This is a genomic window from Shewanella sp. DNRA4 (genome assembly GCF_012843185.1).
Classification (GTDB): Bacteria; Pseudomonadota; Gammaproteobacteria; order Enterobacterales; family Shewanellaceae; genus Shewanella; species Shewanella xiamenensis.
Genome location: NZ_JABAIP010000004.1, coordinates 57,672 through 115,342, shown reverse-complemented (window position 1 = coordinate 115,342; position 57,671 = coordinate 57,672). Strand labels below are relative to the sequence as shown.

At 44.3% G+C, this 57,671-nt stretch carries 52 protein-coding genes (2 of these 52 cut by a window edge); 30 read left to right on the top strand and 22 right to left on the bottom strand.

Annotation, left to right across the window (positions count from 1 at the left end; all coding sequences use genetic code 11):
• From plsB to HG547_RS05670, 3 genes are all read left to right on the top strand, one after another.
• Positions 1-1,222, top strand: partial view of a glycerol-3-phosphate 1-O-acyltransferase PlsB gene (gene plsB / locus HG547_RS05680; RefSeq protein WP_037423683.1) — the 3' portion only. 1,202 nt of this gene lie to the left of the window's left edge; only the last 1,222 of its 2,424 coding nucleotides appear in the window; the start codon falls outside the window, past its left edge; its stop codon occupies positions 1,220-1,222.
• Positions 1,222-2,478 (top strand): tryptophan permease, encoded by a 1,257-nt coding sequence (mtr, locus tag HG547_RS05675; RefSeq protein WP_037423680.1) that lies wholly within the window; start codon positions 1,222-1,224, stop codon positions 2,476-2,478. The genes plsB and mtr overlap by 1 nt, the downstream gene beginning before the upstream one ends.
• Before the next feature lie 132 nt (positions 2,479-2,610).
• Positions 2,611-3,393, top strand: a complete 783-nt coding sequence (locus HG547_RS05670; RefSeq protein WP_169547255.1) for a VOC family protein — start codon at positions 2,611-2,613, stop codon at positions 3,391-3,393.
• Positions 3,394-3,624: 231 nt separating this feature from the next.
• On the opposite strand, the gene HG547_RS05665 is transcribed toward HG547_RS05670, so the two are convergent.
• Entirely contained in the window at positions 3,625-4,794 is a 1,170-nt protein-coding gene (locus tag HG547_RS05665) for a ribonuclease T2 (protein WP_169547254.1), read from the bottom strand.
• 189 nt (positions 4,795-4,983) lie between these two features.
• On the opposite strand from HG547_RS05665, the gene HG547_RS05660 reads away from it, so the two are divergent.
• On the top strand, positions 4,984-6,558 hold the full coding sequence (locus HG547_RS05660) for a hypothetical protein (RefSeq protein WP_169547253.1): 1,575 nt from the start codon (positions 4,984-4,986) through the stop codon (positions 6,556-6,558).
• A 72-nt stretch (positions 6,559-6,630) separates the two neighbouring features.
• Here HG547_RS05660 and HG547_RS05655 read toward each other — a convergent pair whose 3' ends face one another.
• The 6 genes from HG547_RS05655 to HG547_RS05630 form a co-directional block, all read right to left on the bottom strand.
• Complete coding sequence (locus HG547_RS05655) at positions 6,631-9,774, bottom strand: CusA/CzcA family heavy metal efflux RND transporter (RefSeq protein ID WP_037423668.1); 3,144 nt, start codon at positions 9,772-9,774, stop codon at positions 6,631-6,633.
• A gap of 9 nt (positions 9,775-9,783) precedes the next feature.
• Positions 9,784-11,274, bottom strand: a complete 1,491-nt coding sequence (locus HG547_RS05650) for an efflux RND transporter periplasmic adaptor subunit (protein ID WP_169547252.1) — start codon at positions 11,272-11,274, stop codon at positions 9,784-9,786.
• A gap of 21 nt (positions 11,275-11,295) precedes the next feature.
• Positions 11,296-11,556: a heavy metal-binding domain-containing protein gene (locus HG547_RS05645; protein ID WP_047537912.1), complete on the bottom strand. Its 261-nt coding sequence runs from the start codon at positions 11,554-11,556 to the stop codon at positions 11,296-11,298.
• A 219-nt stretch (positions 11,557-11,775) separates the two neighbouring features.
• Entirely contained in the window at positions 11,776-12,216 is a 441-nt protein-coding gene (locus HG547_RS05640; protein WP_047537915.1) for a hypothetical protein, read from the bottom strand.
• Between the two features lie 107 nt (positions 12,217-12,323).
• The gene (locus tag HG547_RS05635; RefSeq protein ID WP_047537918.1) at positions 12,324-12,779 is read right to left on the bottom strand and encodes a DUF2057 family protein; all 456 of its coding nucleotides are present in this window, start codon (positions 12,777-12,779) and stop codon (positions 12,324-12,326) included.
• Between the two features lie 90 nt (positions 12,780-12,869).
• A complete protein-coding gene (locus tag HG547_RS05630; RefSeq protein WP_047537921.1) occupies positions 12,870-13,232 on the bottom strand; it encodes a hypothetical protein in 363 nt (120 codons plus the stop codon).
• 410 nt (positions 13,233-13,642) lie between these two features.
• On the opposite strand from HG547_RS05630, the gene cymA reads away from it, so the two are divergent.
• Positions 13,643-14,206, top strand: a complete 564-nt coding sequence (gene cymA / locus HG547_RS05625; RefSeq protein ID WP_037423641.1) for a NapC/NirT family cytochrome c CymA — start codon at positions 13,643-13,645, stop codon at positions 14,204-14,206.
• 69 nt (positions 14,207-14,275) lie between these two features.
• Here the strand turns inward: cymA and HG547_RS05620 are convergent, their stop codons facing one another.
• Complete coding sequence (locus HG547_RS05620) at positions 14,276-14,812, bottom strand: cysteine hydrolase family protein (RefSeq protein WP_169547251.1); 537 nt, start codon at positions 14,810-14,812, stop codon at positions 14,276-14,278.
• Positions 14,813-14,908: 96 nt separating this feature from the next.
• Between HG547_RS05620 and HG547_RS05615 the strand changes: the two genes are divergently transcribed.
• Entirely contained in the window at positions 14,909-15,910 is a 1,002-nt protein-coding gene (locus HG547_RS05615; protein ID WP_342194498.1) for a helix-turn-helix domain-containing protein, read from the top strand.
• Here the strand turns inward: HG547_RS05615 and HG547_RS05610 are convergent.
• Together HG547_RS05610 and rsmD are read right to left on the bottom strand one after the other, a co-directional pair.
• Positions 15,867-16,139 (bottom strand): DUF1145 domain-containing protein, encoded by a 273-nt coding sequence (locus tag HG547_RS05610; RefSeq protein WP_011718692.1) that lies wholly within the window; start codon positions 16,137-16,139, stop codon positions 15,867-15,869. The genes HG547_RS05615 and HG547_RS05610 overlap by 44 nt on opposite strands.
• Position 16,140: 1 nt before the next feature.
• A complete protein-coding gene (rsmD, locus tag HG547_RS05605; protein ID WP_169547249.1) occupies positions 16,141-16,788 on the bottom strand; it encodes a 16S rRNA (guanine(966)-N(2))-methyltransferase RsmD in 648 nt (215 codons plus the stop codon).
• Between the two features lie 213 nt (positions 16,789-17,001).
• Here rsmD and ftsY point away from each other — a divergent pair, with 213 nt between their 5' ends.
• From ftsY to HG547_RS05540, 13 genes are all read left to right on the top strand, one after another.
• A complete protein-coding gene (ftsY, locus tag HG547_RS05600; RefSeq protein WP_169547248.1) occupies positions 17,002-18,615 on the top strand; it encodes a signal recognition particle-docking protein FtsY in 1,614 nt (537 codons plus the stop codon).
• A 3-nt stretch (positions 18,616-18,618) separates the two neighbouring features.
• Positions 18,619-19,320 carry a cell division ATP-binding protein FtsE gene (gene ftsE / locus HG547_RS05595; RefSeq protein WP_037423627.1) on the top strand — a complete coding sequence of 234 codons (702 nt, stop codon included), beginning with the start codon at positions 18,619-18,621 and terminating at the stop codon, positions 19,318-19,320.
• Positions 19,317-20,282 (top strand): permease-like cell division protein FtsX, encoded by a 966-nt coding sequence (gene ftsX, locus HG547_RS05590; RefSeq protein ID WP_037423624.1) that lies wholly within the window; start codon positions 19,317-19,319, stop codon positions 20,280-20,282. Before ftsE ends, ftsX begins: the two co-directional genes overlap by 4 nt.
• Positions 20,283-20,512: 230 nt before the next feature.
• Positions 20,513-21,370, top strand: a complete 858-nt coding sequence (gene rpoH, locus HG547_RS05585) for an RNA polymerase sigma factor RpoH (RefSeq protein WP_047537943.1) — start codon at positions 20,513-20,515, stop codon at positions 21,368-21,370.
• Positions 21,371-21,784: 414 nt separating this feature from the next.
• A complete protein-coding gene (locus tag HG547_RS05580; protein ID WP_169547247.1) occupies positions 21,785-22,144 on the top strand; it encodes a hypothetical protein in 360 nt (119 codons plus the stop codon).
• Positions 22,145-22,581: 437 nt separating this feature from the next.
• Complete coding sequence (locus tag HG547_RS05575; protein ID WP_211164563.1) at positions 22,582-23,142, top strand: fimbrial protein; 561 nt, start codon at positions 22,582-22,584, stop codon at positions 23,140-23,142.
• Between the two features lie 542 nt (positions 23,143-23,684).
• Positions 23,685-24,008 carry a type 1 fimbrial protein gene (locus HG547_RS05570; RefSeq protein WP_169547246.1) on the top strand — a complete coding sequence of 108 codons (324 nt, stop codon included), beginning with the start codon at positions 23,685-23,687 and terminating at the stop codon, positions 24,006-24,008.
• Positions 24,009-24,112: 104 nt separating this feature from the next.
• Positions 24,113-25,456 (top strand): fimbrial protein, encoded by a 1,344-nt coding sequence (locus tag HG547_RS05565; RefSeq protein ID WP_169547245.1) that lies wholly within the window; start codon positions 24,113-24,115, stop codon positions 25,454-25,456.
• 446 nt (positions 25,457-25,902) lie between these two features.
• On the top strand, positions 25,903-26,439 hold the full coding sequence (locus tag HG547_RS05560; protein WP_169547244.1) for a fimbrial protein: 537 nt from the start codon (positions 25,903-25,905) through the stop codon (positions 26,437-26,439).
• Between the two features lie 79 nt (positions 26,440-26,518).
• On the top strand, positions 26,519-27,247 hold the full coding sequence (locus HG547_RS05555; protein WP_169547243.1) for a molecular chaperone: 729 nt from the start codon (positions 26,519-26,521) through the stop codon (positions 27,245-27,247).
• 31 nt (positions 27,248-27,278) lie between these two features.
• Positions 27,279-29,816 (top strand): fimbria/pilus outer membrane usher protein, encoded by a 2,538-nt coding sequence (locus HG547_RS05550; protein WP_248278700.1) that lies wholly within the window; start codon positions 27,279-27,281, stop codon positions 29,814-29,816.
• 9 nt (positions 29,817-29,825) lie between these two features.
• Positions 29,826-31,214, top strand: a complete 1,389-nt coding sequence (locus HG547_RS05545; protein ID WP_169547241.1) for a fimbrial protein — start codon at positions 29,826-29,828, stop codon at positions 31,212-31,214.
• 160 nt (positions 31,215-31,374) lie between these two features.
• Positions 31,375-32,085 carry a molecular chaperone gene (locus HG547_RS05540; protein WP_169547240.1) on the top strand — a complete coding sequence of 237 codons (711 nt, stop codon included), beginning with the start codon at positions 31,375-31,377 and terminating at the stop codon, positions 32,083-32,085.
• 58 nt (positions 32,086-32,143) lie between these two features.
• Here HG547_RS05540 and HG547_RS05535 read toward each other — a convergent pair whose 3' ends face one another.
• Complete coding sequence (locus HG547_RS05535) at positions 32,144-35,749, bottom strand: transporter substrate-binding domain-containing protein (protein ID WP_169547239.1); 3,606 nt, start codon at positions 35,747-35,749, stop codon at positions 32,144-32,146.
• Complete coding sequence (locus HG547_RS05530; protein ID WP_169547238.1) at positions 35,746-36,372, bottom strand: response regulator transcription factor; 627 nt, start codon at positions 36,370-36,372, stop codon at positions 35,746-35,748. The genes HG547_RS05535 and HG547_RS05530 overlap by 4 nt, the downstream gene beginning before the upstream one ends.
• 309 nt (positions 36,373-36,681) lie before the next feature.
• Between HG547_RS05530 and HG547_RS05525 the strand changes: the two genes are divergently transcribed.
• Entirely contained in the window at positions 36,682-37,926 is a 1,245-nt protein-coding gene (locus tag HG547_RS05525) for an EAL domain-containing response regulator (protein WP_169547237.1), read from the top strand.
• A 2-nt stretch (positions 37,927-37,928) separates the two neighbouring features.
• Positions 37,929-38,627 (top strand): hypothetical protein, encoded by a 699-nt coding sequence (locus HG547_RS05520; protein WP_169547236.1) that lies wholly within the window; start codon positions 37,929-37,931, stop codon positions 38,625-38,627.
• Between the two features lie 23 nt (positions 38,628-38,650).
• On the opposite strand, the gene menE is transcribed toward HG547_RS05520, so the two are convergent.
• From menE to HG547_RS05495, 5 genes are all read right to left on the bottom strand, one after another.
• The gene (gene menE, locus HG547_RS05515) at positions 38,651-40,132 is read right to left on the bottom strand and encodes an o-succinylbenzoate--CoA ligase (protein ID WP_169547235.1); all 1,482 of its coding nucleotides are present in this window, start codon (positions 40,130-40,132) and stop codon (positions 38,651-38,653) included.
• Between the two features lie 6 nt (positions 40,133-40,138).
• Positions 40,139-41,188 carry an o-succinylbenzoate synthase gene (gene menC, locus HG547_RS05510; protein WP_169547234.1) on the bottom strand — a complete coding sequence of 350 codons (1,050 nt, stop codon included), beginning with the start codon at positions 41,186-41,188 and terminating at the stop codon, positions 40,139-40,141.
• Between the two features lie 22 nt (positions 41,189-41,210).
• Positions 41,211-42,014 (bottom strand): 2-succinyl-6-hydroxy-2,4-cyclohexadiene-1-carboxylate synthase, encoded by an 804-nt coding sequence (gene menH / locus HG547_RS05505; RefSeq protein WP_169547233.1) that lies wholly within the window; start codon positions 42,012-42,014, stop codon positions 41,211-41,213.
• Complete coding sequence (gene menD / locus HG547_RS05500) at positions 42,014-43,735, bottom strand: 2-succinyl-5-enolpyruvyl-6-hydroxy-3-cyclohexene-1-carboxylic-acid synthase (protein WP_169547232.1); 1,722 nt, start codon at positions 43,733-43,735, stop codon at positions 42,014-42,016. Before menD ends, menH begins: the two co-directional genes overlap by 1 nt.
• A gap of 176 nt (positions 43,736-43,911) precedes the next feature.
• A complete protein-coding gene (locus HG547_RS05495; RefSeq protein WP_037423608.1) occupies positions 43,912-44,880 on the bottom strand; it encodes a LysR family transcriptional regulator in 969 nt (322 codons plus the stop codon).
• Positions 44,881-45,292: 412 nt separating this feature from the next.
• Between HG547_RS05495 and HG547_RS05490 the strand changes: the two genes are divergently transcribed.
• The 4 genes from HG547_RS05490 to nrfD all read left to right on the top strand — a co-directional run bounded on the left by HG547_RS05490 (position 45,293) and on the right by nrfD (position 47,940).
• The gene (locus HG547_RS05490; protein WP_037423607.1) at positions 45,293-45,769 is read left to right on the top strand and encodes a DUF2726 domain-containing protein; all 477 of its coding nucleotides are present in this window, start codon (positions 45,293-45,295) and stop codon (positions 45,767-45,769) included.
• A 77-nt stretch (positions 45,770-45,846) separates the two neighbouring features.
• On the top strand, positions 45,847-46,311 hold the full coding sequence (locus HG547_RS05485; RefSeq protein WP_037423605.1) for a nitrite reductase: 465 nt from the start codon (positions 45,847-45,849) through the stop codon (positions 46,309-46,311).
• A 4-nt stretch (positions 46,312-46,315) separates the two neighbouring features.
• A complete protein-coding gene (locus HG547_RS05480; RefSeq protein WP_169547231.1) occupies positions 46,316-47,002 on the top strand; it encodes a 4Fe-4S dicluster domain-containing protein in 687 nt (228 codons plus the stop codon).
• Positions 46,999-47,940, top strand: a complete 942-nt coding sequence (nrfD, locus tag HG547_RS05475; RefSeq protein WP_037423597.1) for a cytochrome c nitrite reductase subunit NrfD — start codon at positions 46,999-47,001, stop codon at positions 47,938-47,940. The genes HG547_RS05480 and nrfD overlap by 4 nt, the downstream gene beginning before the upstream one ends.
• Before the next feature lie 268 nt (positions 47,941-48,208).
• On the opposite strand, the gene HG547_RS05470 is transcribed toward nrfD, so the two are convergent.
• The gene (locus HG547_RS05470; RefSeq protein ID WP_169547230.1) at positions 48,209-48,640 is read right to left on the bottom strand and encodes an Lrp/AsnC family transcriptional regulator; all 432 of its coding nucleotides are present in this window, start codon (positions 48,638-48,640) and stop codon (positions 48,209-48,211) included.
• Positions 48,641-48,851: 211 nt separating this feature from the next.
• On the opposite strand from HG547_RS05470, the gene yjeH reads away from it, so the two are divergent.
• Complete coding sequence (gene yjeH / locus HG547_RS05465) at positions 48,852-50,120, top strand: L-methionine/branched-chain amino acid transporter (protein WP_099457253.1); 1,269 nt, start codon at positions 48,852-48,854, stop codon at positions 50,118-50,120.
• Positions 50,121-50,185: 65 nt separating this feature from the next.
• Here the strand turns inward: yjeH and HG547_RS05460 are convergent, their stop codons facing one another.
• Entirely contained in the window at positions 50,186-50,797 is a 612-nt protein-coding gene (locus HG547_RS05460) for an energy transducer TonB (RefSeq protein ID WP_047537969.1), read from the bottom strand.
• 317 nt (positions 50,798-51,114) lie between these two features.
• On the opposite strand from HG547_RS05460, the gene HG547_RS05455 reads away from it, so the two are divergent.
• Positions 51,115-51,939 carry an HDOD domain-containing protein gene (locus HG547_RS05455; protein ID WP_169547229.1) on the top strand — a complete coding sequence of 275 codons (825 nt, stop codon included), beginning with the start codon at positions 51,115-51,117 and terminating at the stop codon, positions 51,937-51,939.
• Positions 51,940-52,028: 89 nt separating this feature from the next.
• On the opposite strand, the gene HG547_RS05450 is transcribed toward HG547_RS05455, so the two are convergent.
• Together HG547_RS05450 and HG547_RS05445 are read right to left on the bottom strand one after the other, a co-directional pair.
• Positions 52,029-52,487 (bottom strand): TerB family tellurite resistance protein, encoded by a 459-nt coding sequence (locus tag HG547_RS05450; RefSeq protein ID WP_169547228.1) that lies wholly within the window; start codon positions 52,485-52,487, stop codon positions 52,029-52,031.
• Between the two features lie 94 nt (positions 52,488-52,581).
• Complete coding sequence (locus HG547_RS05445; RefSeq protein WP_144345288.1) at positions 52,582-53,109, bottom strand: DUF2780 domain-containing protein; 528 nt, start codon at positions 53,107-53,109, stop codon at positions 52,582-52,584.
• 190 nt (positions 53,110-53,299) lie between these two features.
• On the opposite strand from HG547_RS05445, the gene HG547_RS05440 reads away from it, so the two are divergent.
• Complete coding sequence (locus tag HG547_RS05440) at positions 53,300-54,007, top strand: hypothetical protein (protein ID WP_037423577.1); 708 nt, start codon at positions 53,300-53,302, stop codon at positions 54,005-54,007.
• Positions 54,008-54,043: 36 nt separating this feature from the next.
• A complete protein-coding gene (locus tag HG547_RS05435; protein WP_169547227.1) occupies positions 54,044-55,498 on the top strand; it encodes a DUF4145 domain-containing protein in 1,455 nt (484 codons plus the stop codon).
• A 2-nt stretch (positions 55,499-55,500) separates the two neighbouring features.
• On the opposite strand, the gene HG547_RS05430 is transcribed toward HG547_RS05435, so the two are convergent.
• Positions 55,501-55,851, bottom strand: coding sequence for a hypothetical protein (locus HG547_RS05430; protein WP_169547226.1), 351 nt, complete (start codon positions 55,849-55,851; stop codon positions 55,501-55,503).
• Between the two features lie 443 nt (positions 55,852-56,294).
• On the opposite strand from HG547_RS05430, the gene HG547_RS05425 reads away from it, so the two are divergent.
• Positions 56,295-57,671: the 5' portion of a methyl-accepting chemotaxis protein gene (locus tag HG547_RS05425; protein WP_144345285.1), read on the top strand. It continues 495 nt past the right edge of the window; the window shows 1,377 of its 1,872 coding nt (coding positions 1-1,377); it begins with the start codon at positions 56,295-56,297; its stop codon lies beyond the right edge, outside the window.

The following is a 57,671-nucleotide window of genomic DNA, read 5'->3' as shown; positions in this document are numbered from 1 at the left end:
AACGGGCATGATCGCTATGACGATCAACAGTGTGCTGCGTGGTATCGAACGCCCAGTCACCTTAGTGCCTGTGTATTTAGGCTACGATCACGTGATGGAAGTGGCGACCTATCACAAAGAGCTAAGCGGTAAGAAAAAACAGAAAGAATCTGTATGGCAAGTCTTTGGTGCTATTCGTAAATTAGGTAATTTTGGCCAAGGTTATGTCAACTTTGGTGAGCCGATTACATTGCAGAACTTCTTGAATGAAACGGCACCAAACTGGCGCAGTGAAGTGGCTGATGATCCTGAGCAAAAACCGACTTGGTTAACCCCAGCGGTGAACGTGTTAGCAAATCGGGTGATGACGCGGATTAACGACGCCGCTGCCGCCAGCTCTATTACCTTGACCAGTTTAGTGTTGTTGGCGTCGGAGCAAAATGCCTTAGAGCGTTGTTTGCTCGAGCGTCAGTTAGATTTATACCTGACCCTGCTTAAGCGTGTGCCTTACACGTCGTTTACGTCGGTTGCCGAAGGTGATGGTAAGCACTTAGTACAACAAGGATTAGAGCTGAACAAGTTCTCCATCAACGCCGATCCTTTGGGTGAGATAGTGTCAATTGATGAAAAACAAGCGACGTCAATGACATACTATCGTAATAATATCATTCACTTATTTATTATTCCGTCATTAATTGCCAGCTGTTTAATCAATAATAAACAGATTTCAAGAGCGCAAATCCTTGGGATAGTGAACGACTTTTATCCGTTATTGAAGGCGGAGTTGTTTATGGGGATCAAAGATCTCCCAAGCTACGTGAATCAAGTGCTCGAGCTGTTTATTGAGCAAGGTCTAGTGCAGGAAAGCGATATGTTGTCGGTTGTGACCGAGCACACCAGCCAAATGTTATTGTTGGCTGGCAGCGTTAGTGAGACCTTGCAACGCTATGCCATTATCTTCAATCTGCTGGCCCACAGACCTAAGATGGAGCGTTCGGATCTCGAGTCTGAAAGCCATCTGCTTGCCCAACGTTTAGGGGCGCTGCATGGAATTACCGCACCAGAATTTTACGATAAGAAACTCTATAACACCTTGAGTGTTAAGCTAAAAGAGTTGGGTTATTTCTCTGGTAAGGAAGATAAATCTGATGTTGAGCGCATTCGCGATCAAGCTAATAGCTTACTCAGAGCCTCTGTAAGGCAGACGATTGTCGCCAGCGTGACCGCGGAGCATATCGCTTAATGGCTAACCATATGAATGCGGCGAAGAATAAGCCGGTGGGCAAGTCTTTGCTTGGTGGTGCCATGATTATTGCCGGTACCACAGTAGGGGCGGGGATGTTTTCTTTGCCTGTCGTGGGCGCTGGCATGTGGTTTGGTTACTCGGTACTGATGTTACTCGGTATTTGGTTTTGCATGTTGATGTCGGGACTGTTACTGCTCGAAACCAACCTGCATTTCGAGCCGGGAGCGAGTTTCGATACCCTGACCAAGGAAACCCTGGGCCAGTTTTGGCGCATCGTGAATGGGGTGTCCATTGCCTTCGTGCTCTACATCTTAACCTACGCCTACATCAGTGGCGGTGGCTCGATTGTTAACCATAGCCTCCAAGGTATGGGGATTGAGCTGCCTCAAAGTGTCGCCGGATTAGTATTTGCTGTCGTGCTCGCCTGTATCGTGTTGATCAGTACCAAGGCGGTGGATCGTATTACGACCATTATGCTCGGCGGGATGATTATTACTTTCTTCCTCGCGATTGGTAATTTGCTGATCGAAATCGATGTGACTAAGTTGCTCGAACCGGATGGAAAGCAAAGCTTTATGCCTTATCTGTGGGCGGCTTTGCCATTTGGTCTAGCCAGTTTTGGTTACCATGGAAATGTGCCGAGTCTGGTGAAGTATTATGGCAAAGATTCATCGACCATTTTCAAAGCCATTTTTGTCGGGACTTTTATCGCGCTGATCATTTATGCCTGCTGGTTAGTCGCCACTATGGGCAATATTCCCCGCAGCCAGTTTAGTGAGATTATTGCCCAGGGTGGCAATATGGGTGTGTTAGTCGGCGCCTTGTCGAAAGTAATGGAAAGCAGCTGGTTAAACAGCATGTTAACCCTATTTGCTAATTTAGCTGTGGCGTCTTCTTTCCTCGGTGTGACCTTAGGTTTATTCGATTATTTGGCCGATTTATTCGGATTCGACGATACGCGCTCTGGCCGGATGAAAACGGCGATTGTCACCTTTGTGCCGCCCACCATATTTGGTTTGCTGTTTCCCGATGGCTTTTTAATTGCCATTGGATTTGCAGCCTTAGCGGCAACCGTGTGGGCTGTTATTGTGCCAGCGCTGATGGCCTACAAGTCGAGACAACTCTTCCCTAACCATCAAGGTTTTAGGGTCTTTGGTGGCACGCCGTTAATTATCCTTGTGGTGTTGTTTGGTGTCGTGACGGGTGCTTGTCATCTACTCGCGATGGCGAATTTATTACCGCAGTTCTCCTAAGTATTTCGCTCGCGAATCAAGCCCTCAAATTGAGGGCTTTTTCTTTGTATTCATCTTTTTACCGCCAAAACTGGACAGTTGCATAAACTCCAGCTTAACTCGAACACATTATCTGTTTGATTGGAGTCTGCAATGAGGATTACTCAGTACGCACAGGGACAGGCCTGTTGGGTCGAATTGGCGAGCCATGACTGGCAGGGTGCACAGGGGTTTTACCATGCGCTGTTTGGTTGGAATTCGGTGGAAATGGCAATTCCTAATGGTCATTTCTCGCTGTTCAATCTGGAGGGGGACGATTTAGGGGCCATGTATCAAATCCCTGAGTCGGAACCACAGATCCCTAGCCATTGGCGGATCTATTTTGCGGTTAAGGATATAGAAGCGACGGTTGCCGCCATCCTGGCTGCGGGTGGGCAATTGCACATGGGACCGCATGTGGTGGGTGATGCGGGCGTGATGGCGCAGGTGAGCGATCCCGAAGGGGCACGCTTTGCCCTATGGCAAGCGAAAAACCACTCGGGCTCACGTCGCCAAGGCGAAGAAAATACCCTGTGTTGGGTGGAGCTGGCTTGCCGTGAACCTAGCGCCGAAGCCAGTTTTTACACTCAAGTGTTTCCTTGGACCGCGCTCCCCAGTCATGTGCCCGGCATCGATTACACCGAGTGGCAAATTGATGGTCAGTCTATGGGGGGCATGATGAAAATGATGCCGGAATGGGGCGAGATCCCCGCCCATTGGATGCCTTATTTTGTGGTGGCGGATTGTGATGCTTTTGCCGCTAAGGCGCAGGGGCTGGGCGCACAGCTATGCGTGCCGCCAAGCGATATCCCTGATGTGGGACGTTTTGCGGTGATTGCTGACGCCCAAGGTGCTACTTTCGCGGTAATACACCTATCCCAAAATGAAAACCAATAAGTTAACCTGAGCAGGGATAAGTAGCGCCGCTGAATAGGCCTCTTTTCGGGCCTCTCTGCGTTGCTCTGTCTAACCATAGCTCGCTATGGCATACGACAGAGCGCCTTGATATGCACAAAAATCTGCGCATTCAGTCAGAAAAAATGTTTTTTAAAAACAATCGTTTATGGTATTTTTTGGTTTGTTAAATTTAGATTTTTTCGACACTCGTTACCCCAAGTTCAGGTTAAGTTAGTTTGGTTTGTCGATAGAGAGTGGGTCCGGACAGTTAGTCTTTTTCGCCTTGGGTGCTTTAGCAAGTAGGCTCGGAATTGAGTCTGATAGCTTGATCTCTTGTGGAAGATTAATCCGGATTTCGCTTAAGAGTCCCTTGGCGCAATCAAGCGTGATCTTAGTGTGTGCACCTTTACCGAAGCTAGTATCAAAGCTTTGATTCAACTCTTGTTGTGTGACTTTTTTACCAATTCTTTCATGGATAAATTGTTGTACCCATGTCGAGGCATTGACTTCCTGCGTCAGCTGAGTCGCCAGTAAAAAATAGTCATTGGGGTCTTGATTGCGACAGGTACCGTGCTTCCACCATTCATGGCGTTCTAAACAGGTGCCGTAGCGAGCACTTGGCATCACTTCTTCCAGATTCTTTTGCACAGAGGCATTGAGTGGTACTTCAGGATAATCGCAAAAGTCACTCGGTTGTTGTTTTACGCTGCTGCAAAAGCCGTAACGAGTGCCACATTGCTGGCGATTAGGCCAGAGGCCATGCAGGCTAAAGTGTTGCCATTGAGGCGCATCACTGGTTTGGCTTAAGGCGCGGCATTCGGCTTTACGACCGCCATAGAGTTCACAAAAGGTGCTTTGCCAACTTAAGGCAAGCATATGGGAGTCATAATTATCTTCGATTTGACACACATGGCCTTGGCGTTTCTCTGGCGTACCTCGTTCTTTTAGGCTTTCACGATTGATTGCTTTGATATCAGAGGCTGTGGTGGTTTGCGCTGGCTCTTTGGTTGAGTTTGGCTGATAAGTCTCTGCCGCCGCTACATTGGTATTGTATTGTCCACAATCACCTTTAATCCAGCGTAACGGTGAACTGATGGCATTGGTGCGGACGCGAATCCAGTCAGGATTGACGCTGTTTCCTAAAATCTCCGTAACGGGATAACGCTCCCCGATATTGCTCTGCCAATCATCGGGATTGGTTTGTTTATTTTTAGACTGAAACAACTCACAGCGTTTATTGGCCACAAATTCCCCTGTGGCGGGGGCGGCATATGCGGGTGCTGCTGACATGATTAGTGCAGAGCATAAACTGAACGAAGCGAGTAAAACATGTAATCGTTTTTTAAGGAAAAGTCTTTGTGGCCATATTTGGCTGATAATTAAACAAGATGGCTTAGTCATGTGATGGCATCCTTTCTACAGCAGTGAGTCGAGTCAATTCTGTGGTGCGCTGCGTTAATGGTACATATAAGCGTTGTAAACTGAGAGGCTTATTTTATGGATCGCAAACATCAGTGTCATTAGGGTGTCATGCATTCGACTTATATTTGGGTTTTATTGCTAAAACTTTTGAATATAAAGAGGTTATTCATGCATAAGGTCATAAATCTCAATGTTGTTTTATTATCGTCTCTAGTAGTGCTATCTGGTTGTAATTCTGACTCTGATAAGACTGATCCTACACCCATTGAGCCCAGTGGGCGTTGGCTAAAAGGTGACTTACACGTTCACACTGCGGTTTCGCAGGATGCTCGTGAAACCCAGTCTGATATTCTGAAATGGGCCTTTGGTGACTTCGGTTTAGACTATGTTTCATTATCAAATCATATGCGTAACAACAGTCAAGATAATGATGATAACGACGTCGGTGGATTACTATTTTACGATGCGTTAACTCAGTATGAAATTCCCGGTTTAAAGAAGAACATGCCTAACTATGAGGGCAAGATTGCTTATTCAAGTTTTGAGTGGGATATGCCAACCCATGAGCACTTTAACATTGGTATTTTAGGTGATGAAGCCAAAGTTCTGTCTGCGGTTAAGACCTTTGAGTACAGATTTAGTAGTAAAAATGATATTACGAACTTTGATCCCAAAGATGTTGCTGCATGGACGGCTGCGGGGGATACCCGTCAAAATAAGACTCACGAGGATGCTATTGCTGCTTTGAAGTGGTTAGAGACTCATTATCCAGACAGCAGCTACGGGATGCTAAATCATCCTCGTCGTTATTTATCCAGTTATACGATTCAAGATGTTAGAGAGCTGAACGATGTTGCTCCGAATGTTTTCTTTATGGTTGAAGGTCTTGTCGGTGGCCAGTTCAGTGGTAACCGTGGTGACTATGGTGAGCGTAGTAGTGGAGTGTACGGCGGCGTCGATCCGGTTGTTGCTGAGGTCGGTGGCTGGTGGGATGCATTATTGGGTGAAGGTCGTCGAATTTGGAACATGGGTAACTCGGATATCCACTTCAAAACACGTACTCCCTACGCTAGTAGTTATTATCCCGGTGAATATGCGAAAAGTTACACTTGGGTCGATGGCAAAGATACTACAGCGCTTTTGAAGGGATTACGCTCGGGTAATAGCTTTTCTGTGTTTGGTGATTTGATCGATGCCTTGGATTTTAAGCTTGAAAATGGCAATAAGAATAGCGTTACCATGGGACAAACTTTAGTGGCTAAACCTGGCGATAAGTTAACACTCACTATCCGCTTTAAAAGTCCGGCGTTGAATAATAAAGAGTCCGATATAGGTAATGAAATTTATGCTGGAATTAACCCTGGTGTAAACCACATAGACTTGATTGCGGGTAACGTGGGTCAGCGTGCTGAGCCTGGGACCGCGGCTTACAGAAAAGAAACAAACGATTCAACCTTAGTCGTTAAAACCTTTACTCGTGCCGACTGGCATAAAGATGCCGATGGCTACTACAGTATGAGTTACAGTTTTATCGCGGATCGGCATCAATATTTCCGTCTGCGTGGGACTAATTTAGATTATAACCAAGCTAATTTGACGGAAAGAGGCAATCCTTTGAAGTCAGCTGTGATTAATCAAGCTGAAGATGAATCGGTACAGTCTTGGTATAACAAGATTAATGATCGTAACTATAACGACCTGTGGTTCTATTCTAACCCTGTGTTTGTTAACACGGTTCAATAACCCCTTTTAAATGCGGTTGAATAAAAATCCCCCAGACTATTATGGTTTGGGGGATTTTTTATGCCTGTACTATCAGTGAACTGCGTCTTGCTTTAATTTACGCGAGTAAATGAGAAGATACAGTGCCGGCAGTACAAACAACGACAGTATTGGTGCTGTTACCATTCCGCCGACCATTGGGGCGGCGATTTTTTGCATCACATCGTTACCCGAACCTGCGCCCCACATAATGGGGAGTAGGCCGAAGAAGATGGTGGCAACTGTCATCGCTTTAGGACGTATCCGCATGACCGCACCTTCTATCAAGGCTTCTTTTAAGTCTTCAACGCTGTGGTAAAGGTTTTTCTCCTGTCGATGTTTGATGGCGTTATTTAAATAGACCAACATAATCACCCCAAATTCTGCTGCTACCCCAGCAAGGGCAATCATACCAACAGCGACGGCAACAGAGATGTTGTAATCCAGTAGATACAATAGCCAAGTGCTGCCGACTAAGGCAAAGGGTAGACTCAGCATGATCATGCTCGCTTGCATGGTAGAGCCAAAGGTCATCATCAGTAGGATAAAGATGACTCCTAATGCCATTGGGATGACTTGCTTTAGTTTGGCATCGACCCGTTGCATATACTCGTACTGGCCCGCAAAGCTGTAGCTATAACGGGGCGGCATTTTGAGTTCGGCATTTAAAGCTTGCTTCGCGGTGTTAATGTATTCCCCAATAGAAGTGCCCTCAATATCGATAAATACCCAAGAGATTAAGCGCCCGTTTTCGCTGGTGAGCATTGGTGCACCATCGGTGATTTCGATATCGGCTAAATTGCGAAGTGGTAAGTAATTTCCCGATTTAGTGATCACAGGTAATTCACGCAGTTTCTCGATATTGTCACGCAGCTCTCTTGGATAGCGCAGGTTAATAGGGTAACGCTCAGCACCTTGTACGGACTCGCCAATATCCATACCACCGATGGCGTAACGCACTACATCCTGAATATCTTGTAATGACATACCATAACGAGCGGCAACATCCAGTTTTGGCGTGATATCGATGTAGCGTCCACCACCACTCCGTTCTGCATAGGCCGATTTAGTGTGTGGGACCTTGCTTAAGATAGCCTCAATTTTGGTGCCTAGGGCTTGCAGCTCATTGACATCTGCACCGGTAATTTTAATGCCCACGGGGGTTTTAATGCCCGTTGATAGCATATCGATACGTGTCTTAATCGGTTGTACCCAAGCGTTTGTGAGGCCAGGCACTTTTACCGTCTGCTGTAACTGATTAATGATGCCATCTAAGGTCATGCCTTCACGCCATTCGTTGTGGGGTTTTAGCATGATTGTGGTTTCGAGCATGGTGAGTGGCGCAGGATCTGTCGCCGTTTCGGCCCGCCCCACCTTACCAAATACGCGAGCGACTTCAGGGACGGTTTTAATCAAACGATCCGTCTGTTGTAGCACTTCGGCGGCTTTGCTGGCGCTAATGCCTGGCAATGCCGTTGGCATATAGAGTAAATCGCCTTCTTCGAGCGCAGGCATAAACTCGCTGCCCATACGTGTCATGGGGTACCAAGCACTGGCCAGTGCCATTAAAGCAATTAGTAGGGTTACTTTTGGAAACTTCAGCACCAGTTTCAACGACGGTTGATACAGAGCAATTAGCACTCGGCTGATGGGATTACTGCGCTCGCTAGGAATTTTTCCACGAATAAAGTAACCCATCAGAATTGGCACTAGCGTAATGGATAATAATGCCGCTGCCGCCATGGCAAAGGTTTTAGTGTAAGCCAGTGGCGCAAATAAGCGTCCTTCCTGCGCTTCTAGCGCAAATACGGGTACAAAACTTAAGGTGATAATAATCAGTGAGAAAAACAGTGCAGGGCCCACTTCGATAGAAGCTGCGCTAACAATTTCCCAGTGTTCTTTAACCGACGGTTCGCGTTGATGTTCGGTTTTAAAGTGCTCTAAATGTTTGTGTAGGTTTTCGATCATGACGATCGCACCATCCACTACAGCACCGATGGCAATAGCGATGCCACCAAGACTCATAATATTGGCATTCACCCCCATTTTATTCATTACGATAAAGGCAATAAGAATCGACAGCGGTAAAGTAATCACCGCGACCAACGTTGAGCGTGCATGCAGTAAAAATAATAGGCAAACCAAGCCCACAACCAACATTTCTTCAATGACTTTGCTGAATAGGTTGTCGACAGACTTTTGAATTAATTGAGAGCGGTCATAGGTTGGAATGATTTCCACCCCTTCAGGCAGACCTGTTTTTAACTCTTCCAGTTTAGCTTTAACCGCATCGATAGTGGAAAGCGCGTTTTCACCGTACCGCATCACCACAATGCCGCCCACGACTTCGCCTTCGCCATCAAGCTCGGCAATGCCGCGGCGAGCAGCGGGACCTTTGCGCACGGTAGCGACATCTTTGAGTAGTAAAGCTGTTCCGGAAGGGCTAGTAATCCCTAATGGGATTTCACGAAAATCAGCTAATGTTTGACGATAACCTTTGGCGCGCACCATATATTCGGCTTCGGCCATTTCGACCACTGAACCACCAGCTTCGCTATTGGCTCTTTCTATCGCCTCTTTGACGGTGGCGATATCGAGTTTATAGATCGCCATATTGTCTGGCTCGAGCACGATCTGATAGGTCTGCTCCATACCGCCGACGGTTGCTACTTCGGAGACACCGGCAACACTTTGCAACTCGAGTTTGAGATACCAATCCTGTAGGCTTTTAAGTTGCGAGAGGTCTAAGTTGCCGGAGCGATCGACCAGCGCGTACTCAAACACCCAGCCCACACCTGAGGCATCAGGGCCGAGTGAGGGTTGTACCCCTTGAGGTAAGCGACTGCTGATCTGGCTTAAATACTCCAACACCCGTGAACGCGCCCAATAGATGTCGGTGCCATCTTCGAAGATCACATACACATAAGAGTCACCAAACATCGAGAAACCCCGCACGGTTTTTGCACCGGGGACGGCTAGCATGGCGGTCGATAATGGGTAGGTCACTTGTTCTTCAACCAGTTTTGGTGCTTGCCCTGGATAAGGGGTCTTAATGATCACCTGTACGTCGGATAAATCCGGCAAGGCATCGAGTGGCGTTTTACGCAACTCCTGCACGCCCCAGACAGTAACCATGATGGCGATAATTAACACCATAAGTCTTTGTCTGATCGAGGACTCGATAATATATTTCAACATAATGCGCTCCTAGTGCTGATGACCGCTGCTTAAACGCATTAGGCTGCCCTTGAGGCTGGCCTCGGAGTCGAGCAGGAATTGCCCTGAGGTGACGACACGTTCACCTTCGCTTAGGCCCGAGACTATCTCGGCCTTGCCTTGGCTCATCATGCCTACAGTGACAGTTTTTGCGATAAAGCTGTCATCGGCTTGTTTGACTATTACGCGGTTTTCTTTACCCGTTTGGATGAGCGCTTCCTGTGGGATCACGAGTACATCCTTATTTGGGCCGCCAAAGAGCGAAACCTTAGCGAGTGTCTTGGGTCTTAAAGAGACATCGGTATTATTCAGTACCACGCGCACCCTCAAACTACGGGTAACAGGGTCTAGCTCGGGATAGATATAGTCAACTGTGCCTTCTATACCGTTGATATTCATCGCGGGCACAGAGACTTCGGCTTTTTGCCCAACCTTAATCCAGCTTTGTTCATTTTCAAACACATCGGCGATGACCCATACCTTAGAAAGATCGACCAATGACATGACTTCAGTAGAAGGCTCAATATACATACCGTCACGGATGGAGAGTGTTTCGACAACACCTTCCTGTTGTGCGTAAAACGGTACTCGATATTGGGTTTGGCGTGAGCTGGCTAATTGTTTGATTTGTTGTTCATTAAACCCTAAGAACGACAGCCTTAAGCCTGCCCTGCGAACCAGATCTTGGTATCTTTGGCTACCGGAGGTTTTCGCTGTATCTAAGGCGAGCAGATAATCATCCTGAGCATTGACTAAATCGGGTGAGTAGATCTCATAAAGTAGCTGCCCCCTTTTGACGGTATCCCCCATGGATTTAACCATTAGCTTTTCAACCCAGCCAGTAACGCGGGCATGAATATGGCTGATCTGACTCTCGTCATAGTCTATTTGACCCACGGTTTCGACAAACTTCCATAGGGTATCGCGCTCAACGTTGGCGACTTTAAGGGCAAGTGCTTGTTGCATACCGCCAGAGACATTAATGTTAATTTCCTGCGTATTACCGCCTGTTTCGACCTTCTCTAAATTCATCCCACAAATAGGGCAAGTACCTGGGAAATCACTAATGATGTGGGCATGCATTGGGCACACATACTTAATCGTTGCGCCAGAATTTTGATTTTTGACTAAGTTATTGGCTTTAGGCGTTGGGGTATCAAACACTTGAGCCGCGTTGGCGTTTTGTGTATGTGCTTGATGTTCGTCATGTTGTGCAGTATTGCTTGTTTCTTCCTTCTCAACGAGAAACATATTGCACTTAGGGCAGCGGCCGGGTTCATGGCTTTCTACTTCAGGGTGCATAGGGCAAGTATATGTTTTGACTTGATTGGCGCTATTGCTGTTATGCTGATGCCCCGCCTCTGATTGAGCCGCAGGATCAACAAGCTGAGCCTGGGTTAACCAAGGAGTGCCCAGCAGAAGGCTACTGAGTATCAACACAGCCTTAGTGCACGGTTTTTTTACTTTGTAAAATTGGTTCATATGCCTCATCTCCAGCCTAGCTTAGTGGTGCGCGTGATCTTTGTGCATTGCACCGTCAGCCATTTTTTCTGTCGTCGCTTTAGGCTCTAAATTCATGCCACATTTAGGGCAAGTATCGCCTTTGTTACCTGTAACTTCGGGATGCATTGGGCAAACATAGGCTACAGCTTGTTCCTGTGGCGCGGCATTGTTGTGGTGATGCTCATGGGGTGTTGCTGTAGCAAACACACTGGTGCTGGTCATTAAAAATGCAACTAAGGCAAGATTAGTTAAGGTTTTCATATTATTCACTCCATCGGGTTTTAGGGCCGAATATGAGTGCATAAAACGTGATTGAGCTTATTTCTTGAGTGCATACTCAAAACTAATGCCATGGGTAGCATCGTGCACAGTCAACGTTTTAGCTTTACTCTGGGTGCTTGATAAGAGGGCACCACAATAAACGGCAAAATAAATAGTTAGCTTGGTTCGCCCTGAAAAAAGGGCACAAAGAGGCTAGGACTAGGCTATCGGTGGCTTGAAGGCCGACGATAAAGAGATAGAGTGGAAATGAGGCATAGGAGTGGCCATAGGGGTATCACTCAGACTCACACTTGGCCAAAGATGTGGACTGAAAAGCGTACCAGCAACTGAGATCGTCAAGCAATGTCCACAATCGTTAAGACAGGACGTGGTGCCATTACAACAATGCTGTTTTGCGCCGGGAAGCATTTGATCGTTACAGCAATTTGTATTGGCCATTGCACTGGCGTCAGCGTGGTGCTCTGTGTTCATTTGCATCATTGCCGCGTGATCCATTCCTTGGTTGGAAAGGCTATGAACCATAGCGCCCATTTCCATTGAGCGCATCACCATAGCGTGTCCATTAGACACAACACCTTGCCCGACCAATGCGAGTAAAGTGAATATGACTAATAAATAACGACTAAGTGTTTGATGCATAATAATTCCAGATAATGAACGCTTGGATTCTAGCACAGAGGCATTATGCTGCAATGCGTTAACTCACATTTTAGTTAATGCCTCAGCTCATCGCTCCTAAGGTTGGATTATCTAGCGACTTGATTTCGCAAGATCTCTGCCATTAACTGACTGTGATTTTGCAAGACGAGTGGCAGTGGTGTGGCACCATCTACACTGAGCTGTATACGAGGGTTATTGATAAAACGTTTGGCATCAGCCTCGCTAGTTAATGTTGGAGTGCTGATCTGGTAATTCGACTGCGGTGCAACATCCAGGGTAAAGAATAGAGGCTCAGACTTCACCCAAGTGCCACTGTCATCGGCGCGATAACTGAATAGATCTTGATATTTTACTTCAATTAGCACTTTACCTTCAGGTAGTTGTACTGGTTTAAAGGATTTAGTTGCTTGGCCATTAATGCTGACCACATTGAGTGTATCAGTGCCTTTCAAGGTCGCAGCACTCGCCGTCATGCTGATAGCAATAGTACTGATGACGAATGTAACGCCAACGAAAATTTTACTAAATAAGGTCGTTTTCATAATAAACTCCAAAATTTGCGTGTTCGCGTGAGCGCCAAATCGTGGTGGCAGCTTCGCGAGCGATTGAATCGATTTAATGATTAAGATCGGTTACAGCAAATCGGAGTTGGGTGGTGGTGTGGTCAACCCAAGGTCGGCGGTTTGAATCGCCCAGCTTTTGTTCGTAATACGATTACTAGCATGACTCATCAACGCGAGTTGTGGTTGTGATGTTGAGAGGTAAAGCTGTGCAACGCAATGAGTTTTGCAATGGTTGGTAAGAGAGTCTTGGCAATGCAACATGCATTCGTCTGGGGGACAATCGGGCATAGTGCAATTTATTTTGCCATCAACCATTTGCATGCTGGATATATCGTGAAAGTCATTCATCGCTGAAGTTGGCATAGCATTCACCATCGCCGACTGAGCGATAAGTGAAAATAACAGTGCTATGGTGATCCAAAACTTAGCCATAAAAAAACCGTTGCCAATGTACCTATCCTTAAAGACCAACAAATTGCATAAAAAGTTTCATTTTGAGTTTAGTTTTAGGCGTCAGGCTTTTATAGCAAAGGTTAAATGTCGCCTTGATCACATTTTTGTATTCTAAAAATGATTTCATTGCCTTAGCTTCTTAAGGTAGTACTTAATCATTTGTCGCTTAGCATAATGATGAATGTATTAGTGAGAGTTGAAGTACCCTAATACTCTGCTAAGCTGGTTTTAGCGAGTCGTATTATTCAGAGTTAGAGCTAAGTCTCATTTTGCGCTTTTAAGTTTACATTAATCGGCATTTTAGGCTTGAAATCAAATTTCTAATAAATGAAAAAATATAAAATAGTCTTATAAAAACTAATTTTGACCATATTTTCGGAGATAGAGTGATGAACTGGCGTGCACTATTTAAACCCAGCGCGAAATATTCCATCCTAGCGCTACTGGTTGTTGGTATCGTTATTGGTGTTGTGGGCTACTTTGCAACCCAACAAACCTTACATGCGACGAGTGAAGACGCATTCTGTATGAGCTGCCATAGCAACCACTCATTGAAAAATGAAGTGTTAGCTTCTGCCCATGGCGGTGGCCGTGCTGGTGTGACTGTACAATGTCAAGACTGCCACTTACCACATGCTCCAGTGGATTACTTGATCAAGAAAATCATCGTATCTAAGGACTTATACGGTTTCTTAACTATCGATGGCTTTAACACTCAAGCTTGGTTAGACGAAAACCGCAAAGAGCAAGCTGACAAAGCTTTAGCTTACTTCCGTGGTAATGACTCTGCTAACTGTCAACATTGCCATACTCGTATTTATGAAAATCAACCTGAAACAATGAAGCCAATGGCTGTGAGAATGCACACCAACAACTTCAAGAAAGATCCTGAAGCAAGAAAGACCTGCGTGGACTGCCACAAAGGTGTTGCTCACCCCTATCCAAAAGGATAAGGTTTAGCGCTTCAATAGCTTGATATTAAAATAAAAAGCCCTCTTTCGAGGGCTTTTTGCTTTCTCGTCTTATAAGTCTTGGCTATTGATTAATGCCATTCTGCGGGACAAGGCGCTTAGCGAAATTTGATGCACCATTTGCGTGGGAGCTGTGCAGGCATCGGCAATCACTTGCACTGAATAAGCTTGTGCTGCGGGTGATAGCGCTGTATGGGTCACGCAGTTTTGAGTCATGATACCGCATAAGAGTAAATGCTTGATTTGCATATCTTGGAGTAAGTTGGCTAGCTCTGTGCCGTCGAAACTGTCGGCAAATTGTTTTACCACAATTGGGGCATTGGGTAGCTCAGCTAAAAGCGCTGGATGGATTTCAACCCCTTGGGTGTTTGGGTTAAAAAAGGGCGCCTCACCTTGAGTCGTATCGGCAATATGCTGCACGAGAATAATCGGTATCGCCTGTTGCTGAGCACGCTGCACTGAGTGCAAGGTGCGCGCTAATGCCTCATCGACTTGCCATTGTGGGTAAGCCCCATGGGGAAAGTAGTCATTTTGCACATCAATAATCACTAAGGCGCTGTTCACTGGGATCTGGTTTAAGCTCGACATATTTTTCTCCTGTTCGTTTCTCTTGCAAAAGATGTCTTCGAAGGAGAGTTTGCAGTAGATTCATTACCATTAAGAGTGGCAGAAATGACATCTATGGTGCTTAAATTGACAAATTTTGCCGAGTCATCCCCATTAAAAGTGGCGATATTAGCCATACCCGGTTGCTTAACTTCAGCCGTATTTGGCTTAGAAGAGATGTTGCTGGTGGCTAACAAGCTGATGTTAGCTGACGAAAATAAATCCCTAAGCTCAAGCAGTTTTGCAGTGACTCGGTTATCCCTAGAGGAGATGAATCTCGAAGAGTGCTATCAATTAGTGATTATCCCGCCGAGCATCGAGACTGAGCTTTACTTCAATGCAGCGCCTTCATTGCGATTATGGTTACAGCAGCAACATGCCCGAGGAGCTATTCTCTGTTCTGCCTGTGCGGGAGCATTTGTGCTGGCCGCAGCGGGTTTACTCAATGGCCGCAAGGCGACAACCCATTGGGGATTAGTGGAAACGTTTGAAACCCAATATCCACAGGTGAAACTCGAGATCGAAAAAATAATGGTTAACGAGGGCGATATCATCACGGCTGCTGGCATGATGTCCTGGCTCGACTTGGGGCTAGAGTTAGTCGCGCAGTTTTGCCATGTGAAAGTCATGCGCCAACTGGGTAAGTACCTTGTTATCGATACCGGTGGGCGTGAACAGCGTTATTACCAACAGTTTTTACCTAAACGAGATCATGGGGATGCTGTGATCTTGGGTCTGCAAAATCGCCTACAAACCGACTATGGTGAGCCGATGAATGTTGCGGTTTTGGCGCAGCAGTGCTGTATGGGCGAGCGAACTTTTTTGCGACGTTTTGTGAAAGCGACAGGGCATAAGCCTAATGAATACCTACAAAAACTCAGGATCCAAAAGGCCTGCGACTTACTCGAAAATAGTCCACTGAGTTTCGAGACCATAGCGCATCAAGTTGGCTATGAGGATGTGAGCGCCTGTCGCAAAGCGTTTACTCGTATTACCGGTTTAACACCGAGTGCCTTTCGACAAAGGTTTAGTGCGCTTACGCCTGCGCTAACACCTGTCGACGATAGCTCAATAAACTAAATACGCCGAAGATAAACACTTGCAGATAATCTTGTTTGCGCAGCGTCAGCAGATTTTTAAACAGCATATGGAAGATGGCAACCTGGAAGCAATGCATCAAGCAAGTAATGCCGAGCAAGATATTGAGAATAATGCCGATATTGCCAGCAAAAGGCATAACAAGGTTATAAGCCATCATCAGCCACGCTATTAGGGTGATGGCTTTGCCCATATTGATCAGAAACGACATGCTATTCCTCGGTGTTAGCCGGAGTATCTTCGGCTTGGTATTGATATAAGCGATAGCTAACTTGCCCTGCGGTTTTGTCTTTGAGCGGTTGCCAAGTCGCAGGGACTGCCATGTGAGTTAATTCCGACTCAATCTCCACATAAATGAGCGCACCATCATTAAGCCAACCTTGGCTGTCCAGCAGTTGAATGGTTTTTTCTGCTAAGCCTTTGCGGAAAGGCGGATCGATAAACACCACATCAAACCCTTGCTCGCAGCCATTTTGCAGCACGACTAAGGTATCGGCGTTGAGTACCTCGGCATTGTCGCACTTGAGGGTATTGAGATTCGCTTTAAGTTGCATGGCGGCAGGACGTTGCAACTCGATAATCTTGGCGTAACTGGCATAGCGTGAGAGGGACTCAAGCGCCAAGGCGCCGCTGCCTCCGAAGCAGTCGAGCACCCTTGCGTGGGCAATATCATTGGCGAGCCAGTTAAATAGGGTTTCGCGGACTCTATCTGTGGTCGGCCGCAGGCCGTCTAAATCGTGGATAGGCAGTTTGCGCGAACGCCATTGCCCGGAAATGATCCGCACTTGGCCACTACCGGCTTTCTTGTTGGCCGTTTGACTCTTGGTCACTTGCTTGTTGTTTGCACGATTATTAGCCAAAGTGCCCCCGTGATTTTGCCTGAAGAAAGAAAGTGGTAGACTATGCCACCTTTATAAAGGCCACTATTTTATATCAAACTCCTAGTAAAAGGTGAGAAGGCTGATAGAGCAGAACTAATTGCCGACTTTTTGGGCGTAATTGCCGCGGTAATCTGGTATAACGGCAGGGTCTTATTTTAAATTCAACACTGAAGTAGAGCGCTGGAATTACACATGGCAAAGAAAGGTTTTTTCTCCTGGTTTCGTAAAGATAAATCACAAGATGAGGTTGTCGAGCAAACCCCAGTCTCTACTCCATCGCAAACCGAGCAAGCCGAAGCATTAGCAAAGCAGCAAGCTGAAGAGGCCCGTCTTGCGGCCGAAAAAGCGGCAGCCGAGCAGGCGCTAGCCGACAAATTAGCGGCTGAAAAAGCCGAAGCGGAAAGAATTGCTGCGGAACAAGCCGCAAAAGCTCAAGCGGAAGCGCAGCGTATTGCCGAAGAACAAGCTGCACGTTTAGCCGAACAACAGGCAGCCGAAGCCGCGCGTTTAGCGGCGGAGCAAGCTCAGGCGGAGCAGTTAGCCGCTGAAAAAGCACAAGCAGAAAAAGCCGAAGCAGAAAGAGTTGCTGCAGAACAAGCCGCAAAAGCTCAAGCGGAAGCGCAGCGTATTGCTGAAGAGCAAGCTGCACTTTTAGCAGAACAACAGGCCGCCGAAGCCGCGCGTTTAACGGCGGAGCAAGCACAGACAGAACAGTTAGCCACTGAAAAAGCACTAGCGGAAAAAGCCGAAGCGGAAAGAGTTGCCGAAGAACAGGCCGCTGAAGCCCAAGCAGAAGCAGAGCGACTTGCCGCTGCACAGGTCCAAGCTGAACAACCCCTTGAGCAACAACCCGAACCTCAGGCAAAACCCGCCAAAGAAAGCTTCTTCGCGCGTCTAAAACGCGGCTTAATACGTACTAGCGAAAATATTGGTAGCGGTTTCATCGGGTTATTCCGTGGTAAAAAAATCGACGATGAACTGTTTGAAGAGTTGGAAGAACAGCTTTTAATCGCCGACGTGGGTGTCGAAACTACTTCACGCCTTATTCAGAGCCTGACCGAACACGCGTCGCGCAAGCAATTAAAGGATGCCGAAGCACTCTACGATCTGCTGCGCGATGAAATGCAAAAGACACTCGATCCTGTGGCAATCCCATTAGTGCCTGAAAATACCAATGGTCCTTTTGTGATTCTTATGGTCGGTGTTAACGGTGTGGGTAAAACCACCACGATTGGCAAACTGGCAAAGCAATACCAGCGCCAAGGTAAGTCTGTGATGTTAGCGGCGGGCGATACCTTCCGCGCAGCAGCGGTGGAGCAATTACAAGTTTGGGGCCAACGCAATAATATCCCTGTGATAGCCCAACATACCGGCGCCGACAGTGCCTCGGTACTTTTTGATGCGCTGCAAGCGGCTAAAGCCCGAAAAATTGATGTATTAATTGCTGATACAGCGGGTCGCTTACAAAACAAGTCGCATCTGATGGAAGAGTTAAAGAAAGTAGTGCGAGTGATGAAGAAACTCGACCCAGAAGCGCCGCACGAAGTGATGCTGACCTTAGATGCGAGCACGGGCCAAAATGCGATTAGCCAGGCGCAGTTATTCCAAGAGGCTGTGGGCGTTACCGGCATGACCATCAGCAAGCTCGACGGTACCGCCAAGGGCGGCGTGGTGTTTGCGATTGCTGACAAGTTTAAAATCCCGCTACGTTATATTGGCGTGGGTGAGCAAATTGATGATTTGCGTACCTTTAATTCTAAAGAATTTATTGATGCCTTGTTTACTCAAGAGAAAGCGGATAGCTAATTTATGATTGATTTTCAGCAGGTCAGTAAGATTTATCCTGGTGGCCAAATGGCACTGGAAGAGGTGAATTTTCATCTACAAAAAGGTGAAATGGCATTCTTAACCGGCCATTCGGGCGCGGGTAAGAGTACCCTGTTGAAATTAATCACAGTGATCGAGCGTGCAACTACCGGCCGGGTGGCGATTAATGGCCACGATATTGCCAAAATCAGCCCTAAACACGTGCCCTATTTGCGCCGCAATATTGGAATGATTTTCCAAAACCATCATCTATTGATGGACAGAAGCGTATTCGACAACGTTGCCTTACCATTAGTGATTGAAGGCTTCTCCCACGGCGAGATCCGCAAACGAGTTGCTGGCGCGTTGGATATGGTGGGTTTATATGGCAAAGAGCGCCATAACCCGATCATGTTATCCGGTGGTGAGCAGCAACGTGTCGGTATCGCCCGCGCGATCGTTAATAAACCGCCACTATTGCTGGCCGACGAACCGACGGGCAACTTGGACCCTAAATTGTCGATGGATATTTTGCGCCTATTCGAAACCTTTAACGATGCAGGCACGAGCGTGCTCATTGCCACCCACGATCTGGGACTGATCGCGCGGATGAAATACCGCACTTTTACCTTGAAGCAAGGGCGTATGCTCGGTGCCCAGGAATTGCATCATGGACACGCGACTGCTCGAGGTAATGCGCTATGAGTGATAACGCCAAATTAACGCGCAGTAAGTTGCCCATTTCAGGGCGCATCGTGATGTTTTTTATTCGTCATGTGCAGCAAGCCATGGCAAGTATGGGCGAGTTATGGCGCAGTCCCGTTTCTTCTTTGATGACGATGGCTGTGCTTGGGGTGAGCTTAAGCTTGCCCGCAGCATTGCAAGTGCTAGTTAAAAATGCCGAGACTATTACCACTTCTTGGAATAGCGCGGCGGAGATTTCACTTTTTATCGATGAAAATCGCAGCGAGCAGACTATTCAAAGTTTGTTAACGCGTATCCGCGCTTATCCCGAGGTAGAAAAGGTACAGTATATCGACCGCAATCAAGCGCTTGAGGAGTTTCAGCGTCTATCTGGATTTGGTGAGGCGTTAGCCTATCTTGATAAAAATCCGCTTCCCGCGGTAATTACCGTGACACCAACCCAGCGCTATTCCACGCCAGTGGGAGCCCGCGAATTATTGACTAAGCTTGAGCGCGAGCCTGAAATCAGTTTTGGTCGCTTAGATATTGAATGGTTAGAGCGGCTACAGGCTGTGGTGCGTTTACTCGAACGAACAGTAATGGCGATTGCGGCGTTACTCGTCTTGGCGGTGGTATTAGTGATAGGTAACACGATTCGCTTAGCCATTATGAATCGCCGTAGTGAAATAGAAGTGATGAAGTTAGTCGGAGCAACCGAGGCATTTATTCAACGTCCCTTCCTTTATACCGGTATTTGGTACGGAGTGATTGGCGGTGTATTAGCTTGGCTTATTATTAACTTGTTGGTTTGGTATCTGGATTCTGCCCTAGCCGAATTGCTCGGTTTGTATGGTAGTCAGCTAGAGATGAAGTCTCTGACCTTTACCGAACTGCTACAATTAGTGGGCTTGGCTTCTTTTTTAGGTTGGCTAGGTTCTTATCTTTCGGTAAGGCAACATTTAAGATCGATTGAACCTTCTTAATGATCAATCGCTTATAGTTTAAATACCTTGATAAATATGGCTGGCGATGAACTTTTGTTCACTTGCAATGTCTATTCAACGGGGTTAAAAGTAATACCCCAGACGAGTGAAGGTTGACATACTCTGTCAATTAGCCGATAGTTCGTCAGCTCATCCTTAGGGTGTTTTGAGTGAAACCATAGGATGAAATCGACTTATATTTGATAAGTAGCAAGAAAGTAGGAGCGCGAATGACCTTTCAAACGCAATCAATGGCACTAACAGTCCCTCAGGGCAGCAGTAGTTTAGAAGCTTATATCCATTCAGTGACTAGCATGACAATGTTAGACGCTGAGACTGAGTATGAGTTAGCCAAGCGTTTGCAGGAAACGGGTGATCTGCAAGCAGCGAAGCAACTGATTATGTCGCACTTACGTTTTGTGGTGCATGTTGCTAAGGGCTACTCAGGTTACGGTCTGCCGCAGGCGGATTTGATCCAAGAAGGCAACATCGGTCTGATGAAAGCGGTTAAGCGCTTCGATCCCGATGTGGGCGTCCGTCTAGTGTCTTTTGCTGTGCACTGGATTAAAGCTGAAATTCACGAATATGTGCTGAAAAACTGGCGCATTGTTAAAGTCGCTACCACCAAAGCGCAACGCAAGTTGTTCTTTAATATCCGTAAAGCGAAAACTCGCCTCGGTTGGTTTAGCGATGATGAAGTCGCAATGGTCGCAGAAAATTTAGGTGTCTCTAAGGCCGATGTGACTGAGATGGAATCACGTATGGCGGCGCAGGATCCTGCGTTTGATCTGAGCAGTGACAACGATGATGAGCAGGATTTTGCCCCAGTGCAATATCTTGAAGATCATTCATCGGATTTAGCCGAAAATATCGAAAACGATAACTGGGAATCCAATGCCCAAGGTCGTTTATTATCGGCCATCAAAACCTTAGACGAGCGTAGCCAGCACATTCTGCGTGCCCGTTGGTTAGATGATGATAAAACTACACTGCAGGAATTAGCAGAAACCTATCAAGTCTCGGCTGAGCGCATTCGCCAGTTAGAGAAAAACGCTATGAACAAGCTTAAGGCTTGTATGGAAGCCTAATTCGGCTAAGTTTTCTTTCAAGACAAGATATCAAAAACCTGCTTCGGCAGGTTTTTTTGTTCTTTAGATAAGATTGGTCGCACGGCTCTACCGGACGTTTCCTACATCAATAATGTTTCATTTACGAATATAATGAATCGACTTTTGGGCCTCAATCAAAAGTCCTATTCAAAGACCACCTATATTGGATTTGGTATTGTTCCACCGCATGATGAGTTTTGATTTTTACTATTAAAGGAAGAGTAATACGGGAGGCGTTTGAACGGAGTTCAATAGGGAAACGCAAGATAAGGATATCGCTATGGAATTTAGGTAGTGTCGTTTAAAGGAAGCTTTTTAGCTATTTGACAAGGATAATCTACTTAATAGTAAAGTTAATTTCTCATCGTGCGTTTTTATTTAATGGGGAAGTACATGCATAAGGTAATCACCAAAGTAGCACTTTCTTCAGAACCAGGTTGGGGGGCTGCATATAGAGACGGTAGTTTTGTCGAAGCATATCAGCAGAGCTTATTCTGGTTGGTATGTAAGGGACTTGCTCATGACGTTAAGGACCTAAATATGTCTAGTTATTTTGGGATGGATGTTATCTCTTACCGTTTTCCTTTTTCAACGTTGAAAGAGTTGCTCGATTTAAGTCAGGTTCCCTATTTTATAGAGGATGAGCAGGTTAGATGGGTATTATCGCATAATGTATCGCCAATATTTTATACTCAATGGAAGTGTCAGGTTGCGTTGAGTTTAAATAGTAACAATATCGATTGTTGCGCTTAAGGTGTTTACGGTTTTTATACGCTAACTCTAGTATCTAACTATATTCTTATATCATTTATTGGTTCTGGCCTGTCCTAAATTAGGATGTTATGAAATTGTTTTTTAGCCACTATTAATTATTAAGGGATGTTACTTTTAAAAAGCCTATCATGACGAGCAATTGGTTTGCAAAAATTCCTTATCTAACTGATTTTTTGGTTTTAACGATTAAGACAAGAAATTTAGCAATGCAATTCATAGTAAAATCAACCTTATGGTGCCCCAAAGGGGGAATACTAAGAGAAGATTAAAATAAGAATACCATAGAATGCAACCGAGTAATTTGACTGAAAAATGATTCAGTTTTTTGTGCTTGTGGTTCAGAAACTTCCAGTAGAAGTTTATTTTTTTGCCTTGCTATAGGTCACTGTCTTTGAACTTTTGGGGATTGTAGTGTTATGTCTTACAATAAATTGAAGAAGAAACTCATTTTAGTCATAACTATAAGTGCTCCATTTTCTGCACCATCTATTATGAGCGCTCAGCCAAATACGATTGTTTTCTTTGGTGCTGTATCACAACAAACTTGTGAAATCACAATCAATGGTGATTCTGCTAACCCTGTGGTACTACTACCAGCAGTTGCCGCATCTGAGTTAGCAACCCCAAGATCTGTCGCAAAAGAAACTGCTTTCACTTTAGGTCTTAAAGGATGTGATGGTTCAGCTTTTGTCTCATACACACTCTTTTCAGGAAATAATATCGGCGATTATGGCACTTTAAAGAATCTTGCAACTGATGGAGCATTAAATGTCGGCTTTCAATTAAAAAATATGCTTGGAGGGTATGAAATTGATGTTACAAATTTTCAGTATGCGTCACGAGAACCTGGTGTGAAAGTGAATGCAGGAGAGACCGAGGGTTCTTGGGATTATGCTGTACAGTATATTTCTATAGAGGGTGGAGCAACACCTGGTCGTGTTTTAGGCACGGTACAATATGCTGTTGTGTATGAATAATTATAATGAAGGTTAGGTGATACTAATTTGCTGAAGGATACTAAAGCAATTGTTTTTAATAAAAAACTCTGTACTCAATAACTGATATAACACTTTCCACCTAGCTTGATTGCAAACATAATATACTATCAACTACTTTCGAGTGCGATTCGCGTGCAGGTTGTTTACTGGAAGATGACTTTAAACTGTGAAAGTAGTATTTCATAATTTTTTCCGCAGTTTTCCCCCATTGTAAATGCATTTAATCTTAGCTGTGATTTCGTAGATGATTCTTACGGGTACATCAGCAACAGTATCTTTTCAGTAGTTTAGTTGGAGCAAATGCTTACCATTAATGTCTGTCATTATATAAAACCTCTTCACAGCCTTTGACACCAATTGCTGCACCATACCTACTTTCTATCCCCCCCTCCCCTCAGGTCATCACCATTAAATTTGTACATGGTGATTTAGCCGAGAGCCATTTCTTATGCACCAGCTTGCGCTTGGGAAATTACTCACCAATAATCAGAATGTTCCTACAAAAAAATCTGAGGTGAGTCATGTTAAGATCAAAAAATAACCAAGTGTTGGGAGTTGTTGTTTTTTCCGGAGCACTTTTTGTCACGCCTGCAAAGTCTGAGGGAGTAATCACTTTTCAAGGGATGATTGTGGAGTCTAGCTGCGAGCTAAATATTAATTCTGTTGAATGCTTGGAGACTGACGCTCCAAGTATCAAGCATTCAGTTGCGCATTTTAATGTTAATAAGCAAGCCTTACTAGTTGGAGAAAGCAAGCAGTTACGGGGCAGAACAAAAAAAATAGACGAAATAGATATTGTTAGAGTTGATAAAGATAAGTATTTAGTAACCGCTATTTACTTTTAGAAAGTATGTTTGAAGCTTATTAAAGATCACCTGATAACAGGTGATTTTTGTTTAAATTTTTTGTGATTATTTTGAATATACGGAGCTTTTCTTTGGGGCGTAATATGAAGATTTTACTGGTGATTCTTGCCGTGGTATGGGGGGGAGGGGCACACGCTACTTGTTATCGTATCAGTTATAATGGTGAGCTTGCAGATAAGAACAGCCCCTACTATATCAATCCCGATTTTGGCACTAATGCTATTTGGAATGGTGCCTCTGATAGTAACTTTGGATACACAGGCCTGTTAAATGTAATTGGGCTAACAAATACCTATTTACAGCCAGTAGGCACGCTTATCGCCAAAGCCCCTAATATGCCTATGTATCAATATGGGCAAACAGGAGGCTTTAACCCTGAACAAGTTTTATATCGTTGTGATGCTGAGGATGAGGGGCAATTATTTGAAAGTTATGCCACTAATTCTGACAATTATCTAAGTGGTCGCTCTCTAGTTACAGAAGCAGGTGTGCCACCCCATACTTATATGCTTAATAGCCCTGATATAGGCTTTAGAATTTGGAATGATACAGCGCAGGAATACGTGACAAGGAATTGGCGCTATCGTCCACTCACAAACCTTGATCGCGATGACAAAAATAAAATTTTAGTCAAAGCGAAAAATTTCAGTTCTATGTCCGTAGAGCTCATTAGGATATCGAGCCCAGCTGTTACAGATGGGCCTTATCAGCCTGAAAGTTACTATAGATTGACTTATAGCTATAATCAGCCTTTAGGCTATACAACCTTTATTGGGCCTGGTGTGCCGGGTTGTAATGAGGGGCAGTTGGGCACTTGTTACACGGGGTTTCATTCCAGTTGGCCTGGTAACATTAGCATTACAAATAATTTAATAATTCGACGTACTCAACTGTGCGCTTTTAGAAATGTTACCCCTTATGTTACTTTTCCACCTATTACAGCAACAGCATTGAGAAGAGGTGAAAAGGTTAAGGCTCAATTTACTTTGGATTATAACTGCGGCAAAGGTGCATTAATCGGAGGAACGACGGTAAATATGAATGCGGTAGGGTTTAAAATCAATAGCGAGGCCCGTCAAGCCGCTATTAATGAAGGCTTGATCGTCGGAGGAGGTATGACTGGGGTAAAAAAATTATTAAGTCGGGGTTATGGTGTCGATCCCTATATTGCTGTTGGCGTTGGCATCGAGATAGAGAGTGAAAATGGGGATATGATGAATTGGTTGACGGATGAAAACACTATTACGCAAGGGGTAAACCAACTTAATGGTTGGCATCCGCTACGCGGTGAACCAACCCCTGGTGGGCCATTAGATGATTGGTATTCCGAGCGTTTTAATGTTTACCTTTCGGCTAATGGCGGCGCCATTGCTCCCTCACCTGGTAAAGTGTATGCCACAGCTGAAGTGTTTATTCGAGTGATGTAGAGCAAATATAGCCAGCATCTGTTACGCAAATATTTTTATATAAAAAGACTCAACTACTGAGTCTTTTTTATTTTTGCAGTTAAAATATCATATCCCTGATAATCGATATTATTCCCATTTTGATTTTAATCTATTTTTAATATAAGTCTGTTTATAGTTTTTAAACCTTTGAAGCTGTCAAATATTCATATTTTGTTCAAGAAATAGGCTAAGGTTATGTTTGTATGAGTAATTAAATTGGCTCCTAGCACGTGGAATTAGCCTTTTCTACAGGTCTTCAATATTTCTGCTATCAGTTCAGATATTTCCTACATTTTAACGAACGTCATCTTACATCATGTTTTTTTATTTGAGCTCATAATGCTCTGGAATTCGATAAGTCCTCTCTTTTCGAATTTTTTCTTAATGTTCTTAATGTCAAGTTTGTTATTTAAAGGAAATTCAACATGAAAAAAATTAGCCTAGCCTTAGCTGCAAGCGGTTTATTACTGGGTTCAACAGCTGCTATGGCTGCAGGCCCAAACACTATTACCTTTATGGGTGAAGTATCAGATCAAACCTGTGAAGTCGAGATTAACGGTAACGCAGCTAACCCAGTTGTATTGCTGCCAACAGCAACGACTGCTGAATTAACTGCAGCAGGTAGCACTGCTAAAGAAACCGTTTTCACCTTAGGTGTAACTGGTTGTGACGGCGCCGCCTTTACTTCGAAAACTGTGTTTGTGGGAAATACTGTTGATGCCAATGGTAACCTGACTAACGTTGCTGCTTCTGGTGCAGCCAATGTAGCTCTTCAATTGTTAGATGCACCTAGTGGCGCTGCAATTGATTTAAATACTTCAACGCCAGTTGCGGGTGTGACTTTGGCTGCTGGTGAAACTGAAGGCACAGTTGATTATGCAGTGCAATATATCAGTGTTGCTGGTGGTGCCACTGCGGGCCCAGTACTTGGTTCAGTGCAATATTCAGTGTCTTATCAGTAATCCCGTCTATATTTAGGTATTGCTGGTGCATCTGTAATGGCCCATTTATGGGCCTTTTTTTTAGTTGGAGAATTGCGAGATGTGGAATCGCTGCTTATTTGTTATTACGACGTTACTGCTTTCTCAAGTTGCTCAGGCAAGTGTGGTGATGACAGGAACCCGTATTATCTATCCGGGCGATGCCAAGGAAAAGAGTGTACAGCTAGCAAATAATGATAGCTTCCCAAATGTTGTACAATTATGGACAGATATTAATAACCCGCAATCAACCCCTGAGAATGCGGATGGACCATTTGCAGTTTTGCCTGCTGTCGCTAAAGTCAAAGCGAATGGCGGACAAACTGTACGCCTTATTTATACCGGTGAAGCTTTGCCATCGGATAGAGAGTCAGTATTTTACTTGAATTTTTTACAAATCCCGCCAGCCGAGAAGGCCAGCAGCAATGAGAATAAAATGTTAATCATGTTGCGTAACAGAGTGAAGATTTTTTATCGCCCTGAGGGATTAAATATCAAGGTCTCCGAAGTGCCAAATTTAATTAATTTCACTGTGCAATCTCAACCAAATGGTTTGCAAGTCGAAGTGGAAAATACCAGTCCTTATTTTGCCTCATTCACTCGTGGGGACCTTAAATATCAAGGTCGGGATATTGCATTGCCAGTAGAAATGGTGGCGCCCTTTAGCAAGGTGAGCTGGGCAGTCGATAATATGAAGCTTGTGCCTCAAACACCCGCGAGTATTCAGTTTACTTTAGTAAATGACTTAGGTGCTTCAGTTACACAAGAGCAAGCTGTTGTTATTCGCTGAGGAGTTAGTCATGCATTGGGTAAGTATAATTATGGAAAAAAAAAGTAAGTGGCGGCTATTGCCGTTTCCAATATTACTGCTATCGGCACCGATTTATGCCGATGATATGGAATATGCATTTGATGAATCATTGCTATTAGGGCCTGGTTATAATTCCGATTATTTACAGCAGTTGGTAAATGGACCAGATATTTTACCTGGACAATACCAGGTAGACCTTTTTATTAATGGTCGCTTTGTGTCTCGCGAATTACTGCGCTTTGTTGATACTGGTAATAACAATGTCGAGCCTTGTATTGAAGAGTCGATCTGGCTCAATGCGGGGGTGCGCCCTGAGTTTATGGCGCCGGCGCCAGTTATTGGTAGTTGCAGTTTAGGGTACACGGTTAAAGGCAACAATTTTAGTTTTGACTCTGGCAGTTTAAGGCTCGATTTAACGGTACCACAGGCCTATATGGATAATAAGCCGCGAGGTTTTACTTCGCCTGAACAGTGGGATGGTGGTGAGACCGCGCTTTTTATTAATTACAATGGCAACTACTACCGTTCAGAGTCGAGTTATGGTCAGCGTAATACGAGTGAGTCTGGCTATTTAGGATTAAACTCGGGCTTTAACTTAGGATTGTGGCGAATCCGTAACCAATCGACTTACCAATATCGAGATTCAAGTTTTGGTACTGACACTGACTTTAAATCATTAAGGACGTATGCGACTAGAGCATTGCCTTTTTGGCAATCCGAATTGTCACTGGGTGAGCTTTATACCCGCAGCACAGTATTTGGCAGTATTAGCTTTAAGGGTTTTCAGCTTCAGTCTGATACACGGATGTTACCTGTGTCACAACGAGGTTATGCCCCCACAGTAACGGGTATTGCGCAAACGACGGCAAAAGTGGTGATTAAGCAAAATGGCCGAGAAATATACCAAACTACCGTTGCGGCAGGCCCGTTTGAAATTAATGACTTGTATCCTACAAGCTATCAGGGGGATTTGTTGGTTGAAATCAATGAGGCCGATGGTCGTGTGTCATCCTTTACTGTGCCTTTCAGTGCGGTACCGGGCTCTATGCGTGCAGGGCAATCCCAATATGCGCTTTCTATGGGTAAAAGTACCAATACGGGGGAGGATGGATATTTTACTGATGCAACCTACGAGTTAGGTTTATCAAATGAGATAACAGTCAACACTGGGCTGCGGCTTGCCAGTGACTATGTTGCGGTAAGTGCTGGTAGTGTGTTTAGTACGCCGATAGGTGCCGTTGGTGTTACTGGGGTGTATTCCCATGCAAAATTAAAAGACTATATAAATGATGCCGAATCTGAGTCAGGTTGGCGCCTTGGTTTGAACTACAGCCGAGCCTTTGACAGTGGCACCTCTGTTACCTTGGCGGGCTATAAGTATTCAACGGAGGGCTTTAGGGAGCTAAGTGACGTTTTCCGTCAGCGCGCCTATGTTGATAATGGCTTTGACTATAGCTCCGAGAATTACCTGCAGAAAGCGGAAATGGTATTAAGCATGACTCAGCAGTTGGGAGACTGGGGGTCACTTGCTGTGTCGGGAACAAAACGCCAGTACCGTGATGGGCGAGAGGATGATGATTCATACCAGCTAGGTTATTCGAGCCAGTTTGGCCCTGTCAGTCTGGGAGTGAATTATGCACGTCAGTACTTAAATCAAACAGAAAATACTGTTGGTGGGCCTATTTCTGTCAAAACCAAAGATGATGTTTGGTCATTAAGTTTATCCATGCCGTTGGGGGTTAACAGTAAACATTCTGCAGTAACAGGTTATAGCCATAGCGCAAACAGTAACAACTATTATGCGGGTATTTCAGGCACACTTGATGATGAAAACACTTTGAGTTACTCGGTTAATGCAAGTCGACAGGATGATGACTTTTATAACTCGGACAGCTATAGCGCAACGCTGAATAAGCGTACCAGCATAGCCAATATGGGCGTGAACTATTCCCGTAGTGATAACTATCAGCAGTGGGGCGGCAATATCCGCGGTGCGGTTGTAGTGCATGAGGGGGGACTAACCTTAGGGCAATCGGTGGGGGATACCTTTGCCATTATTGAAGCACCGGGTGCCGAAGGGGCCGCAGTTAAAAATAACTGGGGAACTTACATTGATAGTAATGGTTATGCCTTAATGCCAAGTTTAATGCCTTACCGCACCAATGATATCAGCTTAGATTCGGCAGATATCGATGAAGATGTCGAGTTATTAGATTCTCGCAAAACGGTTACCCCTTATGCGGGTGCTGCGGTAAAGCTTAAGTATGAAACCCGTAAGGGTAAAGCGGCACTCTTTATTGCCAAGCTTGATTCGGGTGAGGTCGCGCCTTTAGGGGCAAGTATTCTCGGCTTGCAAGGGGAAAATATCGGTACCGTTGGGCAGGCGGGGTTAGCTTATGTGCGACTCGCAGAGCCTATGGGTAAGCTAACCCTAAAATGGGGTGAGGGCAGTGAAGATCGCTGTCAAATCCATTATGACTTAACCGAGCAGCCGACGGATGTTCGTTTATACCGTCTACCAACGGTGTGTTCCGTGACGAATCAATAAGGGGTGAATATGTTTACAAGATTAGTATTAACATTGTTTTTGTTGAACTTTACGGCTTCAGCTTTTGCCCTTTGTGCACGTGTACCCAGTGCTGCTGGGCAGTCATGGCCAGCAGGTTGGGAACCATTTGACCCTACAACAGGCGTCAAAAATAACTGGAACGGTGGCATTAATGGTGGTGGATTGAATATGGGACGAGTTAACCTTGCCTCAGATTTGGTTCAACCTATTGGCTCAGTAATTGCCAATGGAGGACCTGTGCCACTTACCCAATATGGTGAGCATGTTGGATTTCAACCTGAACAGGTGCTTTTTGTCTGCTCACCTAATGAAGAAGGATTATTATATGAAGGTTTCGTTGCATCTAATGGAGCTTATCAAGGTGGTTTAGTAATAGAACCCAATGTGCCTGAACTCACTCATACAACCTTTGTTAAGCGTGTGGGCTGGCGAGCGTTACATGTGACAACGGGTAAGTATTTTTCCCGTAATTGGCAATTAAGACCGCTTACAGGATTGGATCGGGATATTTATGGTCGAATATTGGTTAAGGCAAAAAACTTTAGCGATGTTCAGTTGGAATTTATTAAGATCCCCAGCCCGACACAAACAGACAGTACAGGGGCATATCATGCTCCAAATACAACTGGTTTTGGCTATTACGATCCCTTTGGCTGGGTTAGTTTAATATCCCATAATACTGAAGATGTATCTGCTTCTAACAAACTTCTAGATTGTAAAGACGGACAATCTATTTCGGAATGCCATATCTCCAGTGTTCGTTATGAACAGATTGTTGGCCCATTGTCAAATACCAATGCACATACGGGAGGTAATGGAGGGGGGTTTACCTCATATAAAGGATGCACAATTGCGAATGTCACACCATTAGTGATTTTTAGCCCTATTTCGGTCTCTGAACTCGAAGGAGGAGGCAAGCGAACCGGCAGAATTGATATTGAGTACCACTGTGAAAATGGTGCCACGTTCGGTGCCGCTGCTTTAGGAGCTAATTCGATTGGATTTAAAGTGAGTGATGCTTCTAAAAATATTGCTTATAGCCTTGGCCTTAGGACGCCGACGGGGGCAGGGGTGACTAAACTTTTGAGCGAGAATTATGGTGCACCAGGTGTTGCAAAGGGGGTGGCTATAGAAATGTTAAAGAATGATAGTATTGGAGTGATGAATTGGTTGACGAGCTCATCACAAAAACTGGGTGGCAATAAAGATGGTTGGTATTCACCGAATGGCTTCAACATGAGTCCAGACCCAATAAGAGTGTATAACACTAGCTATGATGTTGAGCTATCGAGATTTACCCCGCCATCATTGCCAGCCGATCCTGTCACGGCGGGCATTGTGTATGCGACCGCGGAAGTATTAATTGTTGTCCAGTAGTAACAAATATTTCTAACATTATTATATAAGGCCAAGTGATACTTGGCCTTATACTATTTGAGGCATTGAAACGAATGATGATAATTTACGGTAAATGGTCAACATGCTATCCAGTAAATATGCTATATATTTTCAATCTCTTACCATTTGAGCAACCAAAATGCGCCTAATATACTTTACTTTAGCCTTTTTATTATTTGGATTTTCATCTGTCGTTTTGGCTGGTGTGGTCGCCGAAAATACGCGTATCATTTATAACATTAATAAAAAAGAGCAATCCTTTCAATTTGTTAATATAAATGACTACCCAGTATTGGTTCAGCTGTGGGTCGATGATGGCAATATTGATGGCACACCTGAAAAAGCACCTGACTCGCCAGTAATCCCGCTGCCCGCCATTTTTAAATTAAAGAGCAAGGAGACTAAAAGTATTCGATTTGTCAAAGTGGATGAGAATTTAGTAACCGATAGAGAAACGCTTTACTGGTTAACAATTTACGAAGTGCCACCGCTACCAGAGAAAGACAGTAAGTCCGAAGATAGTGCAGTGCTTATATTGACTACGCGTACCCAAATGAAGTTGTTGTTAAGGCCAGCAGAGTTATTTAGTCAAGCGAGTACTATGGCGTCGAATATGTCGTATAAATGGGAGGATAAGTCACTTGTTTTAACAAATAATTCGCCGTTTTATCTAACCATAGCGGCTTTGCGATTATCAGACAAAGAGGATAAATCCTATTATAATGGCATGTTAGCACCATTTTCACAAATTACCGTAGCATGGGAATCGACAGCTAGGCCTGAATCGCTAGTTGTCACCTATCTAGATGATAATGGTTCACAGAATGATATAGTTGTAAATAATAAATAAGATAAAATGCAATCATTCATTTATGATGATTGCATTTTTAAACCTGAAGTTTTAAATTTTATACTCTATCACGTATTTGCATATTAATTTCTTTTGCAAGTCGTTCAATTGCAATTTCGATTTTATCAGACATTTCAATCAATTCATTTGAAGATTTGATTTGTTCTAGTTGTTCGCAGGCTATAACTAATTCTGTTGCCGCGATAATTCTAGCTGCACCTTTAATTTTATGAGCAATATTTTTTGCGTCAACAATATTACTATTATTAACCGCTGCTTTAAGCTCTACTAGGTCTGCCTGATTCGCATTGAGCAGTTCTGTTAATAGTTGCTCAAATAATGAAACATTTCCACCTGTTAGCTTCTCTATCGTTTCTGGTAAAAAAACCTTTTCCGATGGATTGCTATGTTTTATTTCCTTATTAAAACTATCAAGCTTTAGTTTTAAATCCTCTAAACTAATTGGCTTAAACAGACAATCATTCATACCTGCATCTAAACAAGCTTCTTTTGCTTCCAATTGCGCATTGGCAGTATATCCAAGCACAATAGAAGGTTTTAAGTTATGAGCTTGTTCATACTGGCGCAGTCTTCTACTAAGTTCATAGCCATCCATTAGCGGCATATTACAGTCTGTTAATACAATACGGTAAGGTTGCTGGCGGAAAAGCTGTAGAGCTTCTAAACCATTATTGGCTTCATCAACAGAATGGCCTAGATAGCGTAGTTGTTGAGATAGTAGTAATCTATTGGCTGAATGATCATCAACTATTAATATATGTTGTGATTGTGTAGTGGGGTTATTTGAGTCAACAGTATCAGGCAAAGCCGTAGACTTGGGGCTGGATTTAATAGGTTGTAAGGGTAACTCAATACAAATAGTTGTGCCTTTATCTGGAACACTGGCCATCGATATTTCACCGCCCATCATATCACACAATGAGCGACAAATTGCTAAGCCTAAACCTGTTCCACCTTTATTATGAGCGCCATTATGCGCTTGAACAAAAGGCAAGAATAAATTTTCTTGTTCTTCTAAAGGAATGCCTATACCTGTATCTATAACTCTCAACATGAGATATGGCTGCTGATTAAATCCAACTTTTAGCTCTGCTTCAATACTCACTTTTCCTTTAGTTGTAAATTTAATGGCATTACTAATAATATTAGATAATATTTGTTTTAATCTTAATGGGTCTAAAAGTACACATTGAGGAAGTTTTTTATCGAAAATGAATTCAATCGGTAATCTTTTTTCTAGAGCAATCCCTTCAAAAATTTGAATAACGGATTTGATTGTCTGCTTTAAATCAATCTCTGTTGGATTTAATGTTAACTCACCAGCCTCGATCTTGATAATGTCTAAAATATCGCCTATGAGGGCAAGCAATCCTTTTGCTGAATCATAGGCAACTCTAATTGAGTTAAAATCAAACTGATTATTCTCAGACCTTTTTAATGAAAGCTCTAATAATCCTATGATTGCATTCATTGGTGTACGAATTTCATGGCTCATTGTTGCCAAAAATTGAGTCTTTGCTTTACTCGCGCTATCTGCTTGTTCTTTAGCTTCGGTAAGTTGAGCTAAAAGCTTTACCCTATCACTTACATCTATCCACCCTCCGACAATACCACAAATCTTTCCATATTCATTTTTAAAAGGCTGGAACCAATGATAGATATCAACAGGTTTGCCATCGATATGGATTTGTCTATCACGGCTAATTGCTTTATTCTCAATCATTGCTGCTTGATATTCAATATCAAGTTCCGTAGCTTCTATAACTCTATTGCTACCTTGCTCTGTAGTTTTGTAAAGGATATGTTCTTTATTACTCGCTTTGAAGGTTCGCTGGTAACTTTCATTGCAAAGAATTAATTCTCTCTCTAAGTTTCGAACATAAATGGGATGTGGGATACTATCTACGACTTCTTGCATAAACAATAGTTGATTATGCAACTCTTGTTTTGCATCAAGACGCCTAATGTAATGAATGCGTGTAAGCCAAGTCCAATAGAGGCCTGCAAGTATAAATATAATAGTTGCTCCTATCATGGTATAAATCGTGTACTTATAATCGCGCCAAGTTTCTTTACCTGGGACAGCATTACGATGCCAACGATTTTCCAAAGAGAGTAATTCATCGGGAGGAATGGTAAATAATGCTTTATTGAATATGTTGATTAATTCTGGATTACTCTTGTCAGCTGCAAAAGAAAGGCTTGCAATTGGATTATCTACCACTATGCTATCAATACTTAGTTTGTCTTCAAAATAATGATTTATATAATAGTCAGCGACACCAAGTGGTACAATTGTTGCGTGAGCTTGTCCTTTAGTTATTTCGGTCATTGCTTCTAAATAGTTTTCAACTCTGACGACTTTTGCATTTGGTATTGCTTTAGGTATTAAATCATTAACAGCATCTGATGGTGGTAATGCTAACTTGAGTTGTTTTGTATCTTTTATAGCTAGGTTAGTGTTCTTTCTTGATACTATTACAAAGGGTGAGCTAGTAAATTGTTTACTAAATATAAACTTATCCTTAAGCCTAGTTGATGCAGACAAGATGGCTATGTCGGCACTATCATAGGTTAAAAAGCTTTCCATTTCATCGAAGCTTTGGGTACGGATGACAATAAACTCAATTCCAGTATTAAGACTTATAGCCTCTAAAATATCTGCTACAAAACCTTGAAAATTCCTATTTTGATCAAAATAACTTATCGGAGCATTAAATTCATTAACAACTACTCTGATAGGTCTATGCTGCTCAAGCCATTTTTTTTCATTCTGATTAAAAATTAATTCTCTATCATTATGGACAAGAGCTATCCCACCGCTGCTCCAGCGCTTTCTAATTACCCAATGCTCACTTTCAGGTAACTGTTCTAGAGCACTATTTATAATTTCTTTTAATGGATTCCCAGGATTAAATGCAAAGCTTATCCCTCTCGTATCTACCGGTATCAAATCTTTTAGTATTAAGTTTTTTGAAAATATATTATTAATGATATGACTTGCTGAGTAAGTGTCGATGATGACGCCATCTGCATGACCGAATGCTGCTGCCGCAACAGCTTCAATTCTAGAGGGATAAGGTACTAAATCTGAATTAGGGAAAAGTTTTTTTAGTTCTTCGTCTGGTAAATAATCATATGATGTAGCTATACGCTTAGGCGTTTCAGATGACTTTAATTGATCAGAAACATATATTGCTGGAATGTCATATAAATAGTTATTGCTTAACTCTAAGCCAAAAAATTCTTCATATCGATTTGCTGTTGTTAGTATATCAATTGAACGGGTTTTTATCGCATTAATTGCTTCTGTGCGAGAATCATAATAAAAAATCTCAATATCTAATTTAAGTGCATTAGATAGAATTTTAATATAATCTGCACTAACACCTTCATAAAATTTACTATTCCCATTCATTGTAATATCAAATGGGGGGTAGTCTGGTTTCGAGATACCTACTCTTAGTTTTTTATGTTGTTTAAGCCATTTATCTTGTTCTGGTGTAAAATGAAATTCTACATTTCCAATGGTGGGATAACCATATAATAGTAAATTTTTACTTTCTCCAGCGAAAGCCAAAGTCGAAAAATTAGCAATTATAATAAATAAAAATAATAATCTTTTTTTTAAATAAGTTATCATGTTATGTTATTTCTTTTTGCAATTTCAATTAAATCGACTAAATTATTTGCGTTGAGCTTTTCCAAAAGTCGCGTTTTATAAGTGCTAATAGTTTTATTGCTCAGTAGCATTCGATCTGCTATTTCTTTATTAGACAGGCCTAATGTTAGCTGCTGAAGGACCGCCATTTCTCGTGTCGATAGCTTTTTAATTAAGTCAACTTCATTATTATTAGTGTAATCATAGATATTAATATTATTGAGAATCGGAAAATATGAGTGCCCAGAAAGTATTGCTCTAAGTGCATGTATGACTTCTGTCAGATCTTTTTGCTTTGAGACATAGCCAGATGCACCTGCTTGGATACAACGAGTTACAAAATAGTCTGATGGTTGTGCTGTTAGTACAAGTATCAGTGGTGGCTTAGCTAACTTTTTTGACCTTTCAATTACCTCAAGGCCATCTAGTTGAGGTATACCAATATCAAGAATGACTGCATCAGGCGCAAGATCTTTCACTAGCCTTAGGGCATCTACCCCATTATTGGTTTCTGATATTACTTCAAAGCCATGCTGTTCAAGGATAATTTTTAAGGCTAAAACAACAACAGGATGATCGTCAACTAGTAAGATCTTTCTTTTCATTCAAATAGTTCCAAAGTGATTTTGCATTATTATTCAGCAAACAAAGTACCATATTGTAGCCGTTTACTTGGTACTTGGGCCCTATTAAGTAGAAAGCTAAGAATCTTCCTACAAGCTATTCAGCTCCTTCTTTTTAAAAAAAATTATAACCTACAATGAAGATGTGTCGAGTGTTACTTTAAATTTTTTAGGCTTAAACGATATAGAATTAGCGCGGAAAGCATAGTTGCTAAGTGTCACTGAAATTTATGGTTCAACAGATATCCTATGTTTTACTAGGTTTTATTTAAGACTATTTTAAGGTTTGCTATGAGTAAGATTAGTGTGATTATTTTAGAGGATCACCCATTTCAAAGAGCTGTACTAAAATACAATTTAGCATCTTTTGCTATTGTTGAGGTTTACGCATTTGGAACTGCTCAGGATGCCTTAGAGTGGCTTGATATCCACAATCATATTGATATTGTTATTTGTGATTTAATGATGGCGGGCATTGATGGACTGTCTTTTTTGCGTAAAGCTAAGTCTAAATATCACATTTCAGCTGTTGCGTTGTTCAGCTGTATAGATCTGGAGTTACGTCGTTCCGTCTCTCAAATGATAAAAATGCTTGATTTCGAATATCTTGGTGATTTAGGTAAGACCCCTTCAACTGATAATCTTCAAAGTATGTTGGATAAATTTATTTATTCACAGACTCAAAAGAAATTAGATAATTGTACTTTGCAGAATCAGAATAGATCCTTTGATTTTGGCTTGGCTGATTTCAAAGTTGCTATTGAAGATAAACAATTCATTGGATACTACCAACCTAAGTTTGATGTAGATAGTTTTCAATTGAATGGTGTTGAGATGTTAGCTAGATGGGTACACCCTGAGTTAGGTCATCTTGGGCCGGCAGTGTTTATAGAACCCTTAATCGCTCATGGTTTACTTGATGAACTTTTTTTTCAGTTGTTTGAACAAGGCTGTCGATTGCAACAATCCTTGAAGTTACGGGAAGAACAATTATCTATAGCTTATAATCTGGATATATCACAACTTAATTCAACAAAACTCGTTTATAAAATCGTTAACATAGCAAAAAAATATTGTATTTCACCACATTTAATTACACTTGAGATTACAGAAACGGGTTTACTCTCGGCGCCAGCTGTTAATATGGAAAATTTGATACGACTTAGGATGCAGGGTTTTGAACTTGCAATTGATGATTTTGGTGCTGCGCATTCTTCGTTGGAAAGATTGTGTGAATTACCTTTCTCGCAGATTAAACTGGATAGCTGTTTTGTAAGGAAATTAAACGTTGAACCTAGATGTCAAGCTGTAATTTCTAGTGTAATAGCTTTATCTGAAGCCCTTAATATGGAATTGATTATAGAGGGAATCGAAACAAATTCGCAACTCACATTGCTACAGCAATTAGGTTGCAAAATAGGGCAAGGGTTTTGTTTTTCACGACCTATTGATGAGCATACGTTTATTCAGCGTTTTTTACCAACTAAATATTTTTCAGCTTTAACTGAAAAATCTGACACTGCTTTAGGGTATTGATTTTGTTTTTTTATTCATTGAGTTTTAAAGAATTATTTATCGGTTTGACAATATTATTCTATTCAACTAACTCTTCTGCAAAAGTGGAACATGTTAGTTTGAATCAAGTAATGTCCTCTGTTGGTGATTTACCTCTTTTCAAAATGAATATTGTTTTATCTGGTCAAAGCTCTGTTGATTCTGGGTTAGAATTTTATCTAGTTCAGAATAGTGGAGAGGAGAAGTTAGTTGTTCAGCATTTAAATCAATTCTTAATATTATTAATGGGATTAGACAAAATTACCGATGATAATGCTAAAATAGTTGTCAGAGAGTGGCATAAGGTGAAGGAAATTCAATTGTTTGATAATGCTAGAGTGGATAGTGATAACCTTTCTCTATCTAAGTCACTTTCAGATGGGGCTGTTTCTTCTAATGTAATTAATGTTAAATTTTCTAAAAATATTGCGGGCTGTAATTTGAATTATGGAGGTCAAGAAACACTTTGGCGTCTAGGATTGAACTTCGGGGCTCTATGGGGAATGAATAATTACGCAGCAATGCTTTTAATTTTTTATGATAATCCACATGCATTTAATAATGGTAATATAAATGGTTTAAAGAAAGATGCAATTTTGAAATGTCCTAGTGAAGAAACTCTTGAAATGTATAAAATTAAGCAAGATGCTAAAGAAATATTTAATAAAATGATTGTCGAATAATGCTGCAGATTCCGAAAAAATCATTATTCACTAATAAATAATCCTGCTTGATTAATGATTTCTTGCCGATTGACTTTCAAGCTTGTTTGTTCAAGGTTTTCTGGCCAAGGGTAATAGCGGCGCGGCCTTTTAAAGCGAGCAATTTTATCGGCGAGAAAGGCTTCAAGCTCGGCTTCTATTGCACGCATTTCTTGGCTTGTGTTGCTGCCGACAGTCCCACTGCGGAGAATGTCACCACGAATAATGGCGGCGGGGAGTTGGCCGAAGGTGACGTCAGGCAGAGGGAAGACGATTGCCTCATAAATTAGCGGATGTAGTTTGAGCGCCGCTTCAATTTCCTCTGGCTGAATGTTCTCGCCGCCACTGATAAACATATTATCAACGCGGCCCAAGATCTTAAGATTGCCGTTAGCATCCCACTCGCCCATGTCTTTGGTATAAAACCAACCCTCGGTATCGAGTGGTTTTTCGATTCCCTTATCCGTGAGATAGCCCATAAATAAGCAATCTCCCCGTACCCAAATCACCCCATCGACAATTTTGAGTTCACGCCCTGGGAGTAATTTGCCACTGGTGCCATCGCTTAGCGCTGGGCCTGTGGTGATTTGCGAGCCCATTTCTGTCATGCCGTAACTGGTAAAGCTGGCAATATGCCGCTGTTCGAGCTGTTTAAGCAAATCGACAGAAATTGCGCCGCCGCCGAGTAGCAGGGCTTTAATGCTCTTGAGTGAAACCTGTTTATCTGTGAGTAGATTGAGTAACTGTGTCGGTACGAGGGAAGCATGGGTTAAGCCGTCACGCTCGATTTGTACCTGCAGCGGGAGAGTCGGATCCGGCAGTACTACCGTCGCCGCCACTAAGGCGCAGCGGTTGAGAATGGCGAGGCCGCCAATATGAAACAGGGGTAACGACAATAACCAAGCATCACCTGTGACCAGCGGGATCAGACTGCGAGCACCCTCGGCATTGGCAATGTGATTCGCAAGATTATGCACGGCCGCCTTAGGAAAACCACTGGAGCCAGAGGTTAAAATCACATTGCTTGGGCGATAAATATCAAAGGCTGTCGCGGCTTGCTCATTGTTTGGACTCACATCGAGGCTAACATCCAGCGTGAGTTGATGACTGCCTGACAAGGCCAACTCAGTTTCGCTCCAATAAAAAGAAATTTGGTGGCTATCGATAAGCCCTTGAACTTGCACCTGCGGAAAACGTGGCGAGATAGGAAAAAAGATTGCGCCAATATCCACACAGGCCCAATACAGGCAAATCATCTCTAAATTATTACGGCTAATACACGCCAGAGGTTGCCCTTGGCCAACACCTATGCGCGTGAGCTGTTCACCTAAGCCCAGCACCATATGGCTTAAACTGGCATAGCTGATGTCCTGTCCATTGCACTTAACCGCCGTTTGTGTGGGCGAGGTGAGCGCAGCGCTATGTAATGGCGAGATACCTTGCTGTGAAATGGATTGGGATGGAGCCAATGCTTGAGATTCGGACATTGGCAATTAATCCTGCTGCGTACTGGCGACAAGCTTAAGTTGATGAGGCTTCAAGCATTGTGGCTTGTTGCTTGGTACGATTAAGTCTTGGCTAAAGGCGCTCAAAGTATCGAGCCCTGGAATTTCATCGGGCGTCAGTATGGTGGCTAAATGGGCCAAGTCATTGATGCCTAAGCTGGCTTCAAGGCTTGAGCTTAAGATGCAGCGCACGCCATGGCTGTGGGCCTCATCGATAAGGCGCTGAAGTTTTTCAATACTGCCCAGTAGCATGGGTTTGATGATGAGCGCCGTGAGTCCCTCATGCATCACAAATTGATAATCCGGATCATTGAGGGATTCATCTAAGGCGAAGGGCAGAGGAATGGCGCGGTACAGGGTTTGATTATCCTGCGGGTGCTGGCAAGGTTCCTCAATATATTCAATGCTCTCTAGCGGTAAACAGGCTGCAAAGTCGAGGGCCTGCTCTAAGCTAAAGCCACGGTTGGCATCTAAGCGCAGCTTAAGATCGGGTCTCTGGCCTAAGATGGCATAAATCAGGCCCAACTCATCTTCCATTGAGGTTTGTGCGACTTTCACTTTGACTGAGTGTACGTTGCTATCGAGACTCGCAATTCTTGCTATTAATTCGGATTTTGGCGCATCCGCTGGCTGATAGATGAGCGGCACTGTACTGGTAACTGGGCGCACTGACTCGAGTTTTCCGCTGAGTTTGGCATGCAATAGGCTTAAGCCAAAGGCAATAGACGGATAAGAGCTCGCTTCGGCCTGCTCAAGCAAGCAATCGATAGGCTGGTTTTGCAGGCTGGGCAATAGCGCCACTAAGGCCTGCTGTACTTCATCTAGGCTCTCGCGGCTAAAGCCGGACAATGGCTGTTGGTCGATATCAATCCCTGAGAGCGGCGCGATTTCAACCAGTTGCTCGCTTTCTTCACCCTCTGCTCGTGCTTTTGCCTGCAACACTAAGCCCGTTCTATGGTCGATACGCTGTTTCCCCACGGGTAAAAAGCGGTCTAAGGGCAGGCGATATAAGGACAAGCTGAGCGAAGTTAAGATCATATTTTCCCTAAATTTATCTGTTTCAAGTCATCGATTTTTTAAGCTTGAGTGCGCTTAAGCAAGCGACTAACGCCGCGGGATTGGCTTGATGTATGTTATGCCCAGCCTGTTCAATCTGGTGCAAGATGATGGGTTGTTGTGCTTGCCAATCCTTTGCAATTGCAGTGAATTTCGCATCTTGGCTGCCAGCAAAAAAATGGCTCTCGCAAGCAAGGCTTGCTGGTACATCCCAGAGAGAGGCTTGGTGAGCCAGTGATGTGGCTAAAAAAATCTGTTTTAGAGTTTGCTTGGGATGTTGGTCGTGCAGCGCCGCGCGCTTGGCTATCAATGCATGCCGCGCCTTGTCGGACATATCGGCAAACACGGCCTGTTGATACCAAAGCTGTAAAAAATCCACGCTACTCAAGCTTTGCAGCCGTTTGGCCCACAGGTTGTCGCTCTTGCTGCGCGCGGCTTGTTCTTCGGTATTTGTCAGCCCGGGATGACAGGATTCTAGCCACAAACTCAACACTCGCTGCGGATAAGCTTGGGCAAGATGTAAGGCAATCCGGCCACCGAGGGAATACCCATAGAGGTAAAACGCTTCAATGCCGAGGCGATCGAGGCGGCTGATAATGTCTTGGACACAAAAGTCGAAGCCATTAGTGAGCGTCGATGCGATTTCTGGTTGATTGTCGCCGTGGCCGGGTAAATCAAGGCAGATACAGTGAAAATGTTGGCTGAGTTTAGGGATCAGCGGTAGCCAATCGGCCTTCGATCCTAAAAAACCATGGATCAGGACCAAGTTTGGCTGTGCTGTCTCTCCATAACGGGCCACGGTCGGCATTAGCTTTGTTTCACCCATAAATTCAGCGCGGCGATCTGCTCGCTGGCTTGGTGTTGGCTAACGGTGACTTCGATGACAGAAGCACCCTGATAATCCAGCGCTTCATTATAGCTATTTTGGAAGTCGGCTAAGTTATCCACTTGGTTATAGGGAAGATTAAACATAGCGGCGGCATAACCAAATTCCAGACCATGACTTAACCGATAGTAATCACTGCGCAGTTCCTCATTGGGGACGGGCAAGAGATTAAAGATATTACCGCCATCGTTGTTGAGGATAATGATCACCAGCGGACTGGTTAAATTGCGGGCGATGGCAAAGGAGTTGAGATCATGCAACTGGGATAAATCCCCAATAATCAAGCTGGTCGGTTTACCTTGGTGCGCTGCAATACCGCAGGCGGTGGCCAGTAAGCCATCGATCCCCGAGGCGCCGCGATTAGTGTAAGTGGTGGCAGTGCAGCAGCTCACTGGCGCGTACATATCGTACAAACGTACCGGCAGGCTATTGCCGATAAACAATTGCTGCTCCAGTGGTCGTGTATTGGCAATCGCGCGGATAACCTGAGCTTCACCAAACTCACCTTGATCAATATTGCGCACGAATAAACTATGCAATTCATCGTTGTAGCTAACTAAGGTATTAGCCCAATTCGCCGATGAAGAGCGATACCAGTTAAGCGATGCAAATTGGGCGGCGTTGGCGTGCCAAATGTGTTTAGCGTTATGGCTTGGGTCGAGCCTGTCCTGCTGCGGCAGTACTTGCCAGTAACTGTGCCAGTTTTGTTCGGCAAGGTAAGCAATCAAACGCTTAGACAATAAGCGTCCACCAAACACCAGTACGCGGTCTGACTCTTGTAACAGATTGCGCGCCTTGGGATGTTGCAGTAGTTGGTCAATATTACCAATCGCCGCCGGATGTTGTCGCAGTTGGGACTGAGCATCGGTTAGTAACGGCCAGCCAATTTTTTGAGATAGCGCAATGAGTTGCTGTGGATCTTGCTCTGGCGTGAGCGTACCCGCGATGATGACGCCCTTACCATGGACGAAACGCATAATGGCATCTTCGCTCGGGCTGCTTAATTGTTCACGCTTACCATAAAGAGTGTAAGGACGTGCTTGTTGCAGCCATGTTTGCAGCGGCTTGAGGTATGGCGATTCGCTATCGAGAATTGTGGCAGTTAATTCATTCGGATATAGCGGCTCACGGTACATACAGTTGATATGCACAGGGCGTGTTTGATTGGCCACGGCCTCATCAAGCGTGGTGAGCAACATCTGCGGTGCAATGTGCGCATCCGGTGTGGGGAGATTCACCTGCTGGGCATAATGGGCAAAAATGGCTGGTTGCACTATGGCTTGGTTGGCGCCACAACCGAGTAATTCTGGCGGTCTGTCACCACTGAGGACAATTAAAGGCACATGGGTGAGCCAAGCTTCGACTATTGCAGGATAAAGATTAGCGACGGCCGTGCCAGAGGTGGTAATAATCGCCACTGGCGCAGAGCTGGCTTTGGCTAATCCAAGCGCCATAAACCCTAAGCCGCGCTCATCGAAATGCAAATGACGTTTCAGCTTGGTTTGCTGGGCTGCTGCAAGAGTTAACGGGGTTGAGCGTGAGCCTGGTGCCATGCAGACATGCTGCACACCAAGACGTGCTAATTCTTCCAGAATCAGTGCGCCCCACATGAGATTAAGTGTGGCTGTGTTTTCGGTTCGCATAGCAAGATCGATCAGGATAAAGATAGGCTTAGTGTAACGTGTTTGACGATTAAGATGTATGCCCGTCTTAACAAAACTTGGGACGACACGGAGGAGCGGTGAGGTGGAGCCTAAGCTAAGGCACAATATGCCTATCACCTCGAATAATAAGATGAAAACGTGTTAAGTATTTATCGCTAAATAATGCTATCAACAATTTTCTTTATTTGTTCACTGAGCCACGCCAGCTCTTCGCTAGCGCGATTGGGCTGATTCTTTTGCACCAAGAAGATCGTCGGAGCTTCGGTGTCGGCGTATAAACGTTCTGCCTCAAGTTGTGATAATTGACAGGTATGCAGTTCGGGTATTTCTGCCACCATTTCATAAACCACTCGGTAGGGTAATAAAGAAATAGTTTGGCTCTCTCCTAAATATTCAAACAAACTAGAAATACTGGTAATGGTAATTTCAGTATTGAGTTTTATACCATTTTTTATACAGAATTCTTGATATGGGCTAAGGCGAGTACTGGGATTACCGAGATCAGTATTGACATAGGGATACTCTGCAATCGTCTCTAAGGTAATTTCTCGCTTAAAAATGGGATGATTTCGGCTAGCAATAAGATACACCTTACCCATACGTTGCAGTGTTGTGGTTTGTAACTTGTCTCCATAGGCTGCGACATCTGCGGTACTCTTATTGCAACAAATACCGAGGGTGGTATCACCATTGATGATGTCCTGCGTGGTATGCAGTGACCAAGGGGTAATATTGATATGGATAGATTTTTGCTCTTCTTTGATAGCTTGCATTAAGGCTTTAGGGAAGGCATAGGCAATAAGGCCTGGGGCGGCAATCTCAACATGTGTTTTAACATGATTGACATTGGCTGCTCGTACCTTTTGAAACTTCTCTGTACATTCAATGGTTTGTTTCGCTATCGGGTATAAGTGCGTGACAAATTCATTGGGGAATAAGCCATATTTCTTACGGATAAAAAGCTCATCACCAAATACTTCTCGGAGGTTTTTAAGGCTACGACTTATTTTGGGGGCTGGGATATCTAATGCCTTTGATACATAGGTTGCAGACTTGTTCTCATATAATGAAACAAGTATTTTTAAACTCAGAATATCGAGGCCATCCATGTTACTAATATGCATTTTTTATATTCCTTAATATTGAGTAAATACTTTAAAGAACACCTAATTATGGTGTTATTAATTTAATTTAATGTGAAATCCATCCCAAGTTTTGCACCTTAAATTTATCTATATGTAACAATAGGTTTAGAATTTGATTTTTTATATTTCAAAAAATATTATTAAACTAATTTGAAATTTTAATTTTTGATATTCAGTTACGCCAATTTCATTTTTTTAATTAACTATTATCAATATGTGCATTTTAGATTTACGCTATACAGTAATGTGTCCTGTATCCTAACTTGTTGTTTATGTTTAATTTTGAATTTAAACATGTGATCCAGATCAAAAAAATAAATCCCGTCTGCAATAATACTGAAGGTGCTTTAAAGGAGAAAACAAAAATATAATTGTGTTATTGGAGGCGTATATGAATACTTCAGTCATTCTCAGCTATGCGTTTATGTACTTCGTACTATTCGTAGCGGTGCCATTTGTGTTTGTAATGTTTGTCATGACTTGCATTAAGTTTTTTAGGGCGGATCCCGAGGAGGCTGCACATCATGAAATGAAACTCAAACCAGTGTTATTTGATGAAGATAGTTTCAACTTTTTTAAATCACTAAAAACTGTCGTTGAAGGCAAATACGATGTCTGCTGCAATGTTCCACTCGACACTGTATTTGACATGGACCAGCACGATGCTGATTTAAACCATGAATGCCGTCTCGACTATGTGTTGATTGACCATGATTCTTCAGAAGTCAAAATGGTGATCAGCGACGCCGGTAAGCAAATCAATTCACCCATGAAAAAGCTATTCAGCAAATTCAATATTGGTTTTATTGAAATGAATCAGCATAAACAGTGGGATGCAACAAGTCTCAAGCAAGCGCTAGCCGTTTGACCACGCTCGTCGGGTTCGGAGTTCTCCGAACCCTGACTTCCTCTTTGTTTCCCAATGAATTGATATGAGGACTCGCTATGTCTACACGACAATGGCTGTGGTCATTACGCTTGGGTGCAATGGCATTGCTGCTCAGTTTTTCCGCAACAAGTGCTGAACCCGCGAAGCAAATTAATAGTGATGCTTGCATGAAGTGTCATAAGCGTAATGGTCAAATGTTAGGGCATCACGGCCAGGATGCCATGAAAATGACCTGTTCAAGCTGTCATGGTGAAAAAGGTGATCATCCCAAAAAACCAAATGATTTAGTGGTTTTTGGATTAAATGAGGCATCCGAAGCTGCTGTGCAATTAAAGGTGTGCCAAAAATGCCATATGCCAGCCAAACTCAGCTCCCAAGAGTGGACGCATAATGTGCATGCCCAAAAAGTGGCCTGTGCCGCTTGCCATAAATTACATAGCCCAACCGATCCTATGGCAGAGATGACGCCTAAGGTTCGCAGTGAGCTGTGCCGTACTTGCCATACAGGCCAGCAGGAGTAAGGTTATGGAAAATTCAAAAAGAAGATTTCTCAAAGGAGCATGCGCCTTATTGGCAGGGGCATCGGGTAGCACATTACTGGCTACTGTGAATGCCTCTAATGAGGCTAAAGCCGAGCCTAGTGTGAAATACGCACTGATCCACGATGAAACTAAGTGTATTGGCTGTCGAGCTTGCGAAGTTGCCTGCCGTGAAACCAACCAAGTGCCCGAGGGTGTTGCCCGATTAAAAATAGATCAAACTGGACCCTATGGGGAATATCCGAACCAGTTTTATCACTTCAGTCGTAAGTCTTGCCAGCATTGTGAAGACGCGCCCTGCGTCAATGTTTGCCCGACGGGTGCCGCTTTTATCGATAAAGAGACTGGCATTGTGGCGGTAGATGCTTGGAAGTGTGTGGGTTGCCAATATTGCATTGCAGCCTGCCCATACAAAATTCGTTTTATTAATCCTGTTACCCACGCTGCGGACAAATGCGATTTTTGCCGTGAGACAAACCTCGCCCAAGGTAAACAACCTGCCTGTGTCGCGGCCTGCCCGACTAAGGCATTGGTCTTTGGCAACTTAAAAGATCCCACTTCTCAGGTGGTACAAGTGCTAAAGGCTAACCCAACCCAAAGGGCTAAGGTCGACCTCGGCACTCGGCCAAAACTGTTCCGCATTGTGGCTAAATCAGGGGAGGTGGCAATATGAGCGCCCTACATTTTGATACGCTAGTGTGGCATTGGCCAATTGCAATTTACCTGTTTTTAGCGGGGGCATCTGCTGGCGCCATGTTCTTTGCGGTGTTACTCAAGCATTTTGTGTTGAAACATAATGCCTACCAGTCTGGCTTTGTGCAGGCAGCCTGTATTGTGGCGCCCGTGGCGGTGATGGCGGGTTTAGGCATCTTGGTACTGGACTTAACTAAGCCCTTCGATTTTTGGAAGATATTAGTCTTCTACAATCCTAAGTCTGTGATGTCGATGGGTGTGTTGATCCTGCTCATCTACCAAGTCTTTATGTTTATGTGGATTGGTTTGTTATTCCGTAAACCTATTGATGCATGGTGTGAGAATCGCTTTCCCATAGTGCTGAAGTTGACAGCTTGGCTTAGCCGCTTCGAGGCGACGATTACCGGTTTATTGGTGATCTTTTCCCTCGCGCTGGGGGCTTATACTGGCTTTTTACTCTCGGCTTTACCCGGCTATCCGATGTTGAAAAACCCCGTATTGCCACTGCTGTTTTTGGCTTCGGGACTCTCATCCGGCGCGGCATTTTCTCTGCTGGGTGGGGTGTTGCTTAATGCTAATCCTAACGCCAAGGAAGTTCACTTTATCCATAAGGTTGAAATCCCATTGATTTTGGTGGAGATAGTGCTGATTTTTACCTTCTTTATGGGCTTAGTGTTGTCAGGCGGTCAAAGCAAATTTGCGGCTTTCAATGCGATAGGTTATGGCTTCTGGGGATGGGTTTTCTGGATTGGCATTGTTGGGATCGGATTATCTGGCCCCTTGGCAATGAACCTGTTTATGACAGCCACGTCAAAGCGTAAGTGGGCCTATGTAGCAGGCACCGCATGCTTAAGTCTGATTGGTGTGCTACTGCTGCGTAACTTTATTCTCTACACGGGGCAAATGACGGTCGTTTGATTGAGCATGGTTGGCTCAATGTTATAGATAAGAAGGAATTACGGTGAATGGCGAAGCGGTGTCTAAGGAAGCACTGTGAGCTAACTCCCTTTAATAACGCTGGCTGAAGTGATTAAAGGTGCGTTGTCTTGTCGCGATTTGCTGTCACAGGGAGGTTATTGGGAAGGGAAGCCATATTTGATATTTAGGTATTGTTTGCCCTGCCTCCACAAGGGCCTCGCCACCTTTATTCCTTAGGGGTGGCGTTTCTTGTTTGGGGCACGCAAGATTACTCGCCAGTATTATTAATCCACTCGCTCATCACCACATGGGTTTTAATCTTGATGATATCGGTGTGAGTATCGATATATTCGCGGATTTCATGCAGACGGCGCATTGATGAGGCATGGACATACACCAGTAAATCCATATCACCGGAAATACCACGGCAGGTAATTACTTCGGGGATTGCATGGAACACGTGTACCACATCGGCGCAGCGGGGACATTTATGTTGGATTTCGAAGTAGGCCGACACGCCTTCTTTTTGCGATTCGCTCAGCAATACCTGATAGCCACGGATCACGCCAGTTAGCTCTAGTTTTTTTATCCGCTCGGCAACCGCGCTACGGGAAAGATTGACCTGCTCTGCAATACTGGAAACACTTTGGCGAGCATCTTGGCGCAAACAATCGATGATGGCGGTATCAAACTTATCCAACGTGGACTCCGATAAAAATGGGTATAACAAGTGAGGCGGCCTAAAAGTACAACTCAGTATAAGGCCTTGAGTTACACCGTCATTTTGCCTGAAATAGTGCTTTTTACCGTCATTGTGCTGGCGTTTACCACTAAGAACACCGAAATTGACGGCAGATTGCGGCGTAAAATCTCACTATACTGACGGCTTCAAAACCATTGAATGTTAACAGATGAACTCACATAGCGGAACTATAGGACGTTGGCAAGGTGCAGGCTTGATGGCCACCACTTTGCTGGGCACTGGGGTGTTTATTCTCCCGCAAATGACAATCGACAAGGCCCATGCTGGTGCGCTTATCGCTTGGTCACTCCTCACCTTAGCCATTATTCCGGTGGCGCTGATTTTTGGGCGGCTGGCGAGTGTCTTTCCCCATGCTGCGGGTCCCGCTTATTTTGTGGAAAAGGCTTTTGGGCGTACCGCAGGCCGTACTATCGGACTCATTTTTTTGTTGGTCGTGCCGATGGGCGCGCCCGCCGCGATTTTGATGACTTTCCAGTTTGTTAATGCACTCATTCCCCTCGATGGCTGGCCCAAGGTGGGCGCTGAGGTGTTCGTTATTTTTGGCTTGTTCCTGCTCAATCTTCGTGGCATTCAAGTGTCGGCCAAACTGCAATTCGGCTTAACCCTTTGTATTGTCGCCATTGTGGTGGTGCTCTTTGGCGCAAGCAGTCTTCAGCCTGGGCATTTAACCTCACTTGCCAGCTATGGCTCACCAGAAATCTCTACCATGATGATTGCCGCAGGTATCGCTTTTTGGAGCTTTTTAGGGATAGAAGCCATGACTCATCTCGCCGATGATTTTCGTCGCCCACAGCAGGATATGATCCCAGCCATGATGATGGGTACTGTGCTGGTGGGGATTATTTATGTGGCCTGCACACTGATTTTACTGTTAGTGCCAACTGACAAAAGTGTGGCGATGATTGGTGTATTCGATGCGCTTTTAGGGGGATACGGTGCGCAAGTGATTGGTGTGTTGGGAATTGCCAGTGGCCTTGCCACAGTAAACGTCTATGCCGCCAGCGCTGCGCGTCTTGTATGGAGTTTTAGTTGTGAAGGTATTTTACCGCGCTGCTTTGCGGTTAAGAATCGTCATGGTGTGCCGATCCGTGCCTTGGCGGCCTTACTCGGCGTGATGGCGAGTGTGATAGTGTTGACTCACATCACGGGTCAGGAACTCGAACATCTTATTGCCTGGAGTAACGGGGTGTTCGTCGTGATCTACTTAATGGCGATGTTAGCTGCGGCTAAATTATTGCCCCGTAGCAACTTACCTTTAGTGGTATTAGGTTGTGGCTTCTGCTTAGCGTTAGGTATCGCGCTTGGGGCTAGCATGGCCTATGTATTTGCGTTAATCCTATTTGTCGCCCCATTCTTGTGGTGGCAAAAGAGCCATATTAGTCGTAAGCGGGCCTTGGCGGTTAACAAGGTTGCTTAATCCCGATGTCATTCAAATAACGACAGATCAGCACGCAAGGTTTTAAGCGTGCTGATCTGCGAGTCTTAAATCTGTTGATCCAGTTTAAAATCGAGTTGTACTTGTTGATTTAATTGGGGTACGGCCTTGCCCGCATCAAACTTAGGTTTGTATTTCCAGTTTTGCACTGCTGAAAGCGCCGCCTTATCAAACACTCGCTTCGGGTTAGCATCGAGCACGCGCACATTGCTGACGGTTCCATCCGCAGTAATATCAAAGCCTACGACCACATAACCTTCCTTGCCATTTTGTGCTGCTTCAATCGGATAGCGAGGAGACACTTGCACCACGGGTAAGGCCTCCGCGGTGATAGTCGATTGGTTAAAGAATGTCGTTTGGGTTGGCATTTCTGGGGTAAAAGTCTGGGGGCTAAATTCGACCACTTCAGCACTCTCGCCCGGCGTTGTGACCCGCTCCCTGGTTGGGATGGGTTTTGGCGGTTCGGGTTGACGACTTTCCTTCGGAGGAATGGGTGTTCGCTCGCTCATCAAAATATTGATTTGCGGCGCATCTGACGTTTGTCCGCTCAATGGCTGTGGATTATGGATAAGTTGTGCCATAAACACGAACAAACCTAAGGTGATCAGTGCGCTAACGATAATAATCCCGGTGCGATTAACAAGTGCATTTTGGCCCATAGTGCTTCCTTACAATTGATGAACAATATTTAATCTATAACATCCATTGCTTATTATTTGAAATATTTATTTACAAATAAGGTTAATTATTGAGCAGGTCTAATATATTTACCTATAACGCAAAGCGAGAATTGCTGTGATTTTTGCTGTGTTGCAGAGGCATTCTTATGATTGGCGGGCTGAATTTTCACTAAGATTGCGATTGCTGAATACTGACTGAAAAGCTGCACATTCGACTCATAAGTGTTCATAAGCTTAAGAGCGAGGCGAGATTTTGTGTTCTATATTTTGATCATTCATCTAGAAGGAGAATAAATATGGATTCTGCTGCGCTACTGAGTCGAGTTGATGAGTTGCCCCGTTTACCTAAAGCAATCAGTGAACTGCTTGATGTCGTTAACGACGACAACGCTACAGTAAAAAATATTGCGACTAAAGTGTCTCATGATCCCCTGATCAGTGCCAAGGTACTCAGATTAGCTAACTGCGCCTATTACGGCCACAGTCGCGAGGTGGGCAGTATTGATGAAGCCGTAGTACGCCTTGGAATGCAAACCTTGCGTACCTTAGTATTAGCATCTGCCGTGATGGGGGCGGTGCCTAAATGCAATGGTGTTGATTTAGCGCAGTTTTGGGGACAAACCTTCGAAATTGCACTCTACAATCAAGAGATGGCTAAACGGTGCGGTGTTCAGCCCGACGAGGCTTTTACCTGCGGCATCCTTCACCGTATTGGTGATTTATTGATTGCGGCAATTTCCCCTGAAGATGCTGAAAAAATTAACGAAGCTGTCGCACAGGGTAAAGATAAGCATGCTTTTGAGCGAGAACTCCTCGGTTATGATTCCCCCGATATTGGTGCTTTGTTGGCTCAAAATTGGAAATTTACCCCTGCATTGGTGCAAGGCATTCTTTACCAAGATCATCCTAAGGATTCGAATCCTTTTTCTAAATTGGCAGCTTTGTTGTGTTTATCCCACAAAGTATTAGCGGACTGGGACACTATTGAGGATGACGATAAAACCAGTTGGCTATCGCAGCTTGCGACTAAAAAAGGCTTAAAAATGGAAATGGGTGGGCTTCGGTCTAAGTTAACGGAGCTAAGAGGCGCCGGTTTTGAAATTGGTAAGGCGCTTGCCTAAGCCAGCTGGAACAGGAAACGGCAATCTACAACCTTGATTCAAAAGCATGAATGGCAGTACTGCGATTCATGCTTTTTTATGGCTTGCTTTTAGCGTGCCACTTGGGCTTCGATGGCCTGATTACGCATCTGAATAAGCTCGCTGTGTTTGAGATACAGCAAATCAGCAGTACGGCGAATGATTTGATCTTCGTACTGGGAGAGTTGTCCATCGGCATAGGCTAATTGCCACATGGCTAGTAATAATTGCTGTTTTTGCTCCAAGCTAAATTCGGCATTAATGGTATTGGTAAACTCAAATAATGAGGTGGCATTACCTTGGGCTTTTTTGGCTTCTTCAATTAAATCATTAGCATCCTGCGCCGACATCGATAGGGTCTCTGTCAGCAGCTTAGGCAATAGTGCTCTTTCTTCTGCGGCGAGGGTTTCATCGGCATATACCACTTCGAGCAACATGCTCGCCGCCGCTAATTTTAGCTGGTGGGCTTTCTCCTCTTGAGAGATGGCGTGGGTGTGGGATTGAAGGAATCGTTTCAGCTTCGCAATCATAAAGTGGCACTGCTCTGGCAAGAAGGAATAACTAGATAGAGTGATTTTTCACGTTAAAGTTCACCCTAAGCATAGGCTTAGGGTGGGGCGACATTTACAGCAGAGTATTTAAACCCTTCATCAGCAGATCTGAGCTGCCTTCGGCACCATTTGTCTCAAGATAAGACTTGGCAATATTGATCATTGGCATGGCTAATTCTTTAGAAATACCCAGTTTTTCAAAGGCATCTAACACCATTGCGCTACCTTGCAGAGAAGAGCCAATATTACCAGCCTTAGACAACAGGCCAGAAACGCCTGAGTTCGCATCAAGTTTAGGTGCTGCGGCTAATAGGCTGTCGGCATTAGGGATACTGGCAGCTAGTTTGGTGTAATCATTCGAACCTAGACTCGATTGTGCTAGGCCTAACAGACTGCCTAAACCGCCTTCGGCTTGGGTTTGGTTCAGTCCGAGTTGCGACATCACGCTGCCAACTAATGCGTTGGATTGGGTGACGCTACCTGTGGCCACTTTCTCTGTTTTTGCTGGTGTTCCTGCAAGGTTATCCAACCAGCTTGCACTGGCGGGAGTGGCTAAAAGCGTGGCGCTAATCAGAATAGAGAGTGTGAAAGTGTGTTTCATAGAGTGGCATCCTTTGACGGTTTGCGCGCAATAAAGTGGACAGTGTAACGGCTTTGAGACTTTTGTTGCAGCCCTTTTCTGTGATTTACGGTTCACTCAGGTGATTTGTGTTGTGCATTGGGGCGGGATTTTGGGTATCCTTAGCGACAATTCACGGTGTTAATTTACTTCAATTATTTTGGAAAGGCGCATGTCACTATCCGCAATTTTGACCGAAGCTTATAACTTTTTCCGTAATCATCTCACCCAGCTTGCCATGCTGACGGTGCCACTGTTATTAGTGCAGGTTGGTATTCAGCTATGGCTTGGCACAGAGATGAGCAAAGTTGATCTGGAAAACCCGCAGTTTGGCGCATCACACATGATTGCTATGATGCTCCTTCTGCTGCTCTTCTCGGTATTGATTGCGGCGTTAACGCTGTTTTTAGAACTGAGATCCCAAGGGCATAATCCATCAGCTGGTATGGTACTGAAAGCCAGCTTACCCTTTGTGCCACCTTTACTCTTAGCTGGCGTATTCTCTGGACTGGCCATTTTAGCGCCAGTGATGCTATTTGCAGCGTTTGGCCCGATGTGGTTAGTGGGACTCGTTATTAGCTTTTATCTGTTTGCTCGCCTAGCCTATGTGAACTTTATGGTGGTGGTTGAGCGTTTAACACCGCTGGAAGCGATTAAGGCAAGCTTTAGCTTTAGTGGCCCGATTGTGTTAAAAACCATTGCGTTATTGATGCTTTACTTACCGCTTTCTGTGGTTGGTAGCCAGCTTTCAGCAGCGGCATCTTTTGGTGGCTTGCCTGTGCAATTGCTCGCGGATACCTTTATGGCGTTTATTGGGTTATTCGTAAACTTGGCATTGTTCCGTTTGTATATGGTGTCTAAAAAGCCAACTGCGGAATAATATCAACTGAGCAAATTCAATTTGAGGTAAGCATTTATGGGGACTGAGGCTGAGTTACTGGATAGTGAATTTATCCAAGGGTTTTCGGCCTCGCTTCTTGATGATTACCTCAATGCTAAAAACTATGTGCAGGATGTGCCTACTCAGTCATTACTGCATATTCGCAGTTTTACCCATAGGCTGACTGACTTGCTAGGGCAGAGTAAAGCGGTGTCCTTTGCTAGCCCCAATCTCTATGATCGTATTGAGCTGTTAAATCAAAAACGGCTGATCGATGTGAAGACCACCAGAGCGTTGCATCGCCTGCGTGCTGATGGTAACCGTGGCGCTCACCCTGAAAAATATCATCTTACCCAAGAGCAGTTACTCGCCTTGGCCCAAAAAGCCATTAAAGATGTACTCGCTTTAGTCGAGCATCTGTATCCGAAGATGGTTGGCTGCGAGGCGCCTGCATACCGCTTTCAAGCCAGCGATGCGATAACGGTTAAAGATCTCTGTTACCGCGCGGTGATGGAGGATGATCCCAATGCGCAGTATCTTGTGGGGATCTCTTTTAAAACCAAAGCATTAATGCTTAAGGAGCAGGAGCTTGCCCTCGTCGATCAGTACTATGGCACTGAAGACGATAGCCCAGTAGTAAAAGCTGTCGCACAAAAAGCCAGTGATACTTTTGCTAAGGCCGCCTACTGGTTTGCCCTTGCAGCCCCAACCCATATGCAAGCCCTCTATGAGCATGGAGTGAGTTTAATCCATGGCTATCAGGGAGAGGCCGATGCCATTAAAGGCGAGGCTGCGATAGCTACTGCGGCTGAGGCTGGCGTGGTCAATGCGATGGCGCTGCTTGGCTATTTCTACCTAGTGGGCAGTGAGTCATTTAAGCCGGATTTAGCCCAAGCGAAACACTTTTTACAGCTGGCGGCCGAAGGTGAGCAAACCGAAGCCATGGCGAATTTAGGTGTGCTTTACTATCAAACCAAGGATTTGCCGCAAGCCTATCATTTTATAAGTAAAGCAGCCCAGGCGGGTTATCCCCATGCCCAATATCATTTGGCCTTAATGCTCGCCAATGGTGATGGTTGTCAGCGAGATCCCATCGCGAGTGAGTATTGGATGGCCGAAGCGGCAGAGCAAGGTCAGCTCGATGCCATGCTTACCCGTGCGCAACATATGCTAAATGATGAAAGTGGCTTGGGTGGCGATGTGAGTCAGGCTGAGCGCTATCTGCGTGAGGTCATTAAATATGCTCACAGTGTGCCTGCCATGATTGAGCTGAGTATGGCATTGGCCGACGGTATTTTGGGGCGCATTGATGTGGTGGGTTCTGCGGCGCTGCTAAATCTAGCGCGCCGTCATGCCAATAGCAAAGAGGCTGAGATCATCGAGCCTCTTTGGCAATCGCTTGTTTTACAAATCGATACTGTACTGAAGATCACTCAAGATCCCGGTGAAATTCATACCCTTAATCGCGCCAAGGATCTACTAAGCGCTTAGGGCTACTCTTCCTCTTTTTGATGTTCAAAGATACGACCTCGGTACTCAGTTGCATGGGGTTCACGCACAACATTCGCGGTTTGATTAAACGTTGACGTTTGGCTAGTCGCCTCGCTCGCTTGTGCCTGCGCTCGGCGCGCTTGCTCACGATTAAACTTACTCAATTGGCGTGCTACATAAATACGACTAAATAGCACTAAGCAGCCTAGAGCAATTGCGCCAAATAAAAGCACAAAAGGTAATAAAAACAGAGATAAACAGATTAGACTGACAATGATTGCCATCGCTAACCAAGCTCGAGCCCCTGAAATGCGTGGCTGAAATGGGCTCTGTTGAAATTGTTGATAAATCATAAGAACTCCTAATCAAAATGGGTGAGGCTTAAGGTGAGTCGCCCAGTATTTGATAACGGGCTTGGCCAAATTGCTATGTTAGAGAAGCCTCTTTCCCCAATGTTATGGACGTTCAGTGTGCAATAAATAAACGGATTGGGTCACGTTAATTTGGGTTAATTTACGTTCTTTTACGTCCATGACTTTAGTTTGTTGGTGGCTTGTGGTTGATGTGAACTTTGGGTTGTTATTTGGTATTGCTCAGGTTTTAATTGGTTATCTTTATGTTTTTGCTTAATTATTTATTAATTTGGTGACGAGTGATTCTTTGTTTGCGCTGTAACATGTGCGAAAATTTAGCCGAATTTTTGATTGGTTTTGGCTAACACTGTAAATTTATTACAGTAAGTGCCAGCCAGTCTTACCACTTCTTCCTTCAAAGCTGTAAAACCGTAGATACCAACATGAACTCATACTCGCTTAAACAAAAGATCCTGATTTCGGTCGTGATTGCGCTTTCCCTCGTGATTGGCTTGCTGTCGTGGCAAAGTTATTCCAGTCAAAAGTCATTGTTGTTGCAAAATAGTTTGGAGCAGGTGCAGCGACTGGGTGATCAACAGGCTGAGCGCATTCAAGAGTGGTTAGCTGGGCGTCAGGATATCGTAGGGGCGTTAGCCGTTAAAGTTGAAGGTGACAGTTTAAACGCATTGCAGCAGGCGCAAGCTTCTGGGCGATTCCAACTCACTTACTACGGAACACAAGCGGGGCAGATGCTGGACTCCGATCCAAGCATAGACCGTACGGGTTACGATCCGAGAGCGCGCCCTTGGTATAAACAAGCGATAAATGAGCGCGGTCTTATTCTCACCAAACCTTATGTTGACGTAGCTTACAATGTGTTAGTGGTCACTATGGCGCAGGCGGTTTCACAAGGTGTGGTTGGGGGCGACCTGTCGATTGCGAGTTTGGTTGAAAGTGTCAATCGCATGACCTTACCAGCCAATGGTCATGCAATCATGCTGCACAAAGACGGTACTGTCATCGCTTACAAAGATGCCTCTAAGGCGATGAAACCCGTTAGCGATATCGACAACGACCTTAATCATAATTTACCCCAGCAGAGCCGTCAGGCCAGCACATGGCTGCCAATGTATTTCGAAAACGAAGGCCGCGATAAGTTAGTTTGGGGTGTCGATATTCCCAATACCGATTGGGAATTAGTGATAGTACTGGACAAAGAGACGCTTGAGGCGCCATTAACTAATTTACTGCTGACCCAATTGGGGCTGTCGGCCGTGATGCTATTACTGAGCGTATTGGCCATTTCTTGGTTGGTGAATCTATTGCTAGGTCCGCTTGGGCGTGTATCGCAGGCGCTCGCGCGTATTGCCGATGGTAATGGCGATTTAACCCAACGTATTGAGGTTGATACGCAAGATGAAGTGGGCGTACTGGCCGACAGCTTTAATCGATTTGTCGGCAGTCAGCATCAGCTTATCAGCCATATTCGTCAGTTGGCCAGTGAACTGGATGCGGACGCAGAGCGTAGCCTCAAAACTAACCATATTGCCGTGGCCGAATTACAGCGCCAGCAACAAGAAGTTGCCATGGTCGCGACCGCCGTAACCGAAATGGCAAGTGCTACTAATGAAATTGCCGCGAATGCGGAAAATACCGCTACAGCTGCGCAGCAATCAGCAGCGAGCAGCTTCCAAGGGAAAGAGTTAGTTAATAAGACCCGTAGTTCGATTAATTCTTTAGCGGATGAAGTCACTCAAGCAACTGAGGTCATTGAAGATTTAAGTCGTCACGCTCAGTCGATTTCTAGCATTTTAGCGACA

Coding starts and splice junctions, on each gene's coding strand:
- mtr (WP_037423680.1), top strand. CDS start 1,222: ATGGCTAACCATATGAATGCGGCGAAGAATAAGCCGGTGGGCAAGTCT.
- HG547_RS05670 (WP_169547255.1), top strand. CDS start 2,611: ATGAGGATTACTCAGTACGCACAGGGACAGGCCTGTTGGGTCGAATTG.
- HG547_RS05665 (WP_169547254.1), bottom strand. CDS start 4,794: ATGACTAAGCCATCTTGTTTAATTATCAGCCAAATATGGCCACAAAGA.
- HG547_RS05660 (WP_169547253.1), top strand. CDS start 4,984: ATGCATAAGGTCATAAATCTCAATGTTGTTTTATTATCGTCTCTAGTA.
- HG547_RS05655 (WP_037423668.1), bottom strand. CDS start 9,774: ATGTTGAAATATATTATCGAGTCCTCGATCAGACAAAGACTTATGGTG.
- HG547_RS05650 (WP_169547252.1), bottom strand. CDS start 11,274: ATGAACCAATTTTACAAAGTAAAAAAACCGTGCACTAAGGCTGTGTTG.
- HG547_RS05645 (WP_047537912.1), bottom strand. CDS start 11,556: ATGAAAACCTTAACTAATCTTGCCTTAGTTGCATTTTTAATGACCAGC.
- HG547_RS05640 (WP_047537915.1), bottom strand. CDS start 12,216: ATGCATCAAACACTTAGTCGTTATTTATTAGTCATATTCACTTTACTC.
- HG547_RS05635 (WP_047537918.1), bottom strand. CDS start 12,779: ATGAAAACGACCTTATTTAGTAAAATTTTCGTTGGCGTTACATTCGTC.
- HG547_RS05630 (WP_047537921.1), bottom strand. CDS start 13,232: ATGGCTAAGTTTTGGATCACCATAGCACTGTTATTTTCACTTATCGCT.
- cymA (WP_037423641.1), top strand. CDS start 13,643: ATGAACTGGCGTGCACTATTTAAACCCAGCGCGAAATATTCCATCCTA.
- HG547_RS05620 (WP_169547251.1), bottom strand. CDS start 14,812: ATGTCGAGCTTAAACCAGATCCCAGTGAACAGCGCCTTAGTGATTATT.
- HG547_RS05610 (WP_011718692.1), bottom strand. CDS start 16,139: ATGTCGTTTCTGATCAATATGGGCAAAGCCATCACCCTAATAGCGTGG.
- ftsY (WP_169547248.1), top strand. CDS start 17,002: ATGGCAAAGAAAGGTTTTTTCTCCTGGTTTCGTAAAGATAAATCACAA.
- ftsE (WP_037423627.1), top strand. CDS start 18,619: ATGATTGATTTTCAGCAGGTCAGTAAGATTTATCCTGGTGGCCAAATG.
- ftsX (WP_037423624.1), top strand. CDS start 19,317: ATGAGTGATAACGCCAAATTAACGCGCAGTAAGTTGCCCATTTCAGGG.
- rpoH (WP_047537943.1), top strand. CDS start 20,513: ATGACCTTTCAAACGCAATCAATGGCACTAACAGTCCCTCAGGGCAGC.
- HG547_RS05580 (WP_169547247.1), top strand. CDS start 21,785: ATGCATAAGGTAATCACCAAAGTAGCACTTTCTTCAGAACCAGGTTGG.
- HG547_RS05575 (WP_211164563.1), top strand. CDS start 22,582: ATGTCTTACAATAAATTGAAGAAGAAACTCATTTTAGTCATAACTATA.
- HG547_RS05570 (WP_169547246.1), top strand. CDS start 23,685: ATGTTAAGATCAAAAAATAACCAAGTGTTGGGAGTTGTTGTTTTTTCC.
- HG547_RS05565 (WP_169547245.1), top strand. CDS start 24,113: ATGAAGATTTTACTGGTGATTCTTGCCGTGGTATGGGGGGGAGGGGCA.
- HG547_RS05560 (WP_169547244.1), top strand. CDS start 25,903: ATGAAAAAAATTAGCCTAGCCTTAGCTGCAAGCGGTTTATTACTGGGT.
- HG547_RS05555 (WP_169547243.1), top strand. CDS start 26,519: ATGTGGAATCGCTGCTTATTTGTTATTACGACGTTACTGCTTTCTCAA.
- HG547_RS05550 (WP_248278700.1), top strand. CDS start 27,279: ATGGAAAAAAAAAGTAAGTGGCGGCTATTGCCGTTTCCAATATTACTG.
- HG547_RS05545 (WP_169547241.1), top strand. CDS start 29,826: ATGTTTACAAGATTAGTATTAACATTGTTTTTGTTGAACTTTACGGCT.
- HG547_RS05540 (WP_169547240.1), top strand. CDS start 31,375: ATGCGCCTAATATACTTTACTTTAGCCTTTTTATTATTTGGATTTTCA.
- HG547_RS05535 (WP_169547239.1), bottom strand. CDS start 35,749: ATGATAACTTATTTAAAAAAAAGATTATTATTTTTATTTATTATAATT.
- HG547_RS05530 (WP_169547238.1), bottom strand. CDS start 36,372: ATGAAAAGAAAGATCTTACTAGTTGACGATCATCCTGTTGTTGTTTTA.
- HG547_RS05525 (WP_169547237.1), top strand. CDS start 36,682: ATGAGTAAGATTAGTGTGATTATTTTAGAGGATCACCCATTTCAAAGA.
- menE (WP_169547235.1), bottom strand. CDS start 40,132: ATGTCCGAATCTCAAGCATTGGCTCCATCCCAATCCATTTCACAGCAA.
- menC (WP_169547234.1), bottom strand. CDS start 41,188: ATGATCTTAACTTCGCTCAGCTTGTCCTTATATCGCCTGCCCTTAGAC.
- menH (WP_169547233.1), bottom strand. CDS start 42,014: ATGCCGACCGTGGCCCGTTATGGAGAGACAGCACAGCCAAACTTGGTC.
- menD (WP_169547232.1), bottom strand. CDS start 43,735: ATGCGAACCGAAAACACAGCCACACTTAATCTCATGTGGGGCGCACTG.
- HG547_RS05495 (WP_037423608.1), bottom strand. CDS start 44,880: ATGCATATTAGTAACATGGATGGCCTCGATATTCTGAGTTTAAAAATA.
- HG547_RS05490 (WP_037423607.1), top strand. CDS start 45,293: ATGAATACTTCAGTCATTCTCAGCTATGCGTTTATGTACTTCGTACTA.
- HG547_RS05485 (WP_037423605.1), top strand. CDS start 45,847: ATGTCTACACGACAATGGCTGTGGTCATTACGCTTGGGTGCAATGGCA.
- HG547_RS05480 (WP_169547231.1), top strand. CDS start 46,316: ATGGAAAATTCAAAAAGAAGATTTCTCAAAGGAGCATGCGCCTTATTG.
- nrfD (WP_037423597.1), top strand. CDS start 46,999: ATGAGCGCCCTACATTTTGATACGCTAGTGTGGCATTGGCCAATTGCA.
- yjeH (WP_099457253.1), top strand. CDS start 48,852: ATGAACTCACATAGCGGAACTATAGGACGTTGGCAAGGTGCAGGCTTG.
- HG547_RS05460 (WP_047537969.1), bottom strand. CDS start 50,797: ATGGGCCAAAATGCACTTGTTAATCGCACCGGGATTATTATCGTTAGC.
- HG547_RS05455 (WP_169547229.1), top strand. CDS start 51,115: ATGGATTCTGCTGCGCTACTGAGTCGAGTTGATGAGTTGCCCCGTTTA.
- HG547_RS05450 (WP_169547228.1), bottom strand. CDS start 52,487: ATGATTGCGAAGCTGAAACGATTCCTTCAATCCCACACCCACGCCATC.
- HG547_RS05445 (WP_144345288.1), bottom strand. CDS start 53,109: ATGAAACACACTTTCACACTCTCTATTCTGATTAGCGCCACGCTTTTA.
- HG547_RS05440 (WP_037423577.1), top strand. CDS start 53,300: ATGTCACTATCCGCAATTTTGACCGAAGCTTATAACTTTTTCCGTAAT.
- HG547_RS05435 (WP_169547227.1), top strand. CDS start 54,044: ATGGGGACTGAGGCTGAGTTACTGGATAGTGAATTTATCCAAGGGTTT.
- HG547_RS05430 (WP_169547226.1), bottom strand. CDS start 55,851: ATGATTTATCAACAATTTCAACAGAGCCCATTTCAGCCACGCATTTCA.